The organism is Streptomyces sp. NPDC044571 (genome assembly GCF_040647115.1).
Taxonomy (GTDB): domain Bacteria; phylum Actinomycetota; class Actinomycetes; order Streptomycetales; family Streptomycetaceae; genus Streptomyces.
Map to the genome: position 1 here is coordinate 1 of NZ_JBEZBN010000014.1, position 57,181 is coordinate 57,181.

Below are 57,181 nucleotides of genomic sequence, written 5' to 3' on the forward strand. Positions count from 1 at the left end.
AACCTTATTTTGATTGTTTTACAGACGTTTTAAATCCATAAAAAACTATGCGCCCACACCCCCCCCAAAAAAATTTTCTTGGCGGGGCTTCTGCGCTATGGGGTTGCGAGTGTCTGAGGTCAGTCGGACACTAGCAGCGTGTTAAACGGAGCGATCATGGATTCTGGCCCCTGTGCCCACATTGACCCGACATCGTAAAGGATTCTTTCGAGCACGGGCCTGTCCCTCTCGCATTCCGAGAGGACGTCAGCCCATTCGTGGATGACCAAAAGGTATGATCCTGCAGCCGGAATCCAAGTGAGATCGTCAAGGCAATCCTGCAAGGCAGGCCAGTTTTTCCCGAAATATTCGGGAAATGACATCCTCTGGGAGAATTCTTCGAAGAGCCTGTCATGGTTGGCCATGGATGCGCCGTGAAGCTCAAATACCGCTGCGTCGTCCGGACTTCTCTGCAGGGCGGAGAATGCTTCCTGTGCAGTCACGTGGTGCACCCAAGGGGGTGAAAAACTCCACCATGATTCCATTGGTTTAATCACCGAACCCTGGTGAAGGTGACGTAGTGGTTGTTTGTGTACCAGGCTGACCCGTCGGTTCCCGTCACGAGTCTTTCGCCTCCCCTGTTGACTCCCGGCGTATGGGGGTGAACATCGTACTCCGTGTAGGTTACTCCGTTGTTTTGGGCGTCCCTCCGGGGCAGTACCTGGCCATTTTGGCGGCCATCGTTTGCGAAGGGACGGTTCCGCCCCTGCCAGCGAGGCAGGCCGTGGTTTGGCTGCGCAGTACCGTGCTGATCGACATGAGCCAGAGTGTCTGTGACGTGGACAGGTACGCCACAGGTTCCTCCATTTATCGGAGGCGTGCTGTTGTGTACGAGAACTGGCGACACGCCTGCCAGGACATAGTACGTGTGGAGGTCTTCGACCGTCAGGTTGTAGGTCTTCGCGCGCCGGTCGAACGGATGGTTCGCCGTCACGATGGCTGTCGCTCCTCGGGTGGTGAGGAGGGACATGCCGGGCTTCAGTTCGCGGGCTTCCAGCCAGGCGTTCTCGGAGGGGGACCAGAAGGGGTGTTCGTGAGTTGCTGTTAGTTCCTCGACCCCGTCCTCGGTGGCGATGGACAGCTTGTTGAAGTGCTTGTCGGCCTCGGTGACGATGAGCCGCGTGACCGGGCGCTTCGCCGTCTCACCCGACCTGGGGTCCGTGGCCAGAACCTCATCGCCCAGCTGTACATCTTCGATCTTCTTGGCACTGCCATCGGCCATCAGGACTTCGGTGCCTGCCAGGAAGCAATTGCATCCGCTGCGGGCAACGACGTCCTTGGCGCCCGAGGCGCCGATTTTGTCGGAGCTCGCATCGCCGGCCGGGATCTTGCGCGGGTTGTTCGCCTTCCACTTGGGCGATACGCCGTTGATGTTGACGTTTTCGCCGAAGCCCAGGCCGTAGACGGCCGATACGGCCTGCCCGTGTTGCGTCACGTACCAGCCGAGCTCCTCACACCCGATCTGGCCGCAGGCGTCGATCATGGCCTGCGTTTTGTTGATCCAGTCATCCTGCTCGGAGAAGCCCAGGTGGTAGACCTGCGTCTCCTTCAGGTAGTGCTTGATGTAGATCTCGATGAACTTCTGCTGGTTCTTCTTCGGCAGGCGGATCGACAGGCCGTAGTCGTCCTCCAGCAGAGTCGGCGCACGGTACCGGTTGTACGTGTTGTAGCTGCCCGTGATGGCCTTGGGGCGCCTGGGGTCGTCCACGTCGAGGTCGTCGTCGCGGGCGCTGTAGTGGCCGCCGCACAGGCCGTTGCGGCAGTCCGTTTCCTGGAGGCCCGACCCGTCGCTGAGCGAGACCGGGTTGTTGCTGGAGTAGACGTAGCCGTGCATCTGCTGCGACTTCGTCAGGTCCATGATCGGGTCGACCGAGACGAAGCGGCCGATCAGCGGGTCGTACTCACGGGCGCCGAGGTGGACGAGGCCGGTGTCGGTGTCCTTGGTGCCGCCGACGAAGCCCTTGTCGCCCGCCCACGTGGTGGGCTTGGGGCCGCGTTCCTCGCCGAAGATGCCCGTCTTGCGGCGGGTGACCGCCTGGGTGGCGTCCGCACTGATCTGGGTGGTGCCCGTGCCGTGGTGGTCGGTGAGGAGGAACGTCAGCTTGCCGTTCTCCCGCATGGCCACGCTGCCGTAGTAGCGGGTGCCCTTGATCGTGCCGGTCTTGTCCAGGCGGAGTTCGTTGCCGCCGGGGAGGTAGAGCGTGGTGCCCGTGGAGTCCTTGCGGAGCAGGCGCTGCCCGGCCGTGTCGTACGTGAAGGAGCTGCTCGACGTGCCCTGGTCGAGGGACTTGAGGTGGCCCTCGGCGTCCCAGGTCAGATACTGCGTTTCGGCGCTCGCGCTGGTCTTGCGCGTCTTGGTGTTGCCGGACGCGTCGTAGGTGAAGGTCTCGTCGTGCTGGTCGGTGCCGGTCTGGGCGACCTTGGGCAGGTCGTGCTTGCCGGCGGTCGGCGCGGTGTAGGTGCGGATGGTGTCGGCGGTCGGGCCCGAGGCCGTGGTGTGCTTGGTCTCGGTCTTGCGGTTGCCGACCGCGTCGTAGGTGTAGGTGGTCCAGTACGGGTCCTCGCCGCCGATGACCGTGGTCGACGGGGAGGCGGCGCAGGTCTCGCCCTTGTTGGTCCACGCCTGCGTGATCCGGTTCAGTGCGTCGAGGTTGACGCACTGGGTGTCGGTGGTGCGGGTGGTGTCCTGGCCGTAGGCCGTGGCGATGGAGGTGATGCTCCCTGCCGGGTTGTAGCCGTACTTGGTGTCCTCGATGCGCTGAGGCGCGACATCGCGGTCGGTGTAGGCGCGGGTGACGTCACCGGTGTGCTCGTCGTACTCGGTCGACCTGTACAGGCGTTGGCCGAGTGCTCCCATTTCCTGGCGGATGCTGCGGCCGTAGTGGTCGTAGGTCATGGCCGAGACGAGGCGGCTGCTGCCGGCCGCCATGCTGTTGAGGAGACCGGAGACCGACTTGTAGGTGCTGCCCACGGTCTCGGCGGGCAGATCGCCCATGGCCGGCTGCTTGGTGGTCAGCAGCTGTCCGTTGATGTTGTAGGTGTTGGTCCACGTGTAGCTGCCGGCCAGCGCCCCGGTGTCGGGGGTGGACGGGATGGTCAGCTTGGTGGTGAGCGGCTGGTAGAGGTCGTTGTAGAAGAGGACTTCCGACTCGAACGCCTTGCCGTCCACATAGCGCGTCGATTTCGCCGGTTGCCCCTTGACCACCGTGTCGTAGACCGTGGACGCGAGGACGGTCGCGCCCTGCTTGGTCGCGGTGGGGCGGCCGAGTTCGTCGTAGTCGGTGTGCAGGGTGATGTTGCGGGCGTCGGTGACGTCGGTGGGTCGGCCGCCGAGGTCGTAGGCGGTCTTGGTGACGCCCTTGTCCGGGTCGCTCGACTCGACCTGCTGTCCGCTGACGTCGTAGGTGTACGTCCACTTCGCGTTGCCCGGGTCGGTGACCTGGGCAAGTCGTCCGGCCTTGTCGTAGGAGTACAGCGTCGACTGCGAAGCCGTCCGGGCGGCGTCCGTGTACTGCTTCAGCTCGACCGTACGGCCCAAGGCGTCCACCACGGTCGTGGAGGCCGTGCCGCCCTTCGGGGGAACCACCGTGGTGCTGTCACCCGTGTAGGACGTCGTGGTGCGCTTGGTCTCCGTGCCGAACTTCTTCGCTATGACAGCCGTGATGCGACCCACACCGTCGTACTCGGTGTCCGAGGACGCCGGGTAGGCGGTTTCCTGACCCGTGACCAACTGCGGTGAAGGCGCGCCGTCGGCGTAGTAGGTTCCCGAGCTGCGCCAGACCTGGCCGAGGGTGTTGTAGAACTGCTCGGTGACCAGGCGACCGGCCAGGTCGGGGGACTGGGTCTGGGTCTGCCGCTCGCGCAGCAGGCCGTCCTGGATGGAGTAGCCGACGGCGTACTTGTAGTCGTGGGTGAGCGTCTTCGACGTCACCACGACCGGGCCGTCGTTCCGGATCAGGTAGTCGAAGCTGCGGCTCGGCGCGTCCGGGTTGGTCGCGGCCGGGCGGTTCGGTGCCCACACCTTCGCAAGGCGCCCGAGTGCGTCGTACTCGGTGGTGGTCACCTTGCCATTGGCATCGGTCACCTGGCGGGGTTGGGCCCGCAGCGGGTCGATGACCGAGGTGGTGACGTGTCCCTTGGGGTTGGTCACCACCAGAGACGTCGACACCTCACCCACGGCCGGCGCATAGACCGTCGTGGTGACCTGCCCGTACGGATCTGCGGAGGCCAGCTGGCGCCCGTAGATGTCGTAGCAGAGCTGGTCCTTGGCGGCGCCGCACACGCTCGGCACCGAGGAGACGGTGTCGTAGTCGTCGCCCTTGGCGTTGATGCTCTGGATCTTCGTGGCGAGACCAGGGCCGGGTACGGTGCCCAGGGTGCCGTTGTCGTAGTACGTACGGACGTCCTTCACGACATCTGAAGGCCGGTTCACGGTCGTGCCGCATGCGACGGCGACCGTCTCCACACGGCTGACCTTGGTCAGGATCCAGCTGCCGGTGTTGCGCGCGTAGGAGGTGGTGGTGCACTTCTCGTCGCCGGTCTTGGCCGTGTCGCCGGTCTCGGAGACCGAGTCGATCATGCCGTAGTCGTCGACGTGGTTCGTCGACTCCACGGTGCGCACACCGCCGGTGACCGTCGTACGGGTGGACTGCTTCTCCGTGCCCGTCTTGTACGAGACGAGGTCGGGCAGGCCCGGCCGGGTGCGGGTCGCGACGGCCGCGGAGCGCCACGGAGTGGAGGAGGTGGCGGAGACGAGCTTGGTGGTGTCGTCGCCGTTGTAGGTGGCCGTCTCGCGCACCATGCCCGAGAACTCGTCGCGGTCGATGACCGCGACACCGGCCGAGTCCTTGACCTCCTTGCCGTCCAGGCCGCGGAAGTAGCGGGTCTCGGAGAGCGTCTTGGGGTCGCTCGCCGCGCCGGTGCGGGTCTGGACCCGCTCGTAGCCGCGGGCGACGGAGTGCACCCGGTTCTCGGCCTTGGCGAACTCGTCCGTGCTCTTGGCCCAAGCGGCCCCGCCGAGGTAGTCGTACGACGTCACCTTGTCCGGGGAGTCGGCCAGGTTGTCGCCCTCCACGATCTGGGTGACGACGTAGGTGTTGAACCAGTCGAGCTTGGCCGTGTCGCCTTCGAAGGTCCACTTCACCGGGTAGCAGCGGGTGGTGTTCGTCTCGTCCGGCTTCGGCAGGGTCGTCGCCGTGCACTCGGGCTGGGAGTAGGTGACGCCGATGATGCCGCCGGTCTCCGTGGTCACCTGGTACATCCGCAGGCGGATGAACGGCGCGAGTCCGTCACCGGTCGCATCCACGCGGTTCGCACGCTGCTCGCCCGCGAAGGTGACGGGAGGGAGCGTGATGTCCGCGGCGTCGCCGGCCTTGGCCGTGCGGGTGATCGACTTCAGCCACATGGGGGTGGAGATGCCGTCGCCCGAGGGCGGGAAGTTCTGGTCCAGGGCCCAGGAGTCGACGTCCTTGTACGCGCCACCGGTCAGGATCTTCGTGTTGATCCCGGTCAGGCGGACCCGGGACCAGAACGTCGGTGAGAACTGGTCCTTGCACTCGGTGGACCCGTCCTTGCAGAACAGGTCGTACGGGCTGTCGGGCCAGTTCTTGGCGTTGGTCTCGTCGAAGGTGCCGCAGGTGCTCAGGCAGCGTTCGGAGACGTCGAACGTGACCTGGCCCATCGCCTTCGCGGTGTAGACCGTGTCGGAGCGCAGGCCGTAGTCGATGTGGTCCAGCCAGCCGCCGCGGATGTACGGCGTGACCGTGCCCTTGCCCGTCGTCGCGGACACGTTGCGGGCGTAGTTGTTCGTCTCGGTCTTCCAGTAGTACGCCATCGCGTCACCGCCCGGCGCGACCACGTAGTCGAGCTGCCAGCGCCAGGCCTGCTGGCACCAGCCGCTCGCGAACGAGGCGTTGTAGCAGGGCTCGCCGGCCTGGTTGCCGTACACCGGGACGGTCCAGGTGGAGTTCGTCGTCGGGGTCGACGCGTCCTTCCAGCCGGGCAGGCGGTTCAGACCGAAGAAGTACTGGGTGCCGTCGGCCGTGGTGACCTTCCAGTGCTCGCCCACGCCGTCGACACCGGCGGTGCCCTTGTCGCCGTTGACCGCGCCGGTGAGCTTCTCCACCTTCTCGTTCGAGTCGGACGCCGGGTGCCAGCCCTTGCCCTGTTCGAAGACGAGCTCGGTGGACTTGCCGTTCAGGGACAGCGTCGCGTTGTCGTTGAACCAGCACTGGTCGCCGACCTTGGTGGTGTTCGTCCCACCGGTCTTGTCGTCCTCGCAGGACTTGTACTTGCGCTCGACGAAGCCGGGCTCCCAGTTCCAGCCGTCACCGATCCACGAGGCCTGCGTGTTCGACGCGGAGGTCTTCCCGTCCACCGACTGCGAGCTGTAGCCGAGGGAGATCTTGGGGTCCAGGCCGCCGGGTACGGTCGGTATGTCGACGTTGTAGGACCAGGAGAAGGCGCCGGTCGAACCGCCCGCGTTCCAGGAGCCGGAAGGCTGGAGCGAGGTCGCCTTGTAGTCACCGGTCGGGCCGGACGCGCCTGCCGTGGCCGCGAGGACCGTGGCGCTCGACGCGGCGGCGGCCGCGGACATCGGCGTCTGGGCCGACTTGCTCGCGGCCCCCGTCGCGCCCGGAGCGCTGATCTGCGCGGACAGCTTGCCCGTGCGGGTGTCGTTCTTCGTCTTCAGCGGCTTCTGCGTATGGCACTCCGCGCGCTCGGGAGTGGTGAGCGCACACGCCGGGAGCTCCACCAGGTGGAGGCGGGCCGCGTAGTCGCCGCCGTAGGCCTGGCGGAACGCGTTGTAGTCCACCTCGACCTTGGCGGGGGCCGAAGTCGCCACACCGTCCGAGCGGCCCACCGACAGCAGGACACCGTCGACGCCGGCCTTGCGGGCTGTCTTCTGGTCGGCGAGCGAGACCTTGACCCGGCCCGGGTCGGTGACTCCGACGACGGAACTGCTCTTGTCGACAACGGACTTGGAGAACCCGGAGTCGGCCGGGGTGACGGTCACGGGCAGCTTGCCCGCTCGTCCCCCTGTGACCAGTGACACCTCGGCCGAGCCTGCGGCAGGCCAACTGGCCTTCGGCTTTTCCTTCTTGCGTGACTGGTCGGCAACCGTGTCCGTGCGCTTCGCGCCGCCCGGGGAAACCTTCGTCACCGGAACTGCTTTTGGCTGCTTGAGCCCGGGCAACGACGGGCCGTTCTTGGCATCCGCCGCTACCGCCGTGCCCGGCAGTACGCCGGCGAGAACTGCGGCAGCAAAAGCTGCCGAAAGTCCCCGCATGCGAAATCGTCTCACACCCCACCCCAACTGCTCTATTGGATTATCGGAGCGCAGAGTAACAGGGGGTGACTGCCAAGCTTGCTGCACCGTCAGATCGCAGCAATCGCTTCATTTATGCTCAATAAATTGCAAAGCTGATCTTGTTTGCCAAAAGGGGCGTGTGTGTTAATTTCGCCCAAAGCTGCAGGTGGGAGTGGGTGGAGCGGGTGAGGTCGACGTCTGCGTGGTTACGGTGGAGGTGTCGGTGGGGTCGACGCGATAAGCGGCTTCTTTCGGCTGGGATACCTCTTGCGCTCCGTGTGGGAATGGTCGTCGGCGGTGCAATGAGCCTGAGGATTTCGCCCTGTGGATTTCGCTCTGGAGAAGGCGACGAAAACCGGTCGGCCTGAGAGCTCAGAGTCGAACCAGCGAGGCACCGCATTCAGCGCAGGCCTGATGCCGAACCGCTTCTGACGGCGCCGTGGGCGTGCCCTTCCGGGGCGGCTTCGTCGCCTGGACATGCAGGGACAGAACGTGCCCGAACCGTTGCTGGCGCCGCAGTTCGCGGATGTCCAAGTGATGCATACGGCCAACGCCTGACGAGGTCCAGGCGGTGACGCCCGTGCCCAGTACAGAGCAGATCAGCGCGAACCACACGAGGGTGTCTGTCATGGCGGGTTCTCTCCGGTGAAGGTGATCAGGGGAGCTGCTTCGGCCCCCCCGGCGACATCTCCACATAACGCGGAGGCATATGCCGGGTTGCGCTTTGTCAGCCGTTTGCCGCCAAGCGCAGGTTCCGGTCGATGGCACGAGCCCCCGCTGCGTACAGCTGCAGGCTGCGGGTTTCTCCCATGCGCGCGCCCGGACGTGCGCCCCGGCCGGCGTGCAGGCGGGAGCCCGACCGGTGGCGTTCCGACGGCGAGTCGGGCGACCAACGCACGTTCCCGAGCAGGGGCGTGCGGCCGTGCGCGAGCGCCGTGGTGCGGCTCAGTGCGCGGCGTTGGTCGGCTGTCCGATGATCTGCCTGCACCAGGCAGGCGCCTGTCGTGGACGCGTAACTGATCGAACTCCGTCTTCCCCGGTTCGAGCTGGAAGGACTGCTGCGCAACCCGGTGCGGACTGCTGTCCCGACGCGTCAACAGTGAGCGCAGAACCGATAAAAGACACTGGTCAACACTCCTTTACTTCGCCAGCATCACCTGTACGGCGCACACCCTCCCCGGTATCCGGAGCGTTGGGTGGACTATGACAACTGCAAAGCACAAAGCAATGATCCAGCAGAGCGCAGAGAGCGACGTGTCCCACGGTCAAACCCGGGCCGCAAGGGTGGGGAAATGGACGTACACGTCCGTCCCGACTGGCTCGGCCTCGGACAGGAGCGCGACGCTTCAGCACGAGGGGCAGGAGGTCGATCTCCACTACTCGTCCGCGATCTTCGAGGACTTCCTGGACGCGGTGCGCCGGATCCAGGAAGAGTTCGACCGGAGGTCGCGAGAGGTCGCACCGATCAAGGCGCCTGTCGGCGAGTGCTCCGGGTGGATGTCCCGTGTATGAGCAGTACGGGCTTCATGCCGGGAACGGTTCCCTGCCCCAGCCGGAACCCCAGGCGTTCTGGCCGGAGTCGGACCAGGAGCAGCACGCTGCCTACGGGCAGCCACTCCTCGGGCTGGGCGAGATGAACGGATCTTGGGATCCCTCGGAGGAGCTGGCCTATCTCTGTCAGGAGGCCATGGGCTCGATGGGGGCAGCGCCGGTCGACCACGTCGCCTTCGTCGAAACCGGCGAGACCGTCAGTGGCGTCGGCCTTGCCGCCGGGCTGTCACAGGGAACCGGCCCACGGCCGCGCAGACCAGCGCCGGGCGGGCACCGTCGGGGGAGCCCGGCGAAGACGTCGGTGGTGACCCTCCTGCGTACCGGCAGCGTCTGCACCGCCGTGCTGGTCGCCGTCATCGCCGCCGTGGTCAGCATCTTCAGCGGTCTGGCCATCTGCGAAGCCCTGCGACACAGTGCCGGACCGCGCACCGCACACAGCGTGGCGAGTTGGTGGCCCCTGCTGATCTACGGACCCTGGATGGTTGCCTCCCTGTCCATCCTGCGGGCCGCCCTACATCAACGCCGAGCCGTGCATTCCTGGTCCATCGTCCTGTTGTTCTCCACCCTGGCCACCCTCCTCTGCGTGGCCCAGGCGCCCAGAACGCTGGCAGCGCAGGCGGCGGCCACCCTTCCCCCCATCGCCGCGCTGGCCTGCTTCCAACAACTCGTCCGGCAGATCACCCTGACCCGCCCACCCCGCCAACTCGCCCCACGGCACCGCAGCCGCCGGCCTTCCCCGCTCCGCCCGACGGCCACTGTGGGCAGCCCCGGGTCCGCTCCCTCCGACTACACGGTGAGGGACCGAAGTGACTCCCTCCGCGCCTCCACCGGGTACAGATTCCGCTACGGATCATGAGGGTGGTGCAGTCCTGCCGGGCGCCGGCCGGGCCGGTTCGTACCGGGAACGACGAGCGGGACGAGCTGGCCCGGCGCAGCTTCGGGCGCCGTCTCGGATCGGCCCGCTCACCCCGTGAGGGAGCCTGCGGCGGATCGGTGGGCGCCGTGGGCGGGGCGGTGCCGTAGGAGTCCGGAACAGCAGCATCACCGAGAGCGGCGCTGCCGGCACCCGACGTGATGCAGTCGAGCGTCGCTAACTTCTCGGGCACCTCGGTCCTTCCCCCCGCATTTCAAACGATCGTGATCACGTGCATCTCAGGAACGAAGATCGAAACCCATAAGTCACGGGCTGTGCACAGCCTCAGTCCTACGAGTATCCCGCGCTGACCAGCCACACCCCGGGCTTCAACGACCGCACCACGGTCAACGGCCCCGGACCGCCCGGTCGGCGGCGCGCTTCATCCACTCCACCCAGACCGAGAGGACGACATCATGGCCTACGAGCTTTCCCACGCCGAGCGCCTGCGGTACAAGCGGCACCAGGACGCCGCGTACCAGGCCGGTGAGGAAGCGGTCACCAACCTGCAGGCTGCACTTGCGCTCGCTGACCTGGCCCTTCCCTCGCTGTCCAACGACGGACCGGTGGGCTGCCGGGGTTTCGTCCGGCTCGGAGGGTGCAGCGTCACCCTCGCCAACCGGCTCGCCGAGGTCATCGCCGCGGGCGCCCACGCCCTGCAAGGTCAGCGGCTGTGAGCCCCATGGTCGAACCGGAGGCCATCCGGTCGGCGCCCTGACCACCCCCGAGCCGAAGGGCGCAACGCAACTCCCTGCCGCCCGTGATGAATTCGGAGTCGTTGCATGAATGCATGGCAGGCTGACCCCTACCGGTTCCCCGGCATCCGGGCCCTCCCGGACGACGCGGAAGCCGGCGCCCGGGGCCTCCTGGGCCCCGGCCCCCTGTCCGATCCTCTCCCCGCCTCGGGTCGCCCTCCGGGCGTCGTGGACCCCGCAGACCGTCGGCGCCTTGACTTACACGCTTGCCTGACCACCGCCGGTGTGCCCCCGCGCGCAGGCGACCTTCACGCCATCGAGGTGCTCGCCACGGTCGACGACACCACCTACGCGGCCGTTCGACGATGGATCACCAGCACGCACTGACCCGGCCCTGACCCGGCTGGGCAGCGCAGCCGCCGAACTCCCCATGACGTGCACCACCTCCGGTGCCCGCGGCCCTCACGTACGGGTCGCCGCAGGAACGGCAACGGACCGCTACCCGTGCGAGCGGGACCGGCCATCGGGAAGACGTCCGGCCGGCTCGGCCGCGCTCGCGGACCGTCCGGGCCGAGATGACGCCCCACTCCACGCTCCTCCGCGCGTTCTTCGCCGACGGCTGTTCTGCCGCCCCGCTGCCCTGCCGCCGGTCCCCGGCAGCGCGGCAGGAGTGAGCACACCGACCACCTGATCGGCCAATGCGGGCCAAACGGACGCCCTGGCAACCCGTATTGGGCCGAACAGGTGGTGCTCGCCACGCGGGTGCCTGGCCTGTTCGACTGCGTATGCACAATGCGTTTTGCCGATGACGGCCGTGGGGTGTGGAGCCTGCGTGAGTTCTGGAGCTGGAGGTGCACCGCCCATGGCGGCGAACGGACATCCCACGGTCAGGAGACGCCGTCTGGGCGCGGAGCTTCGGCTGCTTCGAAAGGCCGCGGGCATGACCTCCATGCAGGTGGCGAGACACCTGTTGGTGTCGCAATCCAAGATCAGCCTCATCGAGACCGGTCGCCGCTCCATCAATCCGCGTGATGTACGTGATCTGTGCCGGCTCTACGGAGTCGCCGACCAGGAGGTCGTCGACTCACTGATGCGGATGGCGAAGGAATCGGGCCGGCAGGGCTGGTGGGTGTCCTGCGGCGACGTTCCCTACGGCGTCTACATCGGGCTGGAGACGGGGGCCGCCTCCATTCACACCTACGAGCCGCTGGTGATCCCCGGCCTCCTGCAGACCCGTGCCTACGCGGCCGTGGTCACCGCGGAGACGGTCCCCCGCATCACGGACGAACAGGCGGCAGTCAATCTGGAGGTGCGGCTGCGGCGCCAACACCGCGCACACCACCCGGCCCGCCCCTTCCGCTTATGGGCGATCCTGGACGAATCCGTACTGCACCGAACCGTCGGCGACCACGACGTCATGCGCGAACAACTGGAGCACCTGAACACTCTCGGCGCACAACCGCACATCACCGTGCAGGTCCTGCCGCACACCGCCGGAGCCCATCCCGGGGTCCTGGGGCAGTTCTCCATCCTCGGGTTTCCCGACGACGATGCAGGAGTCGTCTACCTGGAACGCTTCACCAGCGACCTCTACCTGGAGAAGTACATCGACCGGCACCCGTCCCACATCATGTACGACCACCTCCAAGCGCAAGCCCTGAACCCCGACGACACCCGGCACTTCATCAACGACATCATCAAGGTGTATTAGGCAGGGCTGCTCGAACCTCCCGAACCCGCGACGACCGGAGGGCAGGTCGGCCGTTCAGGCGAAGGCGCTCGCGCGGCGGGTGCGGGTCAGGAAGGACTGCACGCGGGCGTGGTCGGGGGACTCCGGGAGGGGGCTTCTCTGCAGGGCGGCCTCCGACTCCTCCGTGAGGCGGGCCGTCCAGGCCTCCACCTCGGACCAGGTCAGTTCGCCGCGCTTGACCGCCAGGAGGCGGTCGCGGTGCGCGGTGGCGTCGATCGTCAGACGGCCCGTGCGGAGCAGGTCCCGGCAGGACAGGAGCAGGCGCAGCAGGTGCATGGCGTGCTTCCAGCGCGGCGCGCCGTGCAGGCGGACGTCCGCCGCGAGTTTGGCGTGCTGGGACCCCGCGTACCGGGTGAAGGTGGTGTGGGCCCGGCGGGAGAGGAAGGCCCCGCGCAGGGAGAGCAGTTCCTCGCCCACCGGGGTCAGCCGCTCCACCAGCGGGGAGTGCAGGCACTCCAGGATGTTCGGGTTGGCGCGCAGGGCCAGTTCGCAGAAGCGTTCCAGCTCCCAGGAGAACTCCTCCTCGCGAGGGCCCTCCACATGCGTCGGCGGCTTCTCGAAGCGCCAGAACAGCGGGGTCGGGGCGAGGTAGACACCACGCCGGTCGGTGTCGCTCGCCTCCGTCGCCAGGCCGAACGCCCGGGAGCCCATGACGCACGCGTAGACCGTGTGGTCCCGTACCAGGGCGAGGTCGGGGGATTCGTCGAGGGATTCCCCGGGCGTCGTCAGCTCGTTCATCCGGGGAGCGTAGGTGCCCGCCCCGGCGCTACGCGAGCGAGATATTGCCGTCCGCGGCCACCGTGATCTTCTTCTCCGCCAGGGGGCGGGTGGCCGGGCCGTGGGTCACCGCGCCGTCCGTCATCGCGAACTTGCTGCCGTGGCAGGGGCAGTCGATGGTGCCGTTCTCCACCTTCGACACGATGCAGCCCTGGTGGGTGCAGACCGCCGTGAAGCAGCGGAAGGAGCCGGCCGTCGGCTGGGTGACCACCAGCTTCTCCTCCTTGAGGACCGTGCCGCCGCCCACCGGCACCGCCGACGACTTCAGCAGGGCCTTCCCCGTGCCCGGGGACGGTGCGGCCGAGGGGGCCGCGGCCTCGGCGGACCGGGCGGACTGGGCCACCGGCGGCGAGGCGCTGCCGGGCTCGCTCTGCCCGGGCTTCGTCTCGTCCTTGCCGCCGCAGGCGGTGAGCGTGCCGCCCGCCAGGGCGGCGGCGCCTGTCGCCAGGAGCATACGGCGGGCGGTCGGCGTGGTGTCGCTCATGGGCTGCTCCTCGTTCGGGGCCGGTCGGCGAGAGGCATCCTGGCGTTTCGCGGGCCCCAGGTGAAGCAACGCCGCGCCGCCCGGCTCAGGAGCCGGAGGCCCACGGGGCCAGTCGCGCCGGACTGCCCGCCGTACGGACGACCTCCCACACGCGGACCACGGCCGCACGGTCCAGCGGCCCGTGGACGTGCGGATAGCGGCCGCCGGATTCACCCTCCCGGCGGACCTCCGAGGTCAGGGCCCGTTCGTCGAGCTCGACGGCCAGCAGGGTGCCCGGCACGTCCCGGTAGTGCGCGTCGGCGATCGCGAGCGCCGTCGGGCGGTCCGCCGAACAGTGCACGAAGCCCTCCGCGTCGAGCGAGGGCGGGGCGTAGGGGAGCTCGGGCGAGGCGCTCCAGTCGGCGAGCGGAACCAGGTGGAAGATCATGTCCCGTGTTGTACCCCGGCCGGTCCGCCCGGTCCCGGGTCGGGTGGCAGGTTGGGGTGGATCGGGTGACGTCGCCCGTGCCGCGCGCCCTCCCGTGCCTGCCGCAGTCCCGCAGTGCGCGCGCCCGGCCGCGCCGCAGCCCTGCGGGGCGGGGCGCCGGGGGCCCGCGCGGCCCGAGCTGGCTACCCTGACCGTGAGCTGCCGTTACGTCACGCACCCCTGGAGCGCCCCGTGAGAACCGCCGTCGTCATCGGAACCGGACTGATCGGCACCTCCGCGGCGCTCGCCCTGTCCGCGCGAGGCATCACCGTCCACCTCGCCGACCACGATCCGGCCCAGGCCCGTACGGCCGCATCGCTCGGCGCCGGTACGGACGAGGCACCGCAGAGCCAGGTCGACCTCGCGGTCGTCGCCGTCCCGCCCGCCCACGTCGCCGCGGCGCTGGCCGACGCGATCGGGCGCGGGCTGGCCCGGGCGTACGTGGACGTGGCCAGCGTCAAGGGCGGCCCGCGGCGGGAGCTGGAGGCGCTCGGCGTGGACGTCACGGCGTACATCGGGACCCACCCCATGGCCGGCAAGGAGCAGTCGGGGCCGCTGGCGGCGACGGCGGACCTGTTCGAGGGCCGGCCGTGGGTGCTCACGCCGACCCGGGACACGGACCACGAGGTGCTGAACCTGGCACTGGAGCTGGTGGCGCTGTGCAAGGCCGTACCGGTGGTGATGGACGCGGACGCGCACGACCGGGCGGTGGCGCTGGTCTCCCACACCCCTCAGCTGGTGTCGAGCATGGTCGCGGCCCGGCTGGAGGAGGCGGACGAGACGGCGGTACGGCTGTGCGGGCAGGGGATCCGCGACGTGACGCGGATCGCGGCCTCCGACCCGCGGATGTGGGTGGAGATCCTGTCGGCCAATCCGGGGCCGGTGGCGGACGTCCTGGCCGGGATCGCGGCCGACCTGGAGGCCACGGTGGACGCGCTGCGGAAGCTCCAGTCGGCCGATGTGGAGAAGCGCCGCGGGGGCGCCGAGGGCATCGAGGACGTGCTGCGGCGCGGGAACGCCGGACGGGTGCGGGTGCCCGGCAAGCACGGGGCGGCGCCGATGGCGTACGAGACGGTGGCCGTGCTCATCAGCGACCAGCCGGGCGAGCTGGCGCGGATCTTCGCGGACGCGGGGCGGGCCGGGGTCAACATCGAGGACGTCCGGATCGAGCACGCGACCGGGCAGCAGGCAGGGCTCGTGCAGCTGATGGTGGAGCCGCGGGCGGTGGCCGCCCTGACGGCCGAGCTCCGCGAGCGCGGCTGGGCGCTGCGCCAGCAGTAGGGCCGCTGCCGGGCCGCCGGAGAGCGGGGCGGGACCGTTTGGGCGGCGGGTGCGCCCGAGCCCGGTAACCTTGGGCAGGGGCGCTTTGGCGCGCCCGGACACGTACGCGCAACCAGGAAGGTGCCCGCACCGTGGAAACCGCAGCTCCGTCCGCCGTGATCGTCGCCATCGACGGTCCCTCCGGCACGGGCAAGTCCAGCACCTCCAAGGCCGTGGCCGCCAAGCTCGGGCTGCGCTACCTGGACACCGGTGCCCAGTACCGGGCCATCACCTGGTGGATGATCACCAACGGCGTCGACACCGACGACCCGCACGCCATCGCCGTGGCCGCGGGCAAGCCCGGCATCGTCTCCGGCACCGACCCGAGCGCACCGACCATCACGGTCGACGGGCTGGACGCGTCCGGCCCGATCCGCACCCAGGAGGTCACCTCCAAGGTCAGCGCCGTCAGCGCCGTCCCCGAGGTGCGCACCCGCATCACCGAGCTCCAGCGCAGCATCGCCGCCGAAGCCGACGGCGGGATCGTCGTCGAGGGCCGGGACATCGGCACCACCGTGCTGCCCGACGCCGACCTGAAGATCTTCCTCACCGCCTCCGCCGAGGCCCGCGCCGCCCGCCGCAGCGGCGAGCTGCGCGGCAAGGAGGCCGCGGACCTCGCGGCCACCAGGGAAGCCCTGATCAAGCGGGACGCGGCCGACTCCGGCCGCAAGACCTCCCCGCTCGCCAAGGCCCTCGACGCCGTCGAGGTCGACACCACCGAGCTCACCCTCGACCAGGTCATCGAGTGCGTGGTCACCCTGGTGGAGGAGAAGCGGGCGGAGCGCTCGTGAGCGCAACGCCCTCCGCCAAGGGTGCGGCGGTCGGCCGGCGGATCGGCATCGGGCTCATGTACGGGCTGTGGAAGCCCCGGGTGCTCGGTGCCTGGCGCGTCCCCGCCTCGGGCCCCGTCATCCTCGCCGTGAACCACGCGCACAACATCGACGGGCCCATGCTCATGGGGACCGCGCCCCGGCCGCTGCACTTCCTGATCAAGAAGGAAGCCTTCATAGGCCCGCTCGGTCCCTTCCTGGAGGGGATCGGGCAGGTCAAGGTGGACCGCTCCGGGGCCGACCGGACCGCCGTCAGCCGCGCGCTCGCGGTACTGGAGAACGGCGGCGCCCTGGGGATCTTCCCCGAGGGCACCCGCGGCGAGGGCGACTTCGCCTCGCTGCGCGCCGGCCTCGCATATTTCGCGGTCCGCAGCGGGGCACCCGTCGTGCCGGTCGCCGTCCTCGGCAGCACCGAACGCCGCGGACGGCTCGTACGGGGGCTGCCGCCCTTCAAGAGCCGGGTCGACGTCGTCTTCGGCTCCGCCTTCGACGCGGGCGACGGCACCGGCCGCCGCACCCGTACGGCCCTGGACCAGGCCACCGTGCGCATCCAGAGCCGGCTGGCGGCCCACCTGGCCGACGCCAAGCGCCTCACCGGGCGCTGAGCGAGACTTGACCCAGTAACCCAGTAGTGGAACCGCGCTGCGCGGGCACCACCGACCACCACGAACGACGAGGAACGGACTTCATGAACGACCAGCACGACCACGGAGCGCTTGGCGATGCCGAGTACGCGGAGTTCATGGAGCTCGCCGCGGAGGAAGGCTTCGACGTCGAGGACGTCGAGGGCGCGATCGCGGAGGCCGGCCACGGGCCGCTGCCCGTGCTCGCCGTCGTCGGCCGCCCCAATGTCGGCAAGTCGACCCTGGTGAACCGGATCATCGGCCGCCGCGAGGCGGTCGTCGAGGACAAGCCCGGCGTCACCCGCGACCGCGTCACCTACGAGGCCGAATGGGCCGGCCGCCGCTTCAAGGTCGTCGACACCGGCGGCTGGGAGCAGGACGTGCTCGGCCTCGACGCCTCCGTCGCCGCCCAGGCCGAGTACGCCATCCAGACCGCCGATGCGGTCGTCTTCGTCGTCGACGCCAAGGTCGGCGCCACCGACACCGACGAGGCCGTCGTCAAGCTGCTGCGCAAGGCCGGCAAGCCCGTCGTCCTGTGCGCGAACAAGGTCGACGGCCAGAGCGGCGAGTCCGACGCGGCCGCCCTGTGGTCGCTGGGCCTCGGCATGCCGCACCCGGTCTCCTCCCTCCACGGGCGCGGTACGGGCGACATGCTCGACGCCGTCCTCGAAGCGCTGCCCGAGGCGCCCGAGCAGACCTTCGGCGGCACCCCCGTCGGTGGGCCCCGCCGGATCGCGCTCATCGGGCGCCCCAACGTCGGCAAGTCCTCGCTGCTCAACAAGGTCGCGAAGGAGGAGCGGGTCGTCGTCAACGAGCTGGCCGGCACCACCCGCGACCCGGTCGACGAGCTGATCGAGCTCGGCGGTGTCACCTGGAAGTTCATCGACACCGCCGGCATCCGCAAGAAGGTCCACCTCCAGACGGGCTCGGACTACTACGCCTCGCTGCGCACGGCCGCCGCCGTGGAGAAGGCGGAGGTCGCGGTCATCCTGATCGACACGACCGAGAAGATCAGCGTCCAGGACCAGCGCATCATCACCATGGCCGTCGAGGCCGGCCGCGCCATCGTGATCGCCTACAACAAGTGGGACGAGCTCGACGAGGAGCGCCGCTACTACCTTGAGCGCGAGATCGAGACCGAGATGCAGCAGGTCTCCTGGGCGCCCCGGGTGAACGTCTCGGCGCTGACCGGCCGTCACATGGAGAAGCTGGTCCCGGCCATCGAGACCGCTCTCGCGGGCTGGGAGACGCGCGTCCCCACCGGCCGGCTGAACGCCTTCCTCGGCGAGGTCGTCGCCGCCCACCCGCACCCGATCCGCGGCGGCAAGCAGCCCCGCATCCTGTTCGGCACCCAGGCGGGAAGCAAGCCGCCGCGGTTCGTCCTCTTCGCCTCCGGCTTCCTGGAGCACGGCTACCGGCGCTTCATCGAGCGCCGTCTGCGCGAGGAGTTCGGCTTCGAGGGCACCCCGATCCACATCTCGGTCCGGGTGCGCGAGAAGCGCGGCGCGCAGCACAAGAAGAAGTAGCGCGCGGGACGGCGGTGGCGCCGTCGTGCGGTAGGGCGGTCCGGGGTCAGTAGCCCCGGCGCGGAGCGGGCGGCAGGGCCGCCGGGATGTGCTGCATCCCGGTCTGGTGCTGCCGCCCGTTCGTCGTGCTGCCGGCGTAGGCGTACGAGGGCTGCGGCGCGGGCGTGTACGCGGGCTGCCAGGGCTCCGGCTGCCACGACGAGCTGCCGGACGCGCCGGAGCTTGCGGAGCCGCTCCATCCGCTTCCGTACGCACCACTGCCGTAGGCGTTGCCGTCGGCGTACGCGCCCCCGTAGGAGAACGCCGTGAAGCCGAGGTCCTCCTCGCCCGTGCGGTCGCCCGGCAGGGCCCGGAAGGCCCGCAGGTACTCCGAGTACAGCGTGTCGTAGATCGGGGTGTGCGAGACGGCGGCCGGAGCGGTGTCCCGGTCCCGTGCGGAGCGCATCGGGGAGACGGTGCTCGGATGGGCAGGGGCGCGGGAGGGGTCGTATGAATGCACGTATCAGCCAACGAACCCGGCGCCCTGCGGATGCGGGGCAGGCAGCAGAAAACGCAGATCACCGGGGCCTGTCCGGGCGGTCGCCGGGGGAGCACGGGACGGGGCCCCGCTCCCCGACGCACGCCGCCCCGCCCCCTCGTCAGGGGGCGGGGCGGCCGTCGGGGAGCGGGGCCCGATGTTCCGGGGTCAGGCGCCGGGGGTGCCCGCCAGCGGCATCGACGCGGCGACCAGCTTGCCGGCCGCCGCGGCCTTGTCCAGGGCGTCGCGCAGCAGGTCCTCGCGGGGCTGCTGGCCGATGGAGCCGACCGGGGCGGCGTAGACGAGGACGCGCTGCGTCTTGTTCACGGCGGCCCGCCAGCCGTCGGTCACCGACAGCGCCTGGTGGGCCTGCCACCAGGCGACCTGGCCGCCGCCCTCGGAGCCGGGCTGCAGTACGGCGTGCAGCTGCCCGGCGGCGAGCAGGATCGACCAGCCGCCGAGCGGGGAGGGCAGCTCGGTGGTGTCGGTGACGGGGATGAACCCCTGCTCGATGAGGAGCGGCAGGAAGTCGTCGCCGGGCCCGGTGGTGCCGGGCCGGGCGATCGGCGCGGTCGGCTCGACCACCAGCGCCGGGTGCAGCTCGCCGCCGATCAGGACCAGGCCGCTGGTGATGCCGAGCACGGCCTGGCCGCCGGGGACGTTCTGCGGGGCGCCGCCGCCGGGCGCCTCGCCCGCAGCGGCCGGGCTGTCACCGGTGATGCTGCGGACGGCGCCCTGCAGCTGCTCCTCCGAGACGGAGACCACCTGCGAGGGAATGCATCCGGCGTGCGCGAAGGCGAGGACGGCCGTCTCCTCGCCGACGAACAGCACCGTGCTGGTGCGGTCGGTCTCGGGGTCCCCCGGGGTGCGGCAGGAGGTGCAGTCGTAGCTGCGCGGTGCGTCGTCGCCGGTGAGCAGCCTCTCGGCTTCTTCGTCACCGATCTCGGCACGTACCTCATCACTGACGTCGAGCATGCGGGGCACGGGGTGGCTCCTCGGACTAGGCGAGCAGGGGCGGCCGGGCGGTTCCCGGCTCGCCGGGCTCAACGGCGGAGCGGCGGCCGGGGTCACGCCGTTTGAGGGAACGGAATCGAACCTGGCCCCCGGAGGGGTGAACGGTCCGACCGCTGCTTCGCTTTTCTTCCAACTCTTTTCTGTTTGTGTGTAGTTGGTGCTCGGTGCTGGTCGTTTGGGCGGGCTGGGAAGGCGGGGGAGGGTCGGCCGACCGGGTGGGCCGTGAGGCAGGCGGCGTGGCAGGGGAGGGCAGGAGGTACACGGCTGCGTAGCGTGACGCGATGCCCGACCTCCGGATCCGGCGGGCCGCCCCGGCGGCCGCCGCTGCCGCTGCCGCGCTGGCGCTCGTCCTCGTACTCCCGTCGGGCGCCGGCGCGGCTCCGCCGCCCCCGGCGCCCGGACCCGCCGGGGCGGCGCACCCCGGCTCGCCCGGGATGATCGGGAGCGGGCCGGGGGACTGCGGTCCGGGCGGGGAGTGGCCCTGGGACTGCGTGGCCGACTGCGAGAGCAGCGGCCGCTGGTCGGTCAACACCGGCAACGGCTTCTACGGAGGCCTGCAGTTCCGGCAACCGACGTGGGAGGGGCACGGGGGGCTGGTCTTCGCGGCGCGGGCCGACCTGGCGACCCGGGAGCAGCAGATCCGGGTGGGGGAGGAGGTGCTGGGACTCCAGGGATGGGAAGCCTGGCCGGTCTGCTCGAAGCGGTACGGACTGGCGGGGCGGATGCACGTGGTCCGGGCCGGGGACACCCTGGACGGCATCGCCCGACGCCGCCGGGTCACGGGCGGGCGGCAGACGCTGTACGAGGCGAACCGGGAGCTGATCGGCCCGGACCCGCAGTCGCTGACGGTGGGCACCCTGCTCACCCTGCCCCCGCCGCCGCCCCCGACGGCTCCGCCGAATCCGGTGGCACCGGCGGGCCCGGCGACCCCGGTCCCGGTGCCGACGGCTCCGGTGACGGCTCCGCCGAAACCGCCGACCCCCACGAGGCCGGCGGGCCCGGCGACCCCGGCGAAGCCGGCGACCGCGGCCGCTCCGGCGAGGCCGGCGGGGCCCGCGGCTTCGGCGAAGCCGGCCGGTCCGGCCGGAGCGGCGGCTGCCGCGAGGCACGCGATCCCGGTGGCCCCGGTGGGACCGGCGCTCCGGTGGCTTCCCCGGCTCCCCTGGCCCCGGTGAGAGCGGCGGCTGCGGCGGTGCGGGCGGCAGGCGGTGGGGTGGGGTGGCGCTGGCAGACTGCTCGGCATGCTGGACACCTCCGCACGACTGCTGCGTCTCCTGTCGCTCCTGCAGGCCCACCGTGAATGGACCGGCGCCGACCTCGCGGAGCAGCTCGGCGTCACCCCGAGGACGGTGCGCCGGGACGTGGACCGGCTGCGGGAGCTCGGCTATCCGGTGAACGCCAGCCCCGGCACCGGCGGCGGCTACCAGCTGGGCGCCGGTGCCGAGCTGCCGCCGCTGCTGCTCGACGACGACGAGGCCGTGGCCGTCGCCGTCGGGCTGCGGACGGCCGCCGGGAACGGGGTCGAGGGGATCGGCGAGGCCTCCGTACGGGCGCTGGCCAAACTGGAGCAGGTACTCCCGGGCCGGCTGCGGCGGCGGGTGTCCGCGCTCAACGAGTTCACCGTGCCGATGCTGCGCGACCCGGCACCGGCCGGAGTCGACCCGTCCGTGCTGACCGAGCTCGCCGCCGTGTGCCGGGACGGCGAGCGGCTCCGCTTCGGGTACCGGGACCACGAGGGCCGGGTCAGCCGCCGGGTGGTCGAGCCGCACCGGCTGGTGTGCAGCGAGCGGCGCTGGTACCTGGTGGCCTGGGACCGGGACCGGGAGGACTGGCGCACCTTCCGCGCCGACCGGATCGAGCCGAGACCCCCGCACGGGCCCCGGTTCCCTCCGCGCCCGGCGCCGGCGCAGGACCTCGCCGCGTACGTCTCGCGCGGCGTGTCGCAGGCGGCCTACGCCGCCCGGGCGGTGCTGCGCCTGAAGGTCCCCGCCCAGCAGGCGGCCCGGATCATCGGGCCGAGCGAAGGCGCCGTGGAGCCGCTCGACGAGGAGAGCTGCCTGTTGCGCACGGGCGCCGTGAACCTGGACGTACTCGTCATTCACGTGATGCTGCTCGGCTGTGAGTTCGAGGTGGTCGAGCCGCCGGAGCTGACCGATCGGATCCGGGCCGCCCGGGACCTTCTCGGGCGGGCCGTGGAGAAAATGTAAGGAAACTGAGGGGGACTCACGGGCGGGCGCGCGGTGGTCCAACGCAATCCTCCGGCGGAATTCCCGGGCTTCGGGAAGGAATGCGAAAACGGTATGTCCGCCGGGCGTGTCGCGGCCGGAAAAAGAATGGGAAGGGGCGGCTTGCGTCGTCCTTCCGGGCGGGTCGGCCGGGAGTCGGCCTGTCAAAGAACTGTCGACATTCCGTGACCCAAGCGTGACCCGGTTCGGAGGAACGTCCGGGCGTCGCGCTGACGTTCCGGAGATCTCGGGGTACGGGCGACCGGGGCGGGGCGGGTGGTGGCCCGGCCCGCCTCGGTTCGTCCGGTGTGCGGGGAGAGGTGGTGCGTACCGGCCCCGCGCACTCCCGTACGGGAGCGGCTCAGCCCCCGGTCGCCGGACGGGTGGCCGTCCCTCGGGCGGCCGCGGCCCGCTCCGTGTGGGCCGGGCGGCGGCTGCCGGCCGGGGTGAGCGGCGTCCGCTCGGACCGGATCAGGTGCGGCCGGCCGGGCAGGTGCGCGGCCGGCCGGGGCGTCGGCGCGTGGCCGGCCGGGGTCGCCGCTGCCGGCGTGGACGCCGCGACGGGCACGGCGACGGGCTGCCGGTCTCCGCCGGCTCCGGCGGCCGCTGCGGCGGGCCGCAGCTGCCACTTGCCGCCCGCCGAGAGCAGCGGGGTGAGCAGGGCGGCGACCGGTGCGGGCACGGTGCCGGCCTCCAGCCGGCGGCGCTGCCGCTCGCGCATCTCGAAGACCCAGGCCTCCACCCCGGCGATGAGCGGCTCGAACCAGGGCAGTGCCAGCATGATCAGCAGGCCCGCGGACCAGCCGAGCAGCACATCGCTGACCCAGTGGGTGCCCAGGTAGACGGTGGTGGCGCCGACGCTCAGCGAGACGACCGCGGAGAAGACGGACAGGACCCGCCGGGTCCTCACCGTGGACGCCAGGTAAGCCAGGATGCCCCAGGTCACGACGGCGTTGGCGGTGTGGCCGGAAGGAAATATATCGCCGCCCGCGAAGAGCTCGGCCGAGCCGATGCGGGTGGCGTAGTGCGGGCCGAGGCGGCCGAGGCCGAGCTTGACGGAGCCCACCGTGATGTTGAGGAGCAGCAGCGACACGCCGAGGGTGATCAGCGGGCGCAGGGTGTGCTGTCGCCAGGAGCGCCAGCCGAGCCAGGCGGCGACCATGACCGCGGTGGGTCCGCGCTGGCCCAGGACCACCAGGTAGTCGAGGAAGGCGTGCAGCTGCGGCCACTGCTCGTAGGGTCGGAAGAACATGACCTGCCAGTCCAGGCGGACGAGCCAGGACGTGGTCAGCACGGCCACCACGATCGCCAGGTAGAAGGCGAGGGTCGATCCCAGGAGCACGACGCGGTGCCGGCTCATCCGCGGCGTTTGCAGATGAGCCGGTCGCTCTGGTTCCCGGTCCAGCCGGGCGAAGACCCGCTCCAGACGGGTCAGGATTTGGTCGGTACGCACTCAATCGACGTTACCGCGCGCCGATGGGCGGCCCGGTCGAATCGCGGGCTTTGTGATGACCATGTGATGTGGAGTTGGTCTCACGCGGCGCGAATTCCTGGGATATGGCCATTAGTTGGAGCGGCGCGTTCCATTGGCCTGGCCATTGTTTCGCACGCTTACCCGGGATTTATCGCTCCGACCCAATTACTTTGCTCAAAGATGGATCGGAACGATCCATTCCGTGATGCGGGGACTCACCGGCGTCCACGGCGGCCCGCCGAGGCCCACGACGGCCCACGAGGGCTCAAGAGGCCCTACGGGGGCCCCGAGCCGTTCAGCCAGAACGCGCCGTACCCCGCCGCGGCGAGGGCCACCGCCCCCAGCACCGCCGCCGCCCGCCCCGTCGGCCACCGCGCCAGCCCCACCGCCGGCGGCAGCAGCAGCGGGAACGCAGGCAGGAGCAGACGCGGCTTGGAGCCGAAGTACGCCGACGCACACAGCGCCAGCGCCAGCACGACGCCGCCGTACACGAGCAGCGCGGCGGGCTGCCGCTGCCGTACGCACAGCCCGTACAGCCACAGCACCAGTGCGACGCCCGCGATCAGCCCGATCCCGGCGGCGACGCCGCCGGGGGAGCCCGAGGCGAGCTTCGCCCCGATGAACCGGGCGAAGGCCCGGCCGCCGTCGAAGCCGTTGCCCCAGCCTCCCTGCACGTCCAGGTAGCCCAGCAGACCGCCACCGGTCCGCGCCCCCACCCACAGCACGTACGCCGCCGCGCCCAGCGGGGCCAGCAGCGCCCCCGCCGCCGTCCGCCACGACCGCTCACCGCGCCGCCAGGCCAGGACGGCCGCCACCCAGACCGCCGCCACCACCGCCGCGCCGACCGGGCGGGTCAGCCCCGAGCCGGCCGCGAGCAGGCCCGCCGTCAGCCACCGCCCGCGCAGCGCCGCGTACAGCGCCCAGGCGGCCAGGGCGGTGAACAGCGACTCGCTGTACGCCATGGACTGCACGATGCCGACGGGCAGCGCGGCCCACAGCGCCACGGCCCACACCCCCGCCCGGCGGCCGTGGTGCAGATCGGCGACGGCGAAGATCCCCCAGGCCGCGGCGAGCCCCGCGATGGCCGAGACCACCAGGCCCGCGGAGCCGTACGACAGCCCGGTCGGCGCCGCCACCAGCCGCTCCAGCCAGGGCAGCAGCGGGAAGAACGCCAGGTTCGAGTGGACGTCCCCGTTCGGGAGGACCACCTCGTACCCGTATCCCCGCGCGGCGATCCCGGCATACCAGAGTGAGTCCCAGCGCGCCGACAGCAGCGTGTGCGGGCTGCTGCCGACGGCCGCACCCCACACCGCGAGCACCGCCAGACCGAGCAGCCGGACGCCCGCGAAGACGGCGAGTGCGGGCGCGGCCCGGCGAAATCCAAGATCTTCCACAGGCATGATTATCGGTGGCGGCTCAGCGGCCCACGGGCCCAGAACCGTGGCGGGCGACCACGCGTGTACGCGGTCGGAGGCGCGCGACGACGGCGGAAGAGGGGTGGGCGAGTGGCGTACACCACAGTGCGGCCGCCGCCGCGATGAGAGCTTGACCACGTGTCGGGCAGGCGAACTCGCGTACGCTGACCCTTCACTCGCGTGTCGATGCCGGACCCCCGAAGGAAGCCGTACGGCGCACCATCACCGTGGCTCACAAGACGCTGGTCCGCCGAGTGCGAGCGATCATCTGGAGGTACATGCATGTCGGGGACGAACGCGTCCGGCCGCAGGACCGCCGGCAGCGACGCGGCCTCCCTCCGGCCGTCGGCAGCCCCGAACGGTGTCCGGGGGAGGCTGGCCACGGTGTCCGGCGGAGCCAACCGCTGGGTCGTCCTCGCGGTCCTCTGCGTCAGCCTGGTCCTCGTCGCGCTCGACGCGACGATCCTGCACGTCGCCGTCCCCTCCATCACCGAGGACCTGCGCCCCGGTCCGATCGAGCTCCTGTGGGTCGTCGACGCCTACCCGCTCGTCTGCGCCGCGCTGCTGATCCTCTTCGGCACCCTCGGCGACCGGGTCGGCCGGCGCCGGATACTCCTGCTCGGCTACGGGCTGTTCGGCGCGGCCTCCGCCGCCGCCGCCCTCGCCGACAACGCCCAGGTGCTCATCGCCGCCCGCGCGCTGCTCGGCATCGGCGGTGCGATGATCATGCCTGCCACGCTGTCGATCCTGCGCCAGGTCTTCCCCGACCGGCGCGAGCGGGCCCTGGCCATCGGCATCTGGACGGCCGTCGCCGCCATCGGCGCGGCGAGCGGACCCGTGCTCGGCGGCTTCCTCGTCCAGCACTTCTGGTGGGGGTCCGTCTTTCTCATCAACATCCCGCTGATGGCGCTGATCCTCCCGCTGGGGCGCTGGCTGCTGCCGGAGTCCAAGGGTTCCTGCGACGGGCCGTGGGACGTGCTCGGCGCACTGACGGCGGTCGGCGGCGTGCTCGGTGTGGTCCTCGGGGTCAAGCGGCTCGGCGCCGAGCGCGTCCTCCTCGACCCGTACGCGCTGGCGCCGCTGGCGCTCGGCGCGGCGCTGCTGATCCTGTTCGTACGGCGGCAGAAGCGGCGCCCCCACCCCCTCATCGACATGCGGATGTTCTCGCGGGCGGCCTTCTCGACGTCCGTGGGGTGCATCGTGCTCGCCATGCTGGCGCTGGTCGGCCTGGAGCTGATCGCGGTCCAGTACCTCCAGCTGGTGCTGGACCTCAGCCCGCTGGAGACCGGCCTGCGGTTGCTGCCGCTGACCTTCGCCGCGATGGCCGCGGGCGCCACCGGTTCGTACACGCTGGCCCGGATCGGGCCGCGCACGATGGTGTCGCTCGGCTTCCTGCTGACGGCCTTCGCCGTGCTGTTGCTGACCTTCATGGGGCAGCAGGACCGGCCGGTGCTGCTCACGGTGGGCTTCGTCGTGCTCGGCTTCGGCCTCCAGACCACGCTGTTCGCGGCGTACGAGTCGATGCTGAGCGAGGCTCCGGCGGCCACCGCCGGCGGCGCGGCCTCCATAGGCGAGACCTCGTACCAGCTGGGCGCGGGCATGGGCATCGCGCTGCTCGGCAGCGTCATGAACGCGGCCTACGCCCCGGGGCTGCTGCACGTGCCCGGGGTCTCGGCGGCGGACTCCGCGCATGCGGCGAACTCGCTCGGCGAGGCCTACCAGATCGCCGGGCATCTCGGGGGCGGCGCCGGAGCGGCGCTGTTCGCCGCGGCCCGGCACTCCTTCGTCCACGGACTGCACGTCACGCTGCTGGTGAGTGCCGGACTGCTGCTCGCGGGCGCGGTGATGGCGCTGAAGCTGCCGCGCGCCATGGACTGCACCACCGACGCCGGCGCGGCCGACGCCGGTGCGGCCCTTGCCGAGCCCGGGCAGGTACGCCTCCCCGCGCAGGCGGCCGTACCCGCCGCCCCGTACGTGCCGGCCCCGGCGGGGGCCCGGGTCCCCGGCCCGGCGCAGCCGGAACGGAACCCGGTGCTCGGCCGCCGCACCGGCTGATCCCCTCCCGCTCCGCCGCAGGCGGCGGGGGGTGGACCCGGGGCCGGAGGACGGACAAACTTGCACCGCTAGGTTTACCGCTCAGGCCCGCCGGGAGGCCCCGTGTCCTTCGTACCCACCGATCCGCTCGGGCTCGACGAGCTCCTCAGCCCCGAGGACCTCGCCATCCGCGACACCGTCCGCACCTGGGCCGCCGACCGGATCCTGCCGCACATCGCCGACTGGTACGAGCGCGGCGAGCTCCCCGGGATCCGGGAGATCGCTCGTGAGCTCGGCGCGCTCGGGGCGCTCGGGATGTCGCTCCAGGGCTACGGATGCGCCGGCGCCACCGCGGTGCAGTACGGGCTCGCCTGCCTGGAACTGGAGGCCGCCGACTCCGGCATCCGCTCCCTGGTCTCCGTGCAGGGCTCGCTCGCCATGTACGCGATCTGGAAGTACGGCTCCGAGGAGCAGAAGCAGCGCTGGCTGCCGGGCATGGCGGCGGGTGAGCTGATCGGCTGCTTCGGCCTGACCGAGCCCGACATCGGCTCCGACCCGGCCGCGATGCGCACGTACGCCAAGCGCGACGGCAGTGACTGGGTGCTCACCGGCCGCAAGATGTGGATCACCAACGGATCCGTCGCCTCGGTGGCCGTGGTCTGGGCGCAGACCGACGAGGGCATCCGCGGCTTCGCCGTCCCCACGGACTCCGCCGGGTTCTCGGCGCCGGAGATCAAGCACAAGTGGTCGCTGCGCGCCTCGGTGACCAGCGAACTGGTGATGGACGACGTCCGCCTGCCCGCGGACGCGGTGCTTCCGGGCGTCACCGGGCTCAAGGGACCGCTGGGCTGTCTCAGCCACGCCCGGTACGGGATCGTCTGGGGGGCGATGGGCGCGGCGCGCGCCAGTTTCGAGTCCGCGCTCGACTACGCGAAGACGCGGGAGCAGTTCGGCAAGCCGATCGGCGGCTTCCAGCTCACCCAGGCGAAGCTCGCCGACATGGCGCTGGAGCTCCACAAGGGCATCCTGCTCGCCCACCACTTGGGCCGGCGGATGGATGCGGGCACCCTGCGGCCGGAGCAGATCAGCTTCGGCAAGCTCAACAACGTCCGCGAGGCCATCGAGATCTGCCGCACCGCGCGGACCATCCTCGGCGCCAACGGGATCTCGCTCGAATACCCCGTCATGCGGCACGCCACCAACCTCGAATCGGTCCTCACCTACGAGGGCACCGTCGAGATGCACCAGTTGGTGCTGGGCAAGGCGCTCACCGGGCTCGACGCCTTCCGGTGAGAGCCCTGCTCAGCTCTGGTTGAAGAAGTCGCGCGAGCGGCCGGCGGGCTCGCCGTTCACGATCTGGGTGTCGGCCGGGGTCAGCAGGAAGACCCTGGTCGCCACCCGCTCGATCGAGCCACGCAGGCCGAAGGTCAGACCGGCCGCGAAGTCGACGACGCGCTTGGCGTCGGCGGGCTCCATCGACGACAGGTTCACGATCACCGGGACGCCCTCGCGGAACAGCTCGCCGATGCCGCGCGCGTCACGGAAGCCGTCCGGGGTGACCGTCGCGATGCGGCGGCCCTGCTCGACGGCCGACTCCGACGCCACCCTGACGCGGGGATCGGTGGCCCACTGGTCGCCCGGTCCCGCGACGGAACCCTGGGCTGTCTCCGCGTAGTCGTCGTCGTAGTACCGCTCGTCGTCGCTGTCCTCCACGAGACCCAACCAGGCACTCGCCTTGCGTACCGAACCCATGGACGCCTCCTTTCACCGCGGTCAGTTGTCTTCTCTCCGCTGCCCCTATGGTCGTCCATGATGCTGACAACGCGCCAAGTGGATAGCCGCCGCGCACGGCTTTCGTGACGGTACTGGTGCAGAACATCCGTTGCACGGTCAAGGTTGCTGATGGCTGCGGCTGCTGACTGAGTGAAAATACGACCGGTGCCGTCTTCCGGGTGAGCAGCGGGGGCGTACGGGTGAACGACCGGGCTGGATACGATGCCCGTCCATTACGCGCACGACACACGGGGGAGCCAGATTGTTCGGCATCGTCAGGCCTTGCACGCACCGGTTGGGCGAGCGGTTCAAGACGGAGTGGATGGCTCATCTGTGCGGGCTCTGCCTGGCACTTCGCGGGGACCACGGCCAGTTCGCGAGGATCGTCACCAACTACGACGGGCTGCTCGTCTCCGTCCTGACGGACGCTCAGTCGGGACCGGCGCCCGGCTCCCGGCGCACCGCCGGGCCCTGCCCGCTGCGCGGGATGCGGACGGCCTCGGTGGCCAACGGGGAAGGGGCGCGGCTCGCGGCCGCCGTCTCGCTGGTCCTGGCCTCCGCGAAGGTACGGGACCACGTCGCCGACCGGGACGGGCTGTTGGCCCGCGCCCCGATAGCCGCCGCCGCCCGGAAGGTGGCCCGCGGCTGGGACCGGGCCGGCGCCCGTACCGGAGCCTCGCTCGGCTTCGACACGGCGGTCCTCGTCGACGCGGTGGACCGGCAGGCGGGCATTGAAACGCTCGCCGGCCCCGGCACTCCGGTGCTCGTGGTGACCGAGCCCACGGAGGCCGCGACGGCCGCCGCCTTCGCCCATACCGCGCAGCTGGCCGGACGTCCAGGCAACGCCGCCCCGCTCGCCGAGGCGGGCCGCTACTTCGGGCGGCTCGCGCACCTGCTCGACGCCGTGGAGGACCAGGCCGCCGACGCCGCGGCGGGCGCCTGGAACCCGCTGACCGCCACCGGGACCCCGCTCGCCGAGGCCCGGCGGCTGTGCGACGACGCCCTGCAGGGCATCCGGCTGGCGCTGCGGGAGGTCGAGTTCACCGATGCGGGGCTGGCCCACCGGCTGCTGGTGCACGAGCTGCGCACCTCGGTGGACCGGGCCTTCGGGGTCTCCGGCTGCGGGCACACGGGCGTGAACGCCGCCGGGCAGGGCGGTCACGGGGCCCCGCCGCCCGGCTACGGCCCGGGGCCGGGCAGCCCGTACGGGTCGACCCCGTACGGCTCGGCTCCCTACGGCTCGGCCCCGTACGGCTCGGCCCCGTACGGAGGCAACCCGTACGGCGGGGGCGCCCACGGCGGGAACCCGTACGGGGGCGGCGCAGGCGGGCCCGGCGGCCCCGGGATGCCGCCGCCCACGGGTCCGGGCGGCGGGGTGCCCCCGCAGAAGCCGCGCCGCGGGCTGCTCGCGGGGTGCGCCGTGGCCATCGGGCTGTTCTGCACCTGCCAGCTGTGCTGCACCGACCACGAGGGTCCGTGGTCCCGCAAGAAGCGGGACGCCTGGTGTGATGCCTGCGACTGCGGCGACCCGGGCTGCGGCAACTGTGACTGCGGGTGCGACGGCTGCTGCTGTTGCCCCTGCGACGGCTGCTGAGCCCCCGTCGGACGTACAGGTCCGGACGGCCTACTGAACGGTTCCCGTCCCGACCGGTGTGGAAGGGGTGAGCGGCATGAGCGATATCAGCGATACCAGCGGTGACGCAGACGATCCGAAGACCGCGTGGCGGGCCCGGCATCGGAGGGCGGCTGTGCCCGCCCCGTACGGCCCGCCCTCCTCCACCGGCGCCTCCTCCCGGACCCCGTCCGGGAGGGCCCCCGGGCCCGCCGATCACCCGGAGGGGCGAATTCCGGCCGTTCCGGGGCAGTGGCGCGCCACCGGCGCCGGCGTGCGGCGGGCCGCGCGTGCCCGGGGCGGCCTCCGCCCGGACGGCGGGTCCTGCACCGGTGACGACGCCTTCGCCGATCACTTCACTTGCCCGTTCCCGCTGCCCGGGAACGCCTTGCCGTTCCCGGTGGAAGCGGGCGAGCGGAGGCTGAAAGATGCCCTTGCCGCCCGTATCTGACGCCGGGACACTCCCGACAGCGCCATTCGGGGGCTTGTCAGGAGCACGACGAAATTTCAGTGCGCCCGCCGTACCCCCGGCTGCGCCTCACGGGCTCCGGCGCCCCCACGTCCGCCGGGCCCCCGATCCCTCCCGGGAGGACGAGAAGTGAGGATCAAGAGCGTTACCCGTACCAGGCTGCTCGCGGTGGCAGCCGGCCTGGCCGCCGTCGCCGGGCTCGCCGCCCCCACCGCCGCCAGCGCGGACAGCGGCTTCAGCGCGGCCCGGCTCGCCGCCGCCGGCGCCTCCGTCCAGCGTGCCGACGTCGCCGGCACCGCCTGGTACACCGACCCCGCCAGCGGAACCCTCGTGGTCACGGCCGACTCCACGGTCTCCGCCACCGACATCGCCAAGATCAAGCGTGAGGCCGGAGCGGACGCCGCGGCCCTGCGCATCGAGCGCATCCCCGGCAAGCTCAGGAAGCTGATCTCCGGCGGCGACGCCATCTACGCCTCCGGCTGGCGCTGCTCGCTCGGCTTCAACGTGCGCAGCGGAACCACCTACTACGTGCTGACCGCCGGCCACTGCACCGACGGCGCCGGCACCTGGTGGACCAACTCCTCGCACAGCACCACCATCGGAGCCACCGTGGGCTCCAGCTTCCCCACCAACGACTACGGCCTGATCCGCTACGACAACACCTCCCTCGCCCACGCGGGCACCGTCGGCAGCCAGGACATCACCAGCGCCGCCAACGCCACCGTCGGCATGTCCGTGACCCGGCGCGGTTCCACCACCGGCACCCACAGCGGCTCGGTGACCGGCCTGAACGCCACCGTCAACTACGGCGGCGGTGACATCGTCTACGGCATGATCCGCACCAACGTGTGCGCCGAGCCCGGCGACAGCGGCGGCCCTCTGTACTCCGGCACCCGCGCGATCGGCCTCACCTCGGGCGGCAGCGGCAACTGCACCTCGGGTGGAACCACCTTCTTCCAGCCCGTCGTCGAAGCCCTCAACGCCTACGGGGTGAGCGTCTACTGACGGCACGGGCCGGGTGGAACCCGCCCGGGCCGCGCGGCAGCTTCCGAGCACCCCCGTCCGGATCTCCGGGCGGGGGTGCACCGTTGACGGACGGACGGACCGACGGAGTGCGTGCAGGATGGTCACGCGCCCCGCGGTGTAACGCCGTCATGGACGGCGCACGACAAGTCCGTGTCCGAACCGCCCCGGCGGGCAACGGCCGTTGCCGGCGGACGCGGCGCCTGGCTAGCGTCACCGCATGAATGCGTCCCGTTCGTCCCGTTCCGCTCTGCTCGCCTTCGGGTCCGCCCTGGTCCTGGCCGCCACGGCCGCCGTCCCCTCCGCGCACGCCGCCGCGGCCACGGCCGGCGACAGCGGCGCCGTCGTACGCGACTGGTACGACCTCACCGCGCAGACCGTCGCCGCCGCCGGCGCGCCGACCCAGATCACCAACAGCCGTACCTGGGCGATCAGCTGGCTCGCCGCCGCCCGCGCCATCCGCGGGGCACCCGCCGGGCGCGACCGCACGCCGTTCGAGGACGCGGCCGTCGCCTCCGCCGTCCACGACGCCCTCGTGGCCCTCGCGCCAGCCCGCGCACCGCAGCTCGACGCCGCGCTCGCCGCCACCCTCGCCGGGATCCCCGACGGCTCGGCCGAGGACCGCGGCGTCGCCGCCGGCGCCCGCCAGGCCCGCCTCGCGCTGGCCGAGCGCCAGGGGGACGGCCTCGACCCGGCGTCGGTGAACGCCCCCTTCACCGTCCCGGCCGCCGCGCCCGGGGTCTGGCAGCCGACGCCCGACGGGTACGCCCCCGCCGCGCAGTACGGCAACCGCGTCGCCAGGCCGTTCCTGCTCGACTCCCCGTCCCGGTACCGGCTCGGGCCGCCGCCCGCGCTCGACTCCCGCCGGTACCGCGCCGACCTCGCCGAAGTACGCGCCTACGGCCGGGCCGACAGTGCCGTGCGCACCCCGCGCCAGACCGAGACGGCCACCTTCTGGTACGGCTCCTCGCTCACCCTCTACACCGAGCCCCTGCGCGTGGCCGTGGCCCGATCCCACCGGTCGGCCGCCGACCGGGCCGAGCTGGTCGCGCTGTTCCACGCGGCCCTCGTCGACACGCAGATCGCCACCTCCGACAGCAAGTACGCGTACACGCGCTGGCGCCCGGTGACCGCGATCCGCACCGGGGACATCGCCACCGACCCGACCTGGACCCCGCTCCACAGCACCCCGGCGCATCCCGACTACCCCAGCGGCCACACCACGTACGCCGGCGCCGCCGAGGTGGTCCTCGACGCGCTCGCCGGACCGCGCACCGCGCCGTTCTCCGTCTCCAGCCCGACCGCGCCCGGGGTCCGTCGGACGTACACCAGCTGGGCGCAGCTGACCCGGGACAACGTCGACGCGCGCGTCCTCTCGGGGATCCACACCCGCTCCGCCGACGAGGCGGGCGTCGTCCTCGGCAAGGAGGTCGGCCGCCACGCCCTGCGCAACGCCGACCGGCTCCTGGAGCCGCTGGGCTGACACGCCGGCCGCGCCCGGGCGCCTTGCCCGCCGCCCACGGACCGCCGCGCCCGGGGCGCCTTCACCACGCCGGCGCGCGGGCGTCCACCGGCCACCGCGCCCGGGCGCCTTCACGGACCGCCGTCCGCGTGAGTCTTCACAGGCCCGCCGCCTCCCGGCCCGGCTCCGGTTCCGGTCTCGGTTCCGGTTCTTCGAAGGGTTCCGGGCGGCCCCGGCGGAAGGCCGCGCACGCCAGGGTCACCGCCGAGCCGAGGGCGGCCCATGCGGCCAGCACCAGCATGGGCCCGGTCAGGCCGTTGCCCCGGAAGTACGTGATCGAGCGCGCGGCGTACGTCCCCGCGCCCGGCGGCAGGGCCGGGCCGATGGCCTTCCAGAACGGCGGGAGCAGCGGGTAGGGGTACGCCCCTCCCGCGCTCGGGTTTCCGAACACCACGACCAGCAGGATCGCCAGACCGATGCCCACCACCCCCGCCAGGCCCTGGAAGGCCAGGGTGATCGCGCCGACGGCGAAGACGACCAGCGTCCCCAGACCCCACAGCCCCATGACGCTGCCGGGCAGCGCGCCCAGGACCGGGCCCGCGATCACCGTGCCGAGCAGCCCGGCGGCGATCGCGTACAGCAGCAGCGCCCCCAGCCGGACGACGGCGCGGGCGGCGTTGGCGGGCCGGGCGCCGGCGCTGATGGCGAGGATGGCGGCGCACAGGTAGCCGCCGACGCACCAGCCGACGACGAGGTAGAAGGAGCTCAGCCCGCGGGCGTCGCCCGCGTCGGCCGGTGCCACGTCGGTGACCCGGACGCTGCGGCCCTGGGCCTTCTCGGCGAGGCCGACGACCTGTTCGAGGGCCTGCGAGAGCGAGGCTCCGGCGCCGCTCGCGACGAGCAGCCGGTCGGTCCGGCCGGCCGGGTCGATGATCAGTGCCCCGTCCACCTCCCTGGCCCTGACCTGGGCGCGTGCGCCGGCCTCGTCCTTGACGGCGTGCGGGTCGAGCGGTTTGCCGGGCAGGGCCCGCAGCTGCTGTACGGCCTGCCCGGCGACCGGGGCGGCGGGAGCGGTCACGGCGAGCGTGATCCCGCTGGGCTTCGGGTGGTGGAAGGCCCCGATGTACGAGGTGATGAAGGCGAGCTGGAGCGCCAGTACGCCGAGGACCAGCAGAGCGGCCCGGAGGGTCACGGCGTCTTTGATCTCGGCGAGGAAACCGCCGGCGGGACCTGGGCTGGGGGTCTGGGTCATGTCTCACACGCTCGGCCGACCGGGGGTCCGACGCAGCAGGGGAGGACCGAATGGATGATCGAACAAACGTTTCGCACGGGTATTCGAATTGCTCTATGGTGGGGACAGGGGAGGTCGAAGGAGTCTTGGGCGAATCGAGCGAAGCAGGAGGCCGCGGGTGCCTGGGTTTACGCATCTGCACACCGTTTCGGGGTTCTCCATGCGCTACGGAGGCTCGCACCCGGAACGGCTGGCGGAGCGTGCCGCCGAGCGCGGCATGGACGCGCTGGCGCTGACCGACCGCGACAGCCTGGCCGGGACCGTTCGGTTCGCCAAGGCGTGCGCGGAGGCGGGGATCCGCCCCCTGTTCGGGGTGGACCTGGCGGTGGCGTCCCCGCCGGGTGCGGCGCGGCCGGGCGGACCGGGCTCCTCCACCTCGGGCTTCCCCGGCTCCGGTTCTCCCGGCTCAAGCTCCTCCGGCTCCGGCTCCGGCTCCTCCGGTTCGGGGTCCGGTCCCGGCTCCGGCGAGGTGTCCCACCGGCGGCGGACCCCCGTCAAGGGCGGCGCCTTCGTGGACGAGTCCGCGCCCCGGGCCGTCTTCCTGGCCCGCGACGGCGCCACCGGCTGGGCCGAGCTGTGCCGGATGGTCACCGCGGCCCACGCGGCGGCCGGGGCCGGCCGGGAGGCCCTGCCCGTGCTGCCCTGGGCGGACCTGCGCGGCGAAGGGGTGTACGTCCTGCTCGGACCCGACTCCGAGGTCGGGCGGGCGCTCGCCGCCGGACGCCCCGACCGGGCGACCCGGCTGCTCGCGCCCTGGCGGGAGGTCTACGGGGGCTCCCTGCGCCTGGAGGCCGTCCACCACGGCCGCACCGGCACCGGCCCCGGCTCGCTGCGGCTGGCCGCCCGTACCCTCGGCTTCGCCGCCGAGCAGGGGATCCCGGCCGTGCTGACCAACGCCGTCCGGTACGCCGACCCCGGGCAGGGCCCGGTCGCCGACATCCTCGACGCGGCCCGCCGGCTGGTCCCCCTCGACCCGCGCAGGCCCCTGGACAGCGGCGAACGCTGGCTCAAGGACCCGGCCGCCATGGCCGCGGCCGCCGACCGGATCGCCCAGGCCGCGGGACTGCGCCCGGCCGACGCGCGCCGGCTGCTCGCCGAGACCCGGAACACCGCCGAGGCCTGCGCGGTGGACGCCGAGGACGATCTCGGCATGGGCTCCGTGCACTTCCCCGAGGCGCACCTCGTCGGTGCGGCCCACCGCACTGCGCAGCGGGTCCTCGCCTCCCGTGCCGCCGCCGCCATGGTGCTGCGCGGCTACGCCGGCGACGCCGCGTACTGGGAGCGGATGCAGCACGAGCTCGACATCATCGCCTACCACGGCTTCGCCTCCTACTTCCTGACGGTCGCCCAAGTCGTGGACGACGTACGGGAGATGGGCATCCGCGTGACCGCCCGCGGCTCCGGCGCCGGCTCCCTCGTCAACCACCTGCTCGGCATCGCCCACGCCGACCCCGTCGCGAACGGCCTGCTGATGGAGCGCTTCCTGTCCAAGCGCCGCCGCGTCCTGCCCGACATCGACGTCGACGTGGAGTCGGCCCGCCGGCTGGAGGTCTACCGGCGGATCATCGACCGGTTCGGCACCGAGCGGGTCGCCACCGTGTCCATGCCCGAGACCTACCGGGTCCGGCACGCCGTCCGCGACGTCGGCGCCGCCCTGTCCATGGATCCGGCCGTCGTCGACCGGCTCGCCAAGGCCTTCCCGCACATCCGGGCCCGCGACGCCCGCGCGGCCCTGGCGGAGCTGCCCGAGCTGCGCGGCGTACGCGAGGAGGAGCACGGCCGGCTGTGGGAGCTGGTGGAGGCGCTGGACGGGCTGCCGCGCGGGATCGCCATGCACCCGTGCGGGGTGCTGCTCTCCGACGCCTCGCTGCTGAAGCGCACCCCCGTGGTGCCCACCAGCGGCGAGGGCTTCCCCATGTCGCAGTTCGACAAGGACGACGTGGAGGACCTCGGGCTGCTCAAACTCGACGTGCTGGGCGTGCGGATGCAGTCCGCGATGGCGCACGCGGTCGCGGAGATCCGGCGGGGCACGGGGCAGGAGCTCGACCTCGACGACCCGGCGCAGGTACCGCCGGGCGACCGGGCGACGTACGAGCTCATCCGCTCGGCCGAGACGCTGGGCTGCTTCCAGATCGAGTCCCCGGGTCAGCGGGACCTGGTGGGGCGGCTGCAGCCGTCGACCTTCCACGACCTGGTCGTCGACATCTCGCTGTTCCGGCCGGGGCCGGTGGCCGCCGACATGGTGCGTCCGTTCATCGAGGCCCGGCACGGCCGGTCCCCGGTCCGCTTCCCGCACCCGGACCTGGAGCCCGCGCTGCGCGAGACGTACGGGGTGGTGGTCTTCCACGAGCAGATCATCGAGATCGTGCACGTCATGACCGGCTGCGGGCGCGACGAGGCGGACCGGGTGCGGCGCGGCCTGTCCGACCGGGAGTCGCAGGCGCGGATCAAGGTGTGGTTCGCGGCGAAGGCGGCCGCACGGGGCCATACGGCGGAGGTGATCGGCCGGACCTGGGAGATCGTGGAGGCGTTCGGCTCGTACGGCTTCTGCAAGGCGCACGCGGTGGCCTTCGCCGTCCCCACCTACCAGTCGGCGTGGCTCAAGGCGCACCACCCGGCGGCCTTCTACGCCGGACTGCTCACGCACGACCCCGGGATGTACCCGAAGCGGCTGCTGCTGGCGGACGCGCGGCGGCGCGGGGTGCCGGTGCTGCCGCTGGACGTGAACCGCTCGGCGGTCGCCCACCGCATCGAACTGGTGTCCGAGACTCCTGCGGTGTGGGGGCTCCGGCTCGCCCTGGCCGACGTCCACGGCATCAGCGAGGCGGAGGCGGCCCGGATCGAGCAGGGGCAGCCGTACGGATCGCTGCGCGACTTCTGGGACCGGGCCCGGCCGGGCCGGCCGGTGGCGGAGCGGCTCGCGCAGGTGGGCGCCCTGGACGCCTTCGGCGCCAACCGGCGGGACCTGCTGCTGCACGTCTCCGAGCTGCACGGCGCCCAGCGCGCGGCGGGCGTCCGCGGCACCCCCCAACTCCCGCTGGACGGAGGCCGGTCCACGGCCTCGGTCGGCCTGCCCGACCTGAACGAGGCGGAACGGCTCAGCGCGGAGCTGGGCGTCCTCGGCATGGACACCTCGCGGCACCTGATGGCGGACCACCACGACTTCCTGGCGGAGCTCGGGGTGACCCCGGCCCGTCGGCTGCGCGAGGTCGAGCACGGCCGGACGGTGCTGGTCGCGGGGGCCAAGGCGGCCACCCAGACCCCGCCGGTCCGATCGGGCAGGCGGGTCATCTTCACGACGCTGGACGACGGGACCGGCCTGGTCGACCTGGCCTTCTTCGACGACAGCCACGAGGCGTGCGCGCACACCGTCTTCCACTCGTTCCTGCTGCTGGTGCGGGGGGTCGTGCAGCGGCGCGGACCACAGAGCCTGAGCGTGGTCGGCGCTGCGGCCTGGGACCTGGCGGAGCTGGTGGAACTGCGGGCGGCGGGCGGCCTGGACGCGGTCGCGGCGCGGCTGACGGAGCCGATGCCGGGGCCCGGGGCGGAGCCGGGGTCGGAGCCGGGGTCGGCCTCCGGCGCGCCCGAGGCTCGCGGGGACTCCGGCCGCCGCATCCACTTGCCCACCGGGTACGAGATGAACCCGTGGGCCGACCTCCAGCCGGCCGGTGACCGGGCCGCGACCGGCCGCAAGCTGTGGCACTCCAGTCCGGGGAGCGCGGGATGAACGCCCCCGCCGTCCCCACGGTGCTGTGCCTGCGGCTGCGACGCGTCGACGGCGAACCGCTCGACGCGCAGGCGTACGCGGGCGTGCTCGCACTGCTCGGCGGGTTCACGCCCGTGGTGCAGGCCCTCCCGCCCGACACCGTCCTCGCCGATGTCCGCGGCGCTCTGCGCTACTTCGGCTGCGGCCCGGCCCGGCTGGCGGCCCTGATCCGGGTCCGCTGCCTCGCGCTGTACGGGGTGGACTGCGCCATCGGCGCCGCCGGGAACCCCCTGCTGGCCCGCATGGCGGTCCGCGAGGCCCGGCCCGGGCGCACCCTGGTCATCCCGGACGAGCCCGCCGCCGTACGGGAGTTCCTGGCCGCCAAGCCCGTGGCCGCCCTGGACGGGGTCGGCCCGAAGGCCGCCCGGACGCTGTGCTCGTACGGCCTCGACTCGGTCGGCCGGGTCGCCGCCGCCCCGCCGGCCACCCTGCGCCGCATCCTCGGAGCCCGGGCCGGGCGCGAGGTGCACGAGCGCGCCCTCGGTATCGACCGCAGCCCGGTCCGGCCGGGTGCCGCGGCGCGCTCGCTGGCCGCCGAACGGTCCTTCGGACTCGACGAGCTGGATCCCGTACGGCACCGCCGTGCGCTGCTCTCGCTGACGGAGGAGCTCGGCGCCCGGCTCCGTACGCAGCAGCAGGTCTGCCGGGCCGTCTCCCTCACCGTCCGCTGCTCCGACCGCACCACCCTCACCCGTACCAGGACCCTGGCCGAACCCACCGCGCACTCGGCCGCCCTGACCTCCGCGGCGTACCGGCTGTACGCGGGACTCGGGCTCCAGCGGGCGCGGGTGCGCGCGCTGGCACTGCGCCTGGAGGACCTCACCCCGGCCGAACGGGCCGTGCACCAGCTGAGTTTCGACCCGCAGGACGAGAAGGCCCGACGGCTGGAGGCCGTCACGGACCGGGTGCGGGCGCGCTTCGGGCCCCACGTCATCGCCAGAGGCACACTCGCGGCGTAGCGACACGGCAGTTTTTTACCGACGCGTAACTTCCCTGTCTTACTACCCGCCCGTAATTTGGCGGCAGCAGCTCCCCTTGTGATCCGGATCACGGGACGAACCCCCACGTATTCCCCATGACCCGCAAGGAGACCACTCGATGCTGCCCTGGCGACGCCTGCTCCGCCCGCTGGCCGTCCTCACCCTCACCGCCGCCGCCCTCGTCGCCCCCACCGGCGGGGCACAGGCCGCTACCGCACCCGGCAGCGGCTGGAACAACTGGTCCTGCAAACCCTCGACCGCCCATCCCCGTCCGGTCGTCCTGGTGCACGGAACCTTCGGCAACTCCGTCGACAACTGGCTCGGCCTCGCGCCCTACCTCGTCCACCGCGGGTACTGCGTCTACTCGCTCGACTACGGGCAGCTGCCCGGCGTGCCCTTCTTCAACGGGCTCGGCCCCATCGACAAGTCGGCCGGCCAGCTCAGCGTCTTCGTCGACAAGGTGCTGGCCTCCACCGGAGCCCCGAAGACCGACATCGTCGGGCACTCGCAGGGCGGCATGATGCCCAACTACTACCTCAAGTTCCTCGGCGGCGCGCCCAAGGTCAACGCCCTGATCGGCCTCGCCCCCGACAACCACGGGACCACCCTGGACGGGCTCACCCAGCTGCTCCCGTACTTCCCCGGTGCCGAGGACCTGATCAGCTCCGCGACCCCGGGCCTGGCCGACCAGATCGCCGGATCCGCCTTCGTCACCAAACTGAACGCGGGCGGGGACACCGTCCCCGGGGTCCAGTACACGGTGATCGCGACGAAGTACGACGAGGTGGTCACGCCGTACCGGTCCGCGTTCCTCCAGGGCGGCTCCAACGTGCGCAACGTCGTGCTCCAGGACCTGTGCCCCCTGGACCTCTCCGAGCACGTCGCCATCGGACTCACCGACCGCATCGCCTGGCACGAGGCACTGAACGCGCTCGACCCGGCGCACGCCGAACGGACCACCTGCGCCTCGGTCTTCGAGTAGGCGCAGCCGGTCCGGAGGGCATCGACGGCCGTTGCCGGTCAGCGGCCGTGGCGGCCCGGCGCCGTCGCGCGGCGCCGGGCCACCGCGAACAGTACGGCGGAACCGGCGGCCAGGACGCCGGCCCCGGTGATCGCGATCGCCGGGGTGGCGCTGTCGGCGCCCGTCTCGGCGAGGTCGGCGGCCGTCCGGGCCGGCGACGAGGACACCGGGGCGAGGTCGGTGCTGCCGTTCGTCTTCGGGTCGTTGTCGCCGTGGCCGTTGTGCTCCACGGTGGACTTGCTCTCGCCGTCGGCGATCTGCTCGTCCGTCGGGGCCTTGGGCGGGGTCTGCGAGGGCTGCGCCGAGGGCTTGCTGCTCGGCTTCGCGGTCGGCGCGGTACCCCCACCGGTGCCCCCGCCGCTGCCGCCCCCGCTGTCCTTCCCGAACACCACGTCCGAGCAGGTGTAGAAGGCCTCCGGGCTGTCGGAGCGCTGCCAGATGCTGTAGACGAGGTGGCGGCCGGACTTCGCCGGGACCGTGCCGGAGAAGACGTACTCCCCGTTCTGCAGGCCCGGGTCGGTGGTCTTCGCGAACGGCTCGGGCTCCAGGTCGGACCACTTCAGCGGCTTGGCCGGGTCGTAACCGTCCTTCGTGAGGTACAGCTCGAAGGAGCCCTTGTGCGGGGCGGTCCCCTTGTAGCGGAAGGTGTGCGGGCCGGAGGTCATCGGGCTGGCGGGCCAGTCGGCCCGGGCCAGATCCAGGCCGCGGTACTTGTCGTTCCCGGCGGAGCACAGCTGGCCGTTCGGGATCAACGCCCGGTGGTTCCCGGCGGCATTGGCGATGTTCACCGCGTTCCAGTCGTAGAACGCCTGCGCACCGCTCGACGCCACCGCCGCCTTGCACGCTGCCGACTTGGGCGCCTCCGGCCCCTCCGCGTAGCACGCCGCCACCCGGCTGACCGGGTCCGTCATCGAGCCGTGGGCGGCCGCGGGCACGACCGCGTACGCGGCCACCGCCAGCGGGGCGAGGCCGACTGCGGCGATACGGGTCACGGAGCGACGGCGTACGGACATGGGCGGATCTCCTTCGGCGGCGGCGGGCCGGGGCACCTGGTCGCGGTGCACACCGGCGGGAATCAGCCTGCGCGGCGCCGACCCCCCGTAGGTCCGGCGCCGCACCAGGCCCTCCCTGGCCTCGCCAAACTAGCCCTCGACAGCACCGGTTTCGCCCGCTGGAGCCCCCTGGCGGAGATCCTTAGGCTCCGCTTAAGGAACCACTAAGCGGGCCCACAGAAAGAGGCCCGGACTCAGGCCAGGAGCGCGGTCAGGCCCGCGGGGGAGTGGGCCTGGGCGGCCAGGGCGTCGAGGGCGCGCAGCGCCTCGGCCGCCGCGTGCGGGTCGGACCGCGCGAGGCCGCTCGTCGCGAACTCGTCCTCGTCCAGCCGCAGCACGCTGCTGCCGTCCGCGGAGACCCACAGGTCGAGGTCCAGGTCCTCCACCAGGATCTCGCCGTCCCGCACCACCGCCGGGCGCGTGACGTCGCAGTACCAGCCCTTGAGGACGCCCCCGCCGGTACGGACCTCCTTGACCGCGTACCAGCGTCCGCGCCAGAAGTGCTCGGTGAACACGTCACCCGGCTCGAAGCGCACGAAGCCGAAGTCCCGTACGCCGGCGGCCGCCCAGGGGGCCCGGACGCAGATGCGGTCACCGGTGTCGGAGACCAGGGTGGCGGGATAGCGGATCTTGGTGCGGCCGGCCTTGGTCAGGGCCACGGTCACCCGGTCCGCGGGGCGGTCCGTCATCGCGTCTGCTCCAGGGCCTTGGTGTAACGGGTCTCGGTCGCGCAGATCGCGTACCCGAACTTCCGGTTGACGGCGAGCATCGGCCCGTTCCCGGCGTCATTGCCGGTGAAGGCCTCGGTGTACCCCGCGGCGCGCGCCCGGTGCAGGGACACCGTCTTGGCGAGCCGGGCCAGGCCCCGGCCGCGGAAGGCCTCCAGGGTGCCGGTCATCGCCGAGCCGTACCGCGTGGCGCCGTCGGTGCGGGCGGCGGCGAAGGCGGCGACCGCACCGTCGACGAGGACCACCGTGGTCAGGTCCTTGTCGAACTGGGGGTCGTCCCAGGTGCTGCGCAGCCAGTGCGCGTAGTCGTCCAGCACCACCGGTACGTCGCCCGGCTCGTCGGCGCTGACCGCCGCGTCGGCCTCGTACAGCGGGCGCGGGTCCGCCGCGAAGGCGGAGCCGGAGCGGAGCTCGACACCGGGGGGAAGGTCGGCCGGGTACGGCGGCAGCGCGGCGTCGGCCAGGTCCAGGCGCAGGAAGTGCGCCGAACGGCTGGGACGGTAGCCGTGCCGTGCGGCGAAGGCGCGGTGGGCGGGCTCGTCGAGGACCCAGGCGTACACCTGCACCGCGCCCTGAGCGAGCAGGTACTCCTCGGCGGCGCGCAGCAGTGCCGTGCCCGCGCCGAGGCCGCGGTGCGCGGGGTCCACGTAGGCGTTGACGAAGGCCCGGCCCGGCTGGAGGGCTTCGTGGGCGATGCCGACCTGGGCGGTGCCGACGACACGGCCGTCGGCGTCCTCGGCGAGGAGGATCCGGTAGCGCTTCGCGGGGTGGGCTGAGTCCAGTTCGAAGGCCACGCCGGCGCTGGTGGTGATCATGAAGGGCAGCGCCGCGCGGCGCACCCGTACGACGGACTGCACATCCGGGGGGTCACCCCGGTGCAGGTCGCGGATCAGTGTGGTCATGGGCCGACCGTAGGTGCGGGGCGGGGGTGGACGCCTCCGAATTTCCCGCCCGATGGGGGAGAATCGGCGGCGTGACCCCGACGAACCTGAAGATCCGGATTGACGGTGCGGCCGGTGCGGCCGCCCCGTACGAGCAGTTGCGCGCGCAGATCGCACAGGCGGCGAGGACGGGCAGGCTGCCGGTGGGCTACAAGCTGCCGACGGTGCGCGGGCTGGCGGAGGAGCTGGGGCTGGCCGCGAACACCGTCGCGAAGGCGTACCGGGCGCTGGAGGGGGACGGGGTGATCGAGACGCGCGGGCGCAACGGCACGTTCGTCGCGGCGGCCGGTGAAGGGGCGGCCCGGGAGGCGGCCGCCGCCGCCCAGGCCTACGCGGAGCGGGCGCAGCGGCTGGGTCTGACCGCGGACGAGGCGACGGCGGCCGTGCTCGACGCCCTGCGGGCCCGCTTCGGCGGGTAGCCGCGCGCGGGGCCGCGAGCCGGGTGGCCCGCGTCGGCCGATCCCTTCGGGTCAGGCCTTGTGCGGGCGCAGGCGGGCGCCGAGATGGTGCTGGAGGGGCCGGCCCATCGCCGCCATGTCCTGCGCGATCTCCAGCTCCCCGTCCCGGAGGGTGTACCGGCGCCGCATGGCGGTCACCTCCTTGGCCCGGGGCGTGCGCGCCACATGGTCGGTCGAAAGCTCGATCGCGGTGCCGGACACCCGGCCGACGTACGTCTCCACGATGCCGGTGGGATGGGCGAGGACCACCTCCAGGGAGGCGTCCGGCATGATCCGCCACCAGCCCGACTCCCGGCCCGACGGGCGCAAGGCCGTCCCCGACTCGTCGATCAGCCAGGCGCGCGACTCGTAGCGCAGGAACGGCCTGCCGTCGTGGCTGAAGGTGATCTCCTGCTCGTACCGGAAACCCTGCTCCAGGGTGGGGTATTCACCGCGCCCGCGGCCGTGCCAGCGTCCCAGGAGGGGCAGGACCGGCTCCAGCTGCGGGTGCGGCTCGGGGCCCTCGCCGAGCACGTGGCTGTCGGGGTACGGATTGTCCTGCGCCGCTTCGAACACGGGGCACTCTCCTGTTCGGTGTGTCCCGGGCGCGGCGGTCCCGGCTGCCCGGGCAGCCCCGCGCCCGGGGTTCTCGTCGGGCCCCATTGTCCTCGGCACCGCCCCGCGGTCGGCAAGGACCGGCCCGACTACAGGTACAGGCCCGCCTCCGCGCCCTGGCCCTGCGGCGGCAGCAGGGACGCCGGACCGGCGCCCCGGCGCAGGGCGAAGAGCTCGGCCAGCGTGGCGCCCTCCCGGGAGACGCCCTCCTCGGAGCCGAGCCACTCCACCGCCTCCCCGTGCGTCAGCCGCCCGACCTCGATCCGGGCCAGGCACCGCCCCGGGCGGACCACCGCGGGGTGCAGCCGCTCCAGGTCCTCGTTGGTCGTCACCCCCACCAGCACGTTGCGGCCCTGCCCCAGCAGACCGTCCGTCAGGTTGAGCAGCCGGGACAGCGCCTGCCCGGCGGTGTGGCGGGCCTCGCCGCGGATCAGCTCGTCGCAGTCCTCCAGCAGCAGCAGCCGCCACCGGCCCTTCGAGGTGCCCTCGTCCTCGCCGATCGCGATGTCCATCAGGTAACCCACGTCGTTGAACAGCCGCTCCGGGTCCAGGACGCAGTCCACCTGACACCAGTCGCGCCAGGACCGGGCCAGGGTCCGCAGCGCCGAGGTCTTCCCGGTGCCCGGCGGCCCGTGCAGCAGGAGCAGCCGGCCGGCGATGTCGTCAGGGGTGACCTTCATCAGGCGGTCCATCGCCCCGGCCACCGGCGCCGTGTAGTTCTGCCGTACCTCCGCCCAGGTGCCGGCCGCGATCTGGCGGGTCGTCCGGTACGGGCCGCGGCGCGGGGAGACGTACCAGAACCCCATCGTGACGTTCTCCGGCTGCGGTTCGGGCTCGTCCTGCGCGCCCTCGGTGGCCTCGCCCAGCACGCCCGCGGCGAGTTCCTCGCTCACGGCCGTCACCGTCACGTCCGCGCCCCGGCTCCAGCGGGACACGAGCACGGTCCAGCCCTCGCCCTCCGCGAGGACGGCGCTGCGGTCGGAGTCGCGCGCCGAACGCAGCACGGTGGCCGAGGGCGGCAGCAGGGTCGCCTCGGCCTTCACCCGCTCGATCGAGACGCTGTGCGAGTAGGGCTGCTCGCCGGACGCGAACCGGCCGAGGAACAGGGCGTCCACGACATCCGACGGAGAATCGCTGTCGTCGACGTTGAGCCGGATCGGCAGTGCGTCGTGCGGCTGGGATGGCATGGCGCCCATGATCCGGCACGAAGTGGCCCCGTGCACCTGTGTTTCGCCGGATCGGGTGCCCAAGTTCCCTCTTCAAACGCACTGCCCGTGAAGGTTCGGGAGGTAACCCTGCCCCGAATATTCTTGGCATGAACACTTCCAGCCACCCTCGGCTCCTTGTACCACGGACTCAGGAGTAACCCCCACAAGGAGCCGCACACATGAGCATGAGAATGTCGCGTCGCTTCGCAGCCCTCACCTCCTCCCTGTTACTCGCCGCAGGCGCCGCCCTGTTCGGCGCCGGACAGGCGGCCGCCGCCTCGGCCGACTTCGGTTACGTCGCCCTCGGAGACTCGTACTCCTCGGGCGTCGGCGCCGGCAACTACGACAGCGCGAGCGGATCCTGCAAGCGGACCACCCGCGCCTATCCCGCCCTCTGGGCCGCCGCCCACTCCCCGCAGACCTTCTCCTTCGCCGCCTGCTCGGGCGCCCGCACGGGTGACGTCCTCTCCGGGCAGCTCGGTCCGCTGAACTCCGGCACCGACCTCGTCAGCATCACCATCGGCGGCAACGACGCCGGGTTCTCCGACGTCATGACGACCTGTGTGCTCCAGTCCGAATCCACCTGCATCAGCCGGGTCAACCAGGCCAAGGCCTACGTCGACTCCACGCTGCCCGGCCAGCTCGACCAGGTCTACAACGCCATCCACGGCAGGGCGCCGGGTGCCCGCGTGGTGGTCCTCGGCTACCCGCGCTTCTACAAGCTCAACGGAACCTGCGTCACCGGCCTCACCGAGGGCGAGCGTTCCGCCATCAACGGCGCGGCCGACTACCTGAACGCCGCCATCGCCAAACGCGCCGCCGACCACGGGTTCACCTTCGCCTCGGTCGCCGGCGCCTTCACCGGCCACGAGATCTGCTCCGGCGACGCGTGGCTGCACAGCGTCAACTGGGTCAACATAGGCGAGTCGTACCACCCGACCGCCGCCGGACAGTCCGGCGGGTACCTGCCGGTCCTGACCAACGCCGCCTGACCGCCGTCACCGCTCCGGAGCGGGCGCCGGGTCCGGCGGTGCCATACCCGGTGAGGCGCTCGGCGACGTGCTCGGACCGGGGGAGGCCCCGCCCGTCGGGGCCTCCTTCCCGCACGTCACGGAGAACTCCACCCAGTCCGAGGCCGTCGCCGCCGGGCCCCGTACCTCCAGCCGGACCGCGTCGCGGAAGGTCGCGTTCGGGAAGTGGGTGAGCTCGGTGTGGTCGAGCCGGCGAACGGCGGCCTCCTGGGCCCCGTACGTGACGGTCCGCCAGCCGGGGCCGGAGGTGAGCCCGCTCCGCGTCGCCCAGCGGTACTCCAGGGTGGCGGGCGTACGGTCCACCGTGAGGTCGGCGGTGAAGGCCGGGGCCGCCGAGGCGGCCGGCGGGCAGCTCCCGCTGTAGCTGTCGCGGACGGCGCGGACGGCTGCCGTGGCCCGCGGGACGGGTGTGGCCGAAGGCGACGCGGAGGCCGAAGCCGACGCCGAGGCGGATGCCGAGCCCGAGGGGGCCGCCGAAGGGGAGGCCGCTCCCGTCGCTCCCGTGGACGCGGAGCCCCCGCCCGCCGGTCGCCCGTCTCCCGGGCCCGCGGCGTCCCGGTCCCTCAGCAGCAGCCATCCCAGCGCGGCCAGGGCCAGCAGCAGCACCACGATCCCCAGGACCAGCACCACCCCCGCCTGTCCCTGCCGGGCCGGGGCCGGCGCCGGCCCCGGCAGCGGGGCCGCCAAGGGCGCCGTCCGCCGCGTGGCCCCCGCCCCCTCGTGCCGGTGCTGCACGACGGCCGTGGGGGCGTCCGGCCCCGACACCGGCCCGCCGGCGTCCCGTACGGTCCCGCCCGCGCCGATGATCCGCAGCATCCGGGCCGCCTCCGCCGCGGGGAGCCGCTCGTCGGGATCCTTCCGGAGCAGCCCCTCCAGTACGGGCGTCAGCGGCCCCGCGCGGCGCGGCGGCGGCAACTCCTCGTCCGCCGCGGCCCGCAGGGTCGCCAGCGGCGTATCGCGCCGGAAGGGCGAGACCCCCTCGACGGCCGCGTAGAGCATCACCCCGAGCGACCACAGGTCCGATGCGGGCCCCGGCTCACGTCCCGCGGCCCGCTCCGGTGCGAGGAACTCGGGGGAGCCCACCACCTCTCCCGTCATGGTGATCGCCGCGGAGCCCTCCAGCCGCGCGATCCCGAAGTCGCTCAGCACCACCCGCCCGTCGTTGGCCACCAGCACGTTGCCGGGCTTCACGTCCCGGTGCAGCACCCCCGCCTCGTGCGCGGAACGCAGCGCGGCCAGCACCTGTTCGCCGAGGTGCGCGGTCCGCTGCGGGGTGAGCGGTCCCTCGGCCTCCAGCACGTCGGCCAGCGACAGGCCGCGCACCAGCTCCATCACGATCCACGGCCGGCCGTCCTCGGTCGCCACGTCGTAGACCGTGACGACCCCGCGGTGCGAGACCCGGGCCGCGGCCCAGGCCTCCCGCTCCAGGCGCCGGTACATCCGGCCCACCTCTGCCCCGTCCAGCCCGGCCGGTGCCCGGACCTCCTTGACCGCCACCTCGCGGCCCAGCAGTTCGTCGCGGGCCCGCCACACGATGCCCATGCCGCCCCGGCCGAGCGGACCGAGCAGCCGGTAGCGGCCCGCCAGGACACGCCCGGACCCGGCGTCCGATTCCCCGTCCCCGCCACGCATGTCGTCACTCATACGAGCCCCCCAGGCGCATCCGCGTGTTACCGGGCAATCACTCCACGTTAGCGCAGCGCGCGCCGCGTGGCCCTTGCGGCGGCAGAACCACCGCCCGGCCCTCCCTCAACCCCCGTGGTCTATGCGGAGAGTAACGGCCGACTCCGCTGAGTAACCGTCAACTCCCCGTTGCATAGGGGTAATTCACACCACCGGGATACCCGAGGGCGATGCGGGGACGATAGGGTTACCCTGCCCGGGCCGGGTGCCCTCGTACGGGTGGGGAGAGATCATGGAACAGATAGCAATGCGCAGCAGGCCGCCTCGCGTGCCTGCCATCACCTGCGGCAGCAGTGCGACCAGCTCGCGCCTCGACCGCCACCTCGCCGTGCTGGGCGGACCCGCCGTCCCGCACCGTGAGGTCGCCGAGGCGACCCTGCTGATGCGCGAACTCACCTCCCGCGACCACACGCACCGCCTGCGGAGCCGGAGCGCGCGCGTCTCGCTCTTCGCGCCGCTGCGCCGTCTGCGTCGCACGCTCTTCGGCAGCCGCCGCTCGTAAAACGTCCCCGACCCCCCGGAAGTTTCGCCCCCGGCCCTACGCAACCACACCGTCCCGGCGCAGTGTCGTGATCTGCGCGCCCGTCATCCCCAGGGCGCGCAGCAGGGTCTCGGTGTGTTCGCCGAGCGCGGGCACCGCTCCCATCCGCGGTGCCGCGCCATCCGGCAGTCCGATCGGCGGCAGCAGCGCCCGCAGCGGCCCGGCCGGTGAGCCCACCTCACGCCACCGGTCCCGGGCCGTCAACTGCGGATGGTCCGCGAGCTGGGCCACGGAGTTCAGCCGCGCACAGGCGATGCCCGCAGCCTCCAGCCGTTCGATCGCCTCGCCGGCGTCCAGTGGGGCCAGGGCCTCCGCGACCACCGCATCGGTCTTCTCCCGGCCCCGGGTGCGTGCCGCGTTCGTCGCATACGCCGGATCATCGGCCAACTCGGGGCGTTGCAGCACCCCTTCGGCCAGCCGCCGCCACTCCCGGTCGTTCTGCACCGACAGCAGCACCCGGTCCCCGTCCGCCGTGGGGTAGGCGTCGTACGGGGCGATCACGGCGTGCGCGAGACCCGTGCGCACGGGCTGCTCCCCGCCGTGCATCGTGTGGTGCAGCGGATGCCCCATCCACTCCGCGAGCGCGTCCAGCATCGACACCTCCACACGGCCGCCGCGTCCCGTGGTCCCGCGGCGCAGCAGCGCCGCGAGCACTCCCGAGAACGCGTACATGGCCGCGGCGATGTCGGCCGCCGGGATGCCCGCCTTGACGGGCTGCTCCGGGGTGCCGGTCACCGAGACCAGCCCCGCCTCGCACTGCACGAGCATGTCGTAGGCGCGCTTGTGGGCGTACGGGCCCTCGGCGCCGTAGCCGGAGATGTCCACGGCGACCAGCCGCGGATACCGCGCGCACAGGGCCGCCGAGTCCAGCCCGAGCCGGGCGGCCGCGCCCTGCGCCAGGTTCTGTACGAACACGTCGGCGCCGTCCAGCAGGCCGTGCAGGATCTCCAGGCCGCGCGGATCCTTCAGGTCGAGCGCGATCGACTCCTTGCCCCGGTTGGCCCACACGAAATGCGAGGCCAGCCCCTGGGCGGCGGTGTCGTAGTCCCGCGCGAAGTCACCGCCGTCGGGCCGCTCGACCTTGACGACGCGGGCCCCGAGGTCGGCGAGCTGGCGGGTGGCGAAGGGGGCCGACACGGCCTGCTCCACCGCGACGACGGTGACGCCGTCGAGGGGGAGGGGTTCTGCGGGCTGCGGGGCGGGAGGAGTGACAGACATACAGCCTGCCTACCGGTTCCCACCCCGCCCTGTCATCGGACACGGGGTCGCATTCCGATCACGGGTGTGGCCCGTCCGCAGTGTTCCGTACGGCGCAGCGCCCGGTCCCGCACCCAGTCCCGCTCAGTCCCGGCCGCGTGCGAACCGGCGCGCGGCCGGAGGTGCGCACAGGGCCAACAGCACCAGCGACCAGAGCAGGGCCCCCGCGACGGGATGCGCGGCCGGCCAGGCGGCGCCCGGCTCGGGCTCGCCGCCCGGGTTCCCGCACAGCGTGCGCACCGCCGTCGCGACCGCACTGATCGGGTTCCACTCGGCGACCGTCCGCAGCCACCCGGGCAGCCCGGCGGTCGGCAGGTACGCGCTGGACAGCATCGGCAGGACGAAGGTGGCGCTGCCGAGCTGGCCCGCCGCCTCCTCGCTCTTGCTGAGCAGGCCCAGGTACGTCCCCGCCCACGCGGCGGCGAAACGGAACAGCAGGAGCACGCCCAACGCCCCCAGCGCGCCCGGCAGTCCGTTCTCGATGTGCCACCCCATCGCCAGCCCCACCAGCATCAGCGGCACCATCGACACCGTGGTCGTCAGCAGATCGGCGGCGGTCTGCCCGAGCGGGACGGCCGCGCGGCTCATCGGCAGGGTCCGGAAGCGGTCCGTCACCCCGCGGTGGGCGTCCTGTGCGGCCGTGAACATGCCGGTCATCAGGCCGTTGGCGGCGGTGGCGGCCAGCAGCCCCGGCACCAGGAACTCGCGGTAGTCGGAGCCCGGCATGGCGAGCGCGCTGCCGAAGACGTAGCCGAAGAACAGCAGCATGACGATCGGCATGGTCTGGGTCAGGACCAGCAGCGCCGGAGCATGCCGGACCTTCTGCAGTTGGCGGGTGAGGACGGCGCCGCCGTCCGACAGCAGGGTGCTCATGCCGCGTGCTCCTCGGGGGTGGCGGTACGGACCTGGGTGAGACGCAGGAACACCTCGTCCAGGGTGGGCGGGCGCAGGGCGGCATCGGTGACCGCCACCCCGGCGGTGTCGAGCGCGCGGATGATCCGGGGCAGCGTGAGCCCGGTGTCCAGCACGCTCACCCCGGCGGTCAGGCGCTCCTCGTCGAGCACGGGCCGGCCGCCGGTGAGCTGGTCGAGTACGACGGCCGCGCCCGCGAGCGCGTCCGCCTCGGCGACGGTGACCTCGGCGCGGGCGCCGATCCGGGCCTTGAGCTCGGCCGGGGTGCCGGTGGCCACGGCCCGGCCGTGGTCCACCACGACGATGTCGTCGGCGAGCCGGTCGGCCTCCTCCAGGTACTGGGTGGTGAGCAGGACCGTCGTGCCCTCCGCGGCCAGGTCCCGTACCGCCGTCCAGATGTCCTCGCGGGCGGCCGGGTCCAGGCCGGTGGTGGGTTCGTCGAGGAAGAGCACGCGGGGGCGGGTGATCAGCCCGGCGGCCAGGTCCAGGCGCCTGCGCATACCGCCCGACCAGGTGGAGGCCACCCGGTCGGCGGCCTCGCCCAGCCGGAAGCGGTCCAGCAGCTCATCGGCGCGGGCCCGGCCGGACCGCCCGCGCAGCCCGGCGAGGCGGGCGAACAGCCGCAGGTTCTCACGGCCGGTCAGATCGCCGTCGACCGAGGCGTACTGGCCGGTGACCCCGATGGCGCGGCGGATGGCGCCGGGGTCGCGGGTCACGTCGTGGCCGGCGACGAGGGCGCGCCCGCCGGAGGGCCGGGTGAGGGTGGTGAGGATCCGGACCGCGGTGGTCTTTCCCGCGCCATTGGGGCCGAGGAGTCCGCAGACCGTGCCTTCGGGCACCGCCAGATCGAGACCGCGCAGGGCGTGCACCTCGCCGAAACGCTTCTCCAGTCGCTCACTAAGTACAGCGTACGTAGTTGTCATGGAGGCACCCTAACGCACTACGTACGGTGTACGTAACTAGCATGGGGGCGAGGACGAGGTGATGAGCGATGACAGCCAGCGGGCGACCCGCCCAACCCGAGGTGATCTGGGCCCGCCCGCAGCGGGCCGGCCGCGGCCCCCGGCCGGCGCACAGCCGCGAGTCGATCGCGGCCGAGGCCGTGCGGATCGCCGACGCGGAGGGGATCGAGGCCGTCTCGATGCGCCGCGTCGCGGCGGGGATCGGCGCGGGGACGATGTCCCTCTACAACTACGTGCCGCGCAAGGAGGACCTGTACGAGCTGATGGTCGACGCGGTCAGCGGCGAGTACGCACTGCACCCGCCGACCGGTGACTGGCGGGTCGACCTGCTCGCGCTGGCCCACCAGACCCGCGCGCTGATGCACCGTCACCCCTGGCTGCCGCGGCTGCTGTCGCCCGTCCACGGCTTCAGTCCGAACGCCCTGCGCTACCTGGAGCACTGCCTGGACTGCCTGGCGCCCCTGGAGGTGCCGGACGGGGAGAAGCTGGAGCTCGTCGCGGCGGTGAACGGCACGGTGGCGACCTACGTGGCGAGCGAACTGGCCATGGCCGAGCGCGCCCGGTCGCTGCCCTGGAGCGAGGCCGCCGAACAGGACGCACGAGCGGCCTACCTGGGCTCGTGCCTGGCGACCGGGCAGTACCCGAGGCTGGCGGCCGCCTTCGGTGCGAGCCATCCGGTCGCGGCGGCGGCCGCAGAGCCGGACGCGGTGTTCGCGCGCTGGGTGTCCCGGCTGCTGGGTGCCTGGGACCCGGCCTAGACGTCGGCGCGGCCGGCCCGGGGGCGGCCGCGCGGGCCCGCCGTCGGTCGGCCCTCGGCTCCTCCGTCGGCCCACCGCCGGCTCCCCGCCGGCGACCTCAGAGCAGGGCGAACTGGCCGCCCGGGCCCTCCTCGTGGTGGTCCAGTACGGAGGCCGGGCGGCGGGACCAGCGCGGCGGCGGCAGTACGCCCGCGGCGCCCAGGGCGGCGGCGGGCAGCAGCGGCCCGGGCGTGAACTCCGCGCGTTCCGGCGCCAGATCGGCCAGCAGAGCAAGGGTGGTGACCAGCGCCAGCAACTCCGAGGTCCAGGCCTGCGGCCAGGCCGCGGGTCCGATCGCCTCCAGCCCCTCGGCCTCCGGGTCGCGGTGCGCCGCGCGGGCGGCGAACCACGCCTCCAGCACCCGGGTACCGCCGGGCGCCTCGTACGCCCAGGCCCCGGCGGGGACCGGGGAGATCGTCCCGGCGCCCAGGCCCAGCGTCTCGCTCTGTGGGTCGTACACGAGCCCCTCCGGCCAGGCCGGGACCGCCGAGCGGACGTACGGGCGGCGCCCGCCGGGCAGTCGGGGCGGCTCGCCTGCGGGGCCGCCGCGCAATTGGACGGTGAGGATGCGGTGGCCGAGTTCCAGGCCGGCCCGCCAGCGCCCGGGGTCGGCGGTGAGCGGGACCTCGTACCCCCGGGGCCCCGGGCGGCCGGCGGCGAGGATCCAGCACAGCACGTCCTCCGGGGCGACCCGGCAGCCGTAGCGCTCGCCGAGCAGGGGCAGCAGTCCCGGCGCGAGATTGGGCTCCCCGCCGCCGGGACGCCGGTGCAGGGGGCGGATCCGGCCCAGGCGACCCACCGGAAGGTGCGCGGTGACCAGCAGCTCGGGAGTCTCGACGGAGAAGAGCTGGTGCTCGTCCAGGACCCGCCACAGCTCGGGGCGGGCCAGGTCGATCAGCCGCTGGTCGGGCAGCAGCCACTGCTCGTCGAACGGCTCGCGCAGCACCCGTACCGGCTCCGGGCAGGGCCCCGGTGCGTCGGCGAAGCGGGCGGTGGCCGGGGAGCGCCGGCCGGGCAGCGCCGCCGCCCCGGCAGCGGGCGTACGGGCGCGGCTCGGGCGGAACAACCGCTCCTGCTCCCGTTCTTCGGCGCTGGTCAGGGCCGCCCAGCGGGCACGGAGGGCCGCCGGGTCGGGAGCCGCGACCCAGGCCCGGCCGAGGCGCAGGGAGCCCACGGCCCAGGGCATCAGATCGTCCAGCAGGGGTACGTCTTCGCTCACCCGGCAGATGGTAGCGACGGTGTCCCGGAGCTACGCTCCTTATGTACGGAACGTGTGGAATGCGCGGCGATCAGTCGCCGCGGCCCACCGATTCGAGGAGACGGCCATGAGTCAGTACGACGAATACTCGACTCCGTCGCAGGCCGAGGGAGAGCGGCTCGACGAGGACATGGACGAGAAGGAGAAGAAGCAGCGTCACGCGGAGACGATGCGCACCACCCCGTCCCAGGCCGAGGGCGAGCGCGGCGCGGACGACGACGAGAAGAAGTGACGACGAAGCGGAAGAGCGCGCAAGCGGCGCCGTCCCCGCTCCGGCTCAGTGGGCGTCGACGGTGACCGTGAACGAGAACCGGTCACCGCGATAGCGGATCCGCGCCACGTCCACGACCCGGCCGTCCTCGTCGTACGTCACGCCCGTGTAGTGCAGGATCGGGCTGAGCAGCGGCACCTGGAGCAGCTCGGCCGTCTCCGGGTCGGCGAGGCGCGCCTCCACGGTGTCCGTGATCCGGCTGATCCGCACGCCCACCACGTCGCGCAGCACCTTCGTCATCGGCCAGCGGGCGAGATCGGCCAGATCCACGGCGTCCGCGATCTCCGGCCGCACGGCGTTCTCCGCCCAGTTGGTCGGCTCGCCGCTCTCCCCGTCGTGGCGCAGCCTGCGGTACGTGACGACCTCGGGGATGTCCGGGAAGTGCTCCAGGAGCTCCCCCGGCACACCCGTCCGTGCATGGCCGAGAATCGTCGTACGTTCGCCCGACTGCTGCGCCACGATCGCGTCGACCGAACCGAGCAGCCGCACCGGAGCCCCGCGTCGCGCCCCCGGCTCGATGAACGTGCCGCGCCGCCGGTGCCGGCTGATCAGCCCCTCGCCCTCCAGCTCCTTCAGCGCCTGCCGCATCGTCAGCACGCTCACCCCGTAGTGCTCGGCGAGCTGCTCCTCGGTGGGCAGGCGCAGCGAGGCGTCCGGGGTGCGCCCCAGTATCGAGGCGCGCAGTGACTGCGAGACCTGGTACCAGAGCGGCAGCTTCCGGTTGAGTACGAGCGAGTCGGGGGCGAAGGCGGTCACGGGTGGTTCTCCGTACGGGAGGCGCGGGGGCGTGCGGCGGGCTGCCACCGCATCCTAGGCGCGGAAGTGGCGTTCGAGCCCCTGCCAGACGTCGTCGTACCCGCGCTGGAGGTGGTCGGCGCCGGCCGCCTGGGAGGTGGTGGTGATCGGCCAGCGGGTCTCGAACATGAAGGCCAGACCGTCGTCGATCTTCTGGGGCTTCAGCTCGGCGGCGCTGGCCCGGTCGAAGGTCTCCCGGTCCGGTCCGTGGGCCGACATCATGTTGTGGAGGGAGCCGCCGCCGGGGACGAAGCCCTCGGCCTTGGCGTCGTAGGCGCCCTCGATCAGGCCCATGTACTCGCTCATCACGTTGCGGTGGAAGTACGGCGGGCGGAAGGTGTCCTCGCCGACCAGCCAGCGCGGGGCGAAGACCACGAAGTCGACACCGGCCAGGCCCGGGGTGTCGGAGGGCGAGGTCAGCACGGTGAAGATCGACGGGTCGGGGTGGTCGTAGCTGATCGAGCCGAGCACGTTGAAGCGGCGCAGGTCGTACACGTAGGGGACGTGGGTGCCGTGCCAGGCGACGACGTCCAGCGGGGAGTGGTCGTAGGTCGCGGACCAGAGGTTGCCGCAGAACTTGTTGACCACCTCGGTCGGGCGCTCGTCGTCCTCGTACGCCGCCACCGGGGCCTTGAAGTCCCGTGCGGCGGCGAGGCCGTTGGCGCCGATGGGGCCGAGGTCCGGCAGCTCGAAGGGGCGGCCGTAGTTCTCGCAGACGTAGCCGCGGGCGGGGGCGTCGTCGTCGAGGAGCTCCACGCGGAAGCGGATCCCGCGCGGGATCAGGGCCACCTCGCCGGGACGGGCGCTGAGCAGGCCGAGCTCGGTGCGCAGGAGCAGGCCGCCGCGCTCGGGGACGATCAGCAGCTCGCCGTCGGAGTCGCTGAACACCCGGTCGGTCATGGAGGCGTTGGCGGTGTAGAGGTGGATGGCCATGCCGGCGCGCTGGGTGGCGTCGCCGTTGCCGCCGAGGGTCCACAGGCCCGCGAGGAAGTCGGTGCCGGGGGCCGGGTCGGGGAGCGGGTTCCAGCGCAGCCGGTTGGGGTCGGGGGCCTCGGTGAAGGGCGCGGTGCGCAGGGCGCCGTTGTCGGTGCGGGTGAAGGCGGGGTGGGCGGCGGAGGGGCGGATCCGGTAGAGCCAGGAGCGGCGGTTGTGGCGGCGGGGCTCGGTGAAGGCGCTGCCGCTGAGCTGCTCCGCGTACAGCCCGAGGGGCGCGCGCTGGGGCGAGTTCCGTCCGGGCGGGAGCGCGCCGGGGACGGCCTCCGAGCTGTGCTCGTTGCCGAAGCCGGTGAGGTACTCCAGCGCCTCCGCCGTCTTCCTGGCCTGCTCGCTCATGGGGGTGCTCCCGCTCTGTCGAAGGAATCCTATGCTTGACAGTAGGATTCTGCGCCGCCCGCGTCAATGGCCCCCTGCCGGTATTCGCCGTGCCGCGGGGGCTCCAAAAAGATGAACATTGCTCTACTCTCACGCGCATGTCGTGGACCCGCAGGTTCCCTGCCGTGCCGGCGGCGCTCCTCGCCGCTCTCCTGTCGCTGCTCGCCTCCGCGCCCGCCGCCCGCGCACACGAGGAGCGCCCGGTGGCCCTCCCGGACGGCTCCGGGTCCGTGCCCCGCTACCGGACGACCGAGCCCGACCTGTTGGTCTGCAAGACCGACCGGGCCGCCTTCGAGCACCGGATATCCGCGTTCCCGCAGGAGCTGAAGCAGCGCAACCTCGCCCTGTACGAACGCTGCGAGAAGAGCGGCTACCGGCACCTCCAGGAGGCCGTGGACGCCGTCGACCGCCCCGGCATGAACATCGCGATCCTTCCCGGTCTCTACGAGGAGGAGCCCTCGCTGCCGCCGCCCACGGGGGAGTGCGCGAGGCTGAAGGCCCCAAACTCCTCACTCGGCTACCAGATCCTGTCCTACGAGCAGCAGGTGCAGTGCCGGCACAACCAGAACCTCGTCGCCGTCCTCGGCAAGACCGACCTCCAGATCGAGGGCACCGGCGCCTCCCGGCAGGACGTCGTCATCGACGCGAAGTACCAGAAGCTGAACGCCATCCGCGCGGACAGGTCGAACGGCATCTACTTCCGCAACTTCACCGCGCAGCGCACCACCTTCAACTCCCTGTACGTGCTGGCGGGCGACGGGTTCGTCATCGACGACGTGCTGACGCGCTGGAACGACGAGTACGGCTTCCTCACCTTCGCCAGCGACCACGGGCTCTACAAGAACTGCGAGTCCTACGGCAACGGCGACTCCGGCATCTACCCGGGCAGCGCCTCCGACATCAACGACGGCCGCGGCTACGACGTGCCCCGCTACTCGATCGAGATCACCGGCTGCCACAGCC

The 57,181-nt window shown here is 72.3% G+C and carries 47 protein-coding genes (1 of these 47 cut by a window edge); 24 read left to right on the forward strand and 23 right to left on the reverse strand.

Going from position 1 to position 57,181, the window contains the following annotated elements:
- Nucleotides 1–119 precede the first annotated feature (119 nt).
- Nucleotides 120–482, reverse strand: coding sequence for a barstar family protein (locus AB0B01_RS09910; protein WP_361715086.1), 363 nt, complete (start codon nt 480–482; stop codon nt 120–122).
- A 50-nt stretch (nt 483–532) separates the two neighbouring features.
- Complete coding sequence (locus tag AB0B01_RS09915) at nt 533–7,054, reverse strand: polymorphic toxin-type HINT domain-containing protein (protein WP_361715089.1); 6,522 nt, start codon at nt 7,052–7,054, stop codon at nt 533–535.
- Nucleotides 7,055–8,852: 1,798 nt separating this feature from the next.
- Between AB0B01_RS09915 and AB0B01_RS09920 the strand changes: the two genes are divergently transcribed.
- The 3 genes from AB0B01_RS09920 to AB0B01_RS09930 all read left to right on the forward strand — a co-directional run bounded on the left by AB0B01_RS09920 (nt 8,853) and on the right by AB0B01_RS09930 (nt 12,218).
- Complete coding sequence (locus AB0B01_RS09920; protein WP_361715092.1) at nt 8,853–9,755, forward strand: DUF2637 domain-containing protein; 903 nt, start codon at nt 8,853–8,855, stop codon at nt 9,753–9,755.
- 473 nt (nt 9,756–10,228) lie between these two features.
- Entirely contained in the window at nt 10,229–10,489 is a 261-nt protein-coding gene (locus tag AB0B01_RS09925) for a hypothetical protein (RefSeq protein WP_361715095.1), read from the forward strand.
- An 880-nt stretch (nt 10,490–11,369) separates the two neighbouring features.
- Nucleotides 11,370–12,218 (forward strand): helix-turn-helix transcriptional regulator, encoded by an 849-nt coding sequence (locus tag AB0B01_RS09930; RefSeq protein WP_361715098.1) that lies wholly within the window; start codon nt 11,370–11,372, stop codon nt 12,216–12,218.
- 54 nt (nt 12,219–12,272) lie between these two features.
- Here AB0B01_RS09930 and AB0B01_RS09935 read toward each other — a convergent pair whose 3' ends face one another.
- The 3 genes from AB0B01_RS09935 to AB0B01_RS09945 form a co-directional block, all read right to left on the reverse strand.
- Nucleotides 12,273–12,995: a nucleotidyltransferase domain-containing protein gene (locus AB0B01_RS09935; protein ID WP_361715101.1), complete on the reverse strand. Its 723-nt coding sequence runs from the start codon at nt 12,993–12,995 to the stop codon at nt 12,273–12,275.
- 28 nt (nt 12,996–13,023) lie between these two features.
- Complete coding sequence (locus AB0B01_RS09940; RefSeq protein WP_361715104.1) at nt 13,024–13,518, reverse strand: Rieske (2Fe-2S) protein; 495 nt, start codon at nt 13,516–13,518, stop codon at nt 13,024–13,026.
- Nucleotides 13,519–13,603: 85 nt separating this feature from the next.
- Entirely contained in the window at nt 13,604–13,945 is a 342-nt protein-coding gene (locus AB0B01_RS09945) for a DUF952 domain-containing protein (RefSeq protein ID WP_361715107.1), read from the reverse strand.
- A gap of 231 nt (nt 13,946–14,176) precedes the next feature.
- On the opposite strand from AB0B01_RS09945, the gene AB0B01_RS09950 reads away from it, so the two are divergent.
- The 4 genes from AB0B01_RS09950 to der all read left to right on the forward strand — a co-directional run bounded on the left by AB0B01_RS09950 (nt 14,177) and on the right by der (nt 18,283).
- Entirely contained in the window at nt 14,177–15,265 is a 1,089-nt protein-coding gene (locus AB0B01_RS09950; RefSeq protein ID WP_361715110.1) for a prephenate dehydrogenase, read from the forward strand.
- A gap of 131 nt (nt 15,266–15,396) precedes the next feature.
- Entirely contained in the window at nt 15,397–16,095 is a 699-nt protein-coding gene (cmk, locus tag AB0B01_RS09955) for a (d)CMP kinase (protein ID WP_361715113.1), read from the forward strand.
- A 56-nt stretch (nt 16,096–16,151) separates the two neighbouring features.
- Nucleotides 16,152–16,739, forward strand: a complete 588-nt coding sequence (locus AB0B01_RS09960; RefSeq protein WP_361715350.1) for a lysophospholipid acyltransferase family protein — start codon at nt 16,152–16,154, stop codon at nt 16,737–16,739.
- Nucleotides 16,740–16,822: 83 nt separating this feature from the next.
- Complete coding sequence (gene der, locus AB0B01_RS09965; RefSeq protein ID WP_361715116.1) at nt 16,823–18,283, forward strand: ribosome biogenesis GTPase Der; 1,461 nt, start codon at nt 16,823–16,825, stop codon at nt 18,281–18,283.
- A 46-nt stretch (nt 18,284–18,329) separates the two neighbouring features.
- On the opposite strand, the gene AB0B01_RS09970 is transcribed toward der, so the two are convergent.
- On the reverse strand, nt 18,330–18,728 hold the full coding sequence (locus tag AB0B01_RS09970) for a hypothetical protein (RefSeq protein WP_361715119.1): 399 nt from the start codon (nt 18,726–18,728) through the stop codon (nt 18,330–18,332).
- 240 nt (nt 18,729–18,968) lie between these two features.
- Nucleotides 18,969–19,775 carry a hypothetical protein gene (locus AB0B01_RS09975; RefSeq protein ID WP_361715353.1) on the reverse strand — a complete coding sequence of 269 codons (807 nt, stop codon included), beginning with the start codon at nt 19,773–19,775 and terminating at the stop codon, nt 18,969–18,971.
- 320 nt (nt 19,776–20,095) lie between these two features.
- Here AB0B01_RS09975 and AB0B01_RS09980 point away from each other — a divergent pair, with 320 nt between their 5' ends.
- Nucleotides 20,096–20,989 (forward strand): transglycosylase family protein, encoded by an 894-nt coding sequence (locus tag AB0B01_RS09980; RefSeq protein ID WP_361715122.1) that lies wholly within the window; start codon nt 20,096–20,098, stop codon nt 20,987–20,989.
- Nucleotides 20,990–21,055: 66 nt separating this feature from the next.
- Nucleotides 21,056–22,021, forward strand: coding sequence for a YafY family protein (locus tag AB0B01_RS09985; protein WP_361715125.1), 966 nt, complete (start codon nt 21,056–21,058; stop codon nt 22,019–22,021).
- A gap of 379 nt (nt 22,022–22,400) precedes the next feature.
- On the opposite strand, the gene AB0B01_RS09990 is transcribed toward AB0B01_RS09985, so the two are convergent.
- Both AB0B01_RS09990 and AB0B01_RS09995 read right to left on the reverse strand, forming a co-directional pair.
- Nucleotides 22,401–23,492: a phosphatase PAP2 family protein gene (locus tag AB0B01_RS09990; RefSeq protein WP_361715128.1), complete on the reverse strand. Its 1,092-nt coding sequence runs from the start codon at nt 23,490–23,492 to the stop codon at nt 22,401–22,403.
- Nucleotides 23,493–23,788: 296 nt separating this feature from the next.
- Nucleotides 23,789–24,907, reverse strand: a complete 1,119-nt coding sequence (locus tag AB0B01_RS09995) for a hypothetical protein (RefSeq protein ID WP_361715131.1) — start codon at nt 24,905–24,907, stop codon at nt 23,789–23,791.
- 303 nt (nt 24,908–25,210) lie between these two features.
- On the opposite strand from AB0B01_RS09995, the gene AB0B01_RS10000 reads away from it, so the two are divergent.
- Nucleotides 25,211–26,983 (forward strand): MFS transporter, encoded by a 1,773-nt coding sequence (locus AB0B01_RS10000; RefSeq protein WP_361715134.1) that lies wholly within the window; start codon nt 25,211–25,213, stop codon nt 26,981–26,983.
- Between the two features lie 102 nt (nt 26,984–27,085).
- Nucleotides 27,086–28,255: an acyl-CoA dehydrogenase family protein gene (locus AB0B01_RS10005; RefSeq protein WP_361715137.1), complete on the forward strand. Its 1,170-nt coding sequence runs from the start codon at nt 27,086–27,088 to the stop codon at nt 28,253–28,255.
- Between the two features lie 9 nt (nt 28,256–28,264).
- Here AB0B01_RS10005 and sepF read toward each other — a convergent pair whose 3' ends face one another.
- The gene (gene sepF / locus AB0B01_RS10010) at nt 28,265–28,714 is read right to left on the reverse strand and encodes a cell division protein SepF (protein WP_361715140.1); all 450 of its coding nucleotides are present in this window, start codon (nt 28,712–28,714) and stop codon (nt 28,265–28,267) included.
- A gap of 283 nt (nt 28,715–28,997) precedes the next feature.
- Between sepF and AB0B01_RS10015 the strand changes: the two genes are divergently transcribed.
- The 4 genes from AB0B01_RS10015 to AB0B01_RS10030 all read left to right on the forward strand — a co-directional run bounded on the left by AB0B01_RS10015 (nt 28,998) and on the right by AB0B01_RS10030 (nt 33,322).
- A complete protein-coding gene (locus tag AB0B01_RS10015; protein WP_361715143.1) occupies nt 28,998–30,329 on the forward strand; it encodes a DUF5685 family protein in 1,332 nt (443 codons plus the stop codon).
- 76 nt (nt 30,330–30,405) lie between these two features.
- Nucleotides 30,406–30,798 carry a DUF1684 domain-containing protein gene (locus AB0B01_RS10020; RefSeq protein WP_361715356.1) on the forward strand — a complete coding sequence of 131 codons (393 nt, stop codon included), beginning with the start codon at nt 30,406–30,408 and terminating at the stop codon, nt 30,796–30,798.
- A gap of 147 nt (nt 30,799–30,945) precedes the next feature.
- A complete protein-coding gene (locus AB0B01_RS10025) occupies nt 30,946–31,821 on the forward strand; it encodes a S1 family peptidase (RefSeq protein WP_356849781.1) in 876 nt (291 codons plus the stop codon).
- A 238-nt stretch (nt 31,822–32,059) separates the two neighbouring features.
- Nucleotides 32,060–33,322 carry a vanadium-dependent haloperoxidase gene (locus tag AB0B01_RS10030; RefSeq protein ID WP_361715146.1) on the forward strand — a complete coding sequence of 421 codons (1,263 nt, stop codon included), beginning with the start codon at nt 32,060–32,062 and terminating at the stop codon, nt 33,320–33,322.
- Between the two features lie 136 nt (nt 33,323–33,458).
- On the opposite strand, the gene AB0B01_RS10035 is transcribed toward AB0B01_RS10030, so the two are convergent.
- Nucleotides 33,459–34,553, reverse strand: coding sequence for a DUF3533 domain-containing protein (locus tag AB0B01_RS10035; RefSeq protein ID WP_361715149.1), 1,095 nt, complete (start codon nt 34,551–34,553; stop codon nt 33,459–33,461).
- Between the two features lie 157 nt (nt 34,554–34,710).
- Here AB0B01_RS10035 and AB0B01_RS10040 point away from each other — a divergent pair, with 157 nt between their 5' ends.
- From AB0B01_RS10040 to AB0B01_RS10050, 3 genes are all read left to right on the forward strand, one after another.
- Nucleotides 34,711–38,319, forward strand: a complete 3,609-nt coding sequence (locus AB0B01_RS10040) for a DNA polymerase III subunit alpha (protein ID WP_361715152.1) — start codon at nt 34,711–34,713, stop codon at nt 38,317–38,319.
- Complete coding sequence (locus AB0B01_RS10045; RefSeq protein WP_361715155.1) at nt 38,316–39,317, forward strand: hypothetical protein; 1,002 nt, start codon at nt 38,316–38,318, stop codon at nt 39,315–39,317. The genes AB0B01_RS10040 and AB0B01_RS10045 overlap by 4 nt, the downstream gene beginning before the upstream one ends.
- A gap of 139 nt (nt 39,318–39,456) precedes the next feature.
- Entirely contained in the window at nt 39,457–40,320 is an 864-nt protein-coding gene (locus tag AB0B01_RS10050) for an alpha/beta fold hydrolase (RefSeq protein WP_361715158.1), read from the forward strand.
- 38 nt (nt 40,321–40,358) lie between these two features.
- Here the strand turns inward: AB0B01_RS10050 and AB0B01_RS10055 are convergent, their stop codons facing one another.
- The 3 genes from AB0B01_RS10055 to AB0B01_RS10065 form a co-directional block, all read right to left on the reverse strand.
- Nucleotides 40,359–41,372: a lytic polysaccharide monooxygenase gene (locus tag AB0B01_RS10055; RefSeq protein WP_361715161.1), complete on the reverse strand. Its 1,014-nt coding sequence runs from the start codon at nt 41,370–41,372 to the stop codon at nt 40,359–40,361.
- A gap of 233 nt (nt 41,373–41,605) precedes the next feature.
- Complete coding sequence (locus AB0B01_RS10060; protein WP_361715163.1) at nt 41,606–42,100, reverse strand: DUF402 domain-containing protein; 495 nt, start codon at nt 42,098–42,100, stop codon at nt 41,606–41,608.
- Nucleotides 42,097–43,041 carry a GNAT family N-acetyltransferase gene (locus AB0B01_RS10065; RefSeq protein WP_361715166.1) on the reverse strand — a complete coding sequence of 315 codons (945 nt, stop codon included), beginning with the start codon at nt 43,039–43,041 and terminating at the stop codon, nt 42,097–42,099. Before AB0B01_RS10065 ends, AB0B01_RS10060 begins: the two co-directional genes overlap by 4 nt.
- Before the next feature lie 71 nt (nt 43,042–43,112).
- On the opposite strand from AB0B01_RS10065, the gene AB0B01_RS10070 reads away from it, so the two are divergent.
- Nucleotides 43,113–43,499, forward strand: coding sequence for a GntR family transcriptional regulator (locus tag AB0B01_RS10070; protein WP_361715169.1), 387 nt, complete (start codon nt 43,113–43,115; stop codon nt 43,497–43,499).
- Between the two features lie 51 nt (nt 43,500–43,550).
- On the opposite strand, the gene AB0B01_RS10075 is transcribed toward AB0B01_RS10070, so the two are convergent.
- Nucleotides 43,551–44,093 carry an FABP family protein gene (locus tag AB0B01_RS10075; RefSeq protein WP_361715172.1) on the reverse strand — a complete coding sequence of 181 codons (543 nt, stop codon included), beginning with the start codon at nt 44,091–44,093 and terminating at the stop codon, nt 43,551–43,553.
- A 128-nt stretch (nt 44,094–44,221) separates the two neighbouring features.
- Entirely contained in the window at nt 44,222–45,328 is a 1,107-nt protein-coding gene (locus AB0B01_RS10080; RefSeq protein ID WP_361715175.1) for a DUF5925 domain-containing protein, read from the reverse strand.
- 197 nt (nt 45,329–45,525) lie between these two features.
- On the opposite strand from AB0B01_RS10080, the gene AB0B01_RS10085 reads away from it, so the two are divergent.
- On the forward strand, nt 45,526–46,332 hold the full coding sequence (locus AB0B01_RS10085; protein WP_361715359.1) for an SGNH/GDSL hydrolase family protein: 807 nt from the start codon (nt 45,526–45,528) through the stop codon (nt 46,330–46,332).
- 6 nt (nt 46,333–46,338) lie between these two features.
- Here the strand turns inward: AB0B01_RS10085 and AB0B01_RS10090 are convergent, their stop codons facing one another.
- On the reverse strand, nt 46,339–48,015 hold the full coding sequence (locus tag AB0B01_RS10090; RefSeq protein ID WP_361715178.1) for a serine/threonine-protein kinase: 1,677 nt from the start codon (nt 48,013–48,015) through the stop codon (nt 46,339–46,341).
- A gap of 271 nt (nt 48,016–48,286) precedes the next feature.
- On the opposite strand from AB0B01_RS10090, the gene AB0B01_RS10095 reads away from it, so the two are divergent.
- Nucleotides 48,287–48,556 carry a hypothetical protein gene (locus AB0B01_RS10095; protein ID WP_030870537.1) on the forward strand — a complete coding sequence of 90 codons (270 nt, stop codon included), beginning with the start codon at nt 48,287–48,289 and terminating at the stop codon, nt 48,554–48,556.
- 36 nt (nt 48,557–48,592) lie between these two features.
- Here AB0B01_RS10095 and AB0B01_RS10100 read toward each other — a convergent pair whose 3' ends face one another.
- The 3 genes from AB0B01_RS10100 to AB0B01_RS10110 all read right to left on the reverse strand — a co-directional run bounded on the left by AB0B01_RS10100 (nt 48,593) and on the right by AB0B01_RS10110 (nt 51,687).
- Nucleotides 48,593–49,813, reverse strand: coding sequence for a CaiB/BaiF CoA-transferase family protein (locus AB0B01_RS10100; RefSeq protein ID WP_361715181.1), 1,221 nt, complete (start codon nt 49,811–49,813; stop codon nt 48,593–48,595).
- A 123-nt stretch (nt 49,814–49,936) separates the two neighbouring features.
- Nucleotides 49,937–50,725 (reverse strand): ABC transporter permease, encoded by a 789-nt coding sequence (locus AB0B01_RS10105; RefSeq protein ID WP_361715184.1) that lies wholly within the window; start codon nt 50,723–50,725, stop codon nt 49,937–49,939.
- Nucleotides 50,722–51,687 (reverse strand): ATP-binding cassette domain-containing protein, encoded by a 966-nt coding sequence (locus AB0B01_RS10110; protein WP_361715187.1) that lies wholly within the window; start codon nt 51,685–51,687, stop codon nt 50,722–50,724. The genes AB0B01_RS10105 and AB0B01_RS10110 overlap by 4 nt, the downstream gene beginning before the upstream one ends.
- Before the next feature lie 68 nt (nt 51,688–51,755).
- Between AB0B01_RS10110 and AB0B01_RS10115 the strand changes: the two genes are divergently transcribed.
- Nucleotides 51,756–52,484: a TetR/AcrR family transcriptional regulator C-terminal domain-containing protein gene (locus AB0B01_RS10115; protein ID WP_361715190.1), complete on the forward strand. Its 729-nt coding sequence runs from the start codon at nt 51,756–51,758 to the stop codon at nt 52,482–52,484.
- A 97-nt stretch (nt 52,485–52,581) separates the two neighbouring features.
- On the opposite strand, the gene AB0B01_RS10120 is transcribed toward AB0B01_RS10115, so the two are convergent.
- Complete coding sequence (locus tag AB0B01_RS10120; RefSeq protein ID WP_361715362.1) at nt 52,582–53,709, reverse strand: type ISP restriction/modification enzyme; 1,128 nt, start codon at nt 53,707–53,709, stop codon at nt 52,582–52,584.
- Between the two features lie 139 nt (nt 53,710–53,848).
- Between AB0B01_RS10120 and AB0B01_RS10125 the strand changes: the two genes are divergently transcribed.
- Nucleotides 53,849–54,013 carry a hypothetical protein gene (locus tag AB0B01_RS10125; protein WP_361715193.1) on the forward strand — a complete coding sequence of 55 codons (165 nt, stop codon included), beginning with the start codon at nt 53,849–53,851 and terminating at the stop codon, nt 54,011–54,013.
- Between the two features lie 45 nt (nt 54,014–54,058).
- On the opposite strand, the gene AB0B01_RS10130 is transcribed toward AB0B01_RS10125, so the two are convergent.
- Both AB0B01_RS10130 and hmgA read right to left on the reverse strand, forming a co-directional pair.
- Entirely contained in the window at nt 54,059–54,808 is a 750-nt protein-coding gene (locus tag AB0B01_RS10130; RefSeq protein ID WP_361715196.1) for a GntR family transcriptional regulator, read from the reverse strand.
- A 54-nt stretch (nt 54,809–54,862) separates the two neighbouring features.
- Nucleotides 54,863–56,179 (reverse strand): homogentisate 1,2-dioxygenase, encoded by a 1,317-nt coding sequence (hmgA, locus tag AB0B01_RS10135; protein WP_361715199.1) that lies wholly within the window; start codon nt 56,177–56,179, stop codon nt 54,863–54,865.
- 137 nt (nt 56,180–56,316) lie between these two features.
- Here hmgA and AB0B01_RS10140 point away from each other — a divergent pair, with 137 nt between their 5' ends.
- Nucleotides 56,317–57,181, forward strand: partial view of a right-handed parallel beta-helix repeat-containing protein gene (locus AB0B01_RS10140; protein ID WP_361715202.1) — the start only. Its footprint extends 1,214 nt past the window's final position; 865 of the gene's 2,079 nt are visible here — the first part of the coding sequence; its start codon is at nt 56,317–56,319; its stop codon lies off the right edge, out of view.

Excerpts from the sequence above, each read along its gene's own strand:
- AB0B01_RS10125 (WP_361715193.1), top strand. The coding sequence starts at position 53,849 with ATGAGTCAGTACGACGAATACTCGACTCCGTCGCAGGCCGAGGGAGAG.
- AB0B01_RS10020 (WP_361715356.1), top strand. The coding sequence starts at position 30,406 with ATGAGCGATATCAGCGATACCAGCGGTGACGCAGACGATCCGAAGACC.
- AB0B01_RS10100 (WP_361715181.1), bottom strand. The coding sequence starts at position 49,813 with ATGTCTGTCACTCCTCCCGCCCCGCAGCCCGCAGAACCCCTCCCCCTC.
- AB0B01_RS10000 (WP_361715134.1), top strand. The coding sequence starts at position 25,211 with ATGTCGGGGACGAACGCGTCCGGCCGCAGGACCGCCGGCAGCGACGCG.
- der (WP_361715116.1), top strand. The coding sequence starts at position 16,823 with ATGAACGACCAGCACGACCACGGAGCGCTTGGCGATGCCGAGTACGCG.
- AB0B01_RS10035 (WP_361715149.1), bottom strand. The coding sequence starts at position 34,553 with ATGACCCAGACCCCCAGCCCAGGTCCCGCCGGCGGTTTCCTCGCCGAG.
- AB0B01_RS09985 (WP_361715125.1), top strand. The coding sequence starts at position 21,056 with ATGCTGGACACCTCCGCACGACTGCTGCGTCTCCTGTCGCTCCTGCAG.
- AB0B01_RS10115 (WP_361715190.1), top strand. The coding sequence starts at position 51,756 with ATGACAGCCAGCGGGCGACCCGCCCAACCCGAGGTGATCTGGGCCCGC.
- AB0B01_RS10095 (WP_030870537.1), top strand. The coding sequence starts at position 48,287 with ATGGAACAGATAGCAATGCGCAGCAGGCCGCCTCGCGTGCCTGCCATC.
- hmgA (WP_361715199.1), bottom strand. The coding sequence starts at position 56,179 with ATGAGCGAGCAGGCCAGGAAGACGGCGGAGGCGCTGGAGTACCTCACC.
- AB0B01_RS10050 (WP_361715158.1), top strand. The coding sequence starts at position 39,457 with ATGCTGCCCTGGCGACGCCTGCTCCGCCCGCTGGCCGTCCTCACCCTC.
- AB0B01_RS10030 (WP_361715146.1), top strand. The coding sequence starts at position 32,060 with ATGAATGCGTCCCGTTCGTCCCGTTCCGCTCTGCTCGCCTTCGGGTCC.
- AB0B01_RS09970 (WP_361715119.1), bottom strand. The coding sequence starts at position 18,728 with ATGCGCTCCGCACGGGACCGGGACACCGCTCCGGCCGCCGTCTCGCAC.
- AB0B01_RS09975 (WP_361715353.1), bottom strand. The coding sequence starts at position 19,775 with ATGCTCGACGTCAGTGATGAGGTACGTGCCGAGATCGGTGACGAAGAA.
- AB0B01_RS09925 (WP_361715095.1), top strand. The coding sequence starts at position 10,229 with ATGGCCTACGAGCTTTCCCACGCCGAGCGCCTGCGGTACAAGCGGCAC.
- AB0B01_RS10110 (WP_361715187.1), bottom strand. The coding sequence starts at position 51,687 with ATGACAACTACGTACGCTGTACTTAGTGAGCGACTGGAGAAGCGTTTC.
- AB0B01_RS10055 (WP_361715161.1), bottom strand. The coding sequence starts at position 41,372 with ATGTCCGTACGCCGTCGCTCCGTGACCCGTATCGCCGCAGTCGGCCTC.
- AB0B01_RS10085 (WP_361715359.1), top strand. The coding sequence starts at position 45,526 with ATGAGAATGTCGCGTCGCTTCGCAGCCCTCACCTCCTCCCTGTTACTC.
- AB0B01_RS10060 (WP_361715163.1), bottom strand. The coding sequence starts at position 42,100 with ATGACGGACCGCCCCGCGGACCGGGTGACCGTGGCCCTGACCAAGGCC.
- AB0B01_RS09930 (WP_361715098.1), top strand. The coding sequence starts at position 11,370 with ATGGCGGCGAACGGACATCCCACGGTCAGGAGACGCCGTCTGGGCGCG.
- AB0B01_RS09935 (WP_361715101.1), bottom strand. The coding sequence starts at position 12,995 with ATGAACGAGCTGACGACGCCCGGGGAATCCCTCGACGAATCCCCCGAC.
- AB0B01_RS10090 (WP_361715178.1), bottom strand. The coding sequence starts at position 48,015 with ATGAGTGACGACATGCGTGGCGGGGACGGGGAATCGGACGCCGGGTCC.
- AB0B01_RS10080 (WP_361715175.1), bottom strand. The coding sequence starts at position 45,328 with ATGGGCGCCATGCCATCCCAGCCGCACGACGCACTGCCGATCCGGCTC.
- AB0B01_RS10105 (WP_361715184.1), bottom strand. The coding sequence starts at position 50,725 with ATGAGCACCCTGCTGTCGGACGGCGGCGCCGTCCTCACCCGCCAACTG.
- AB0B01_RS09960 (WP_361715350.1), top strand. The coding sequence starts at position 16,152 with ATGTACGGGCTGTGGAAGCCCCGGGTGCTCGGTGCCTGGCGCGTCCCC.
- sepF (WP_361715140.1), bottom strand. The coding sequence starts at position 28,714 with ATGGGTTCGGTACGCAAGGCGAGTGCCTGGTTGGGTCTCGTGGAGGAC.
- AB0B01_RS10065 (WP_361715166.1), bottom strand. The coding sequence starts at position 43,041 with ATGACCACACTGATCCGCGACCTGCACCGGGGTGACCCCCCGGATGTG.
- AB0B01_RS10120 (WP_361715362.1), bottom strand. The coding sequence starts at position 53,709 with ATGCCCTGGGCCGTGGGCTCCCTGCGCCTCGGCCGGGCCTGGGTCGCG.
- AB0B01_RS10045 (WP_361715155.1), top strand. The coding sequence starts at position 38,316 with ATGAACGCCCCCGCCGTCCCCACGGTGCTGTGCCTGCGGCTGCGACGC.
- AB0B01_RS09980 (WP_361715122.1), top strand. The coding sequence starts at position 20,096 with ATGCCCGACCTCCGGATCCGGCGGGCCGCCCCGGCGGCCGCCGCTGCC.
- AB0B01_RS09945 (WP_361715107.1), bottom strand. The coding sequence starts at position 13,945 with ATGATCTTCCACCTGGTTCCGCTCGCCGACTGGAGCGCCTCGCCCGAG.
- AB0B01_RS09940 (WP_361715104.1), bottom strand. The coding sequence starts at position 13,518 with ATGAGCGACACCACGCCGACCGCCCGCCGTATGCTCCTGGCGACAGGC.